Raw genomic sequence first — 57,671 nt, 5'->3', positions numbered from 1 at the left:
ACTTCTCAAAATCCTAAAAATCGTATTAATAACTAAGTTAGCTAAAGGAACTATTAAAAACTTATTTAGAAATTATAAAAATGATATGATTCAATATCAATTTTCAAAATTAGTCTTTATCTAAGCGAGAGTATATTCTTTTGCGTCGTTTCGCTCTTTTTTCTATTCGAATTCGACGCTTCGTCTCCTCATCTACATCTTCTTTATTCAGATCTGTATTTTCATGATTTTCATGTTTTTGATACATATAAGCACCTGTTCGATAAGCGGCACGCGAGATTAAATGACCGCCAACGGGTGAAGTAATATTAATAAAGACCAATGCTAAAATCGTACGAACACTGACATAACCTTGCGCAAAGATAAAATAAATAAATACACCCACCAGTGTCAATAAAACTGCTGCCGTCGAAGCTTTTGTGGCTGCATGAATTCGTAAAAAGACGTCTTTAAAGCGAACTAAACCAATTGCACTTATAAGCGCAATAATACTTCCTGCAAATACAAGGAGAGCTGCTAACAATTGGATGATTTCATTTGTCATCGCCATGAAATACATTCCCCCCTTCAATAAAGCGAGAAATCGTAACAGAACTTAAAAAAGAAATAATAGCGATCAACAGTACAGAATCTAAAAATGAAAATGTTTCGAATAAAAGACTCAGAACCCCTACTGTTGACATTAAAATTGCACTCATTGCGTCAAATGCGACGACACGGTCTGCTGTTGTAGGTCCTTCAATCAAACGAAACAATACGACAACTAATGACACAGCAAAGATAACTAATGCACTCGACAAGAAGAATTGCGTTAATTCAGTTATCATTTCGTCACCTCCACAATGAGTTCTTCGTATTTTTTAATACTTTTCAATAAATTTTTCTTTTCTTTTTCAGTCGTATCAATAGCGTGAATTAAAAAGATGTTAGGTTCACGATTCACACGAATAACAGTCGATCCCGGCGTAATAATCACTAAAATTGTTAAAAACGTAATTTCCCAATCTGTATCGAGCTGCGTCTCATAAGTTACTATACCAGGATCCATTTTATTCGCTTTAAATAATACATAATTGATTATGGAGAATGTTGCAGTCAATAGTTGATAGAGATACGTGAATAAAAATTTAATCGACACCCAAATCTTTTTAGGATAGAATTCTTGATTAAAAAATTTATGAAGTAAATAAATAATGACAATACCTATTAAATAACCAATCACAAATGTTGGAAAACGAAAAGCATCTTCATCTTGGAACAGCACCCATAGGATGGCTATCATCATATTCAATGCAATTTGTCTCATTTAACTGCCACCTCGCAATCCAGGATTAACCATTTTTTCATATTTTTGGATATTCATGGATAAATCCGTTGCTTGTGCTGTAACTTGGTATATCACCGGTGCGCAAAGACCTATCGCTAATGTGAGTGCAGTCATAAATAAAACGATAGACTTTCTATTTGACTTGATAGGCTTAAATTGAATTTCTGCACCTTTATTACGATTTCCTGCATACATATAAAAGAAGACTCGGAATAAACTATACATCCCTATCAAACTTGTGATAATCATCAACGCTAAGCCGACATAATGTTGATGTTCAACTGCACCGATAAAAATAAGTAATTTCCCAGGAAATCCACTGAATGGTGGCACTCCTCCAATAGCTAATGTCACAATAATAAAAGCCACGCCTAGCCATGGCTCTTTTTTGGCTAATCCTGTTAAGTAACGATATTGGCGGTAACCCGTTGTGTAAACCATAATACCTATAATGAAAAACAGTAACGCTTTTACAACGATATCGTTTACTAAGTAAAAAATTGCGCCATTAATTCCATTAAATGTATGCGTACCTAAACCAAAAATGATATATCCGATAGATAATACAACTTGGTAAGCGGCAATCTTTTTAATATCTCGATACGCAATCGTCCCAATGGCTCCAATTATCATTGTGAGACCTGCCATAACAATTAATAGTGGTTCGACAATTTCACCACTTTTATTGAAAATTAACGTAAAGAACCGAATCAAAGCATATGCGCCAACTTTTGTCATTAACGATGCAAATAGGGCTGCAAGTTCTGTATTGAGCACGGCATATGCCTTTGGAAGCCACATAAATAAAACAAGGGCTGCTTTTGATCCGAAAGCGACAATAAATGACATCGCCACTAAGTGAATTGCCGTTGGATCATCCATTTCATGAATTCTTATCGCGATATGCGTGTAATTTAAGGTACCGATTTGACGATATAAAAGGCCAATCCCTATCAGGAAAAACCATGAACCTATTACATTGAGAACGACATATATAATACTCGCACGCAATTGCTCTACAGATTGTCCTAATGTCACTAACACGAATGAAGCAAGAAGCATGATTTCGAACATGACATATAAGTTAAACAAATCCGAAGTCAGAAAGGAGCCCACGACACCGGTTGTTAAAAATAAGACGAAAGATAATAAATAATATCGACTTGCACGCTTTTCACCGCGTCCAAAACCAAAAGCGACAATCATAAACACGACTAAAAATGTTGTCGTAACGAGTATTAAACTCAATGCATCGCCGACATATTGAATACCAAACGGTGCTTCCCAATTACCGAAATTCAAAACAATCGGCTTATGATTGTACACGTCAATTAACATCACGAGTGAGACGATAAATGATATCAATAGCACAAAAAGGGCAATAAAGCGTGATAATCGCACTTGCTTGTTCAAAATGACTAAAAGAAGTGCCCCCAGAAGTGGTAAGAGTATGGGTACGGCTAAAATATTATCGTTCATCCTCTTCACCTCCTGTTAATACATCGATTTCATCTTCTTTAGTCACTTTAAAAGTACGGTAAACTAAGACAAGCAAAAATGCAGTAATTGCAAATCCAATTACAATCGCAGTTAAAACAATCGCTTGTAATAATGGATCAACAAAGTTTTGATGACCACTCACAATCAATGGCTCAGTTTTTTGTGCGGTATATTCACCCATACTCATAATAATAAGGTTGCCTGCATGCGTGTAAATCGCGATGCCAATAACGATACGAATTAAATTTTTAGATAGCACCATATAGGTAGCAATAAAGACTAAAAATCCAATTACAATCAATAAAATAATATTCATGATCTCCCTCCACTCAGGGAAAGTATTGTCGTTACGACCACACCGACAACAACTAGGGCGATTCCCGCTTCAAATAATGTAACGGACGATAAATGTACTTCACCAAAATAAGGGAAAATCACATGCCAATCCTCTTGATAAAGGATGTTCTTACCAAAAAACACGGGCACAGTTGCAGTTGCGAGTGACAAAAGCGCACCAATAATCATGAGCTTTCTAAAATCAATAGGTAAAGCTTCCAATACCTTTTTCACATCAAATGCTAAAAACATTAAGATAAATGCTGAACTTAACACTAGGCCGGCAATAAATCCGCCTCCAGGATTATTATGTCCTGCAAAGAAGAGATAAAAGCCAAATGTTAAGATGATAAATACAACCACTCTTGTTACGGTTTTGAGTACTAAATCATTCTCTTTCATCTTGACCTCTCCGATCTTTATAGTTAAGTAATGTATAAATACCGAGTCCTGCAATAATTAAAACTAAACCTTCTGCCAGTGTATCTAATGCTCTGAAATCACCTAAAATGGCATTAACGATATTTTTACCGCCTGATTTTTCATAAGCATCATGATAAAAAACAGAAATTGTTTCTATTGCGCTCGCTTGTTGGATAATAAAAACAATACCGATTACTGTAATTGCAGTAAGTAAAGAAACTAAGATTTTAACGGTTTCTTTTTTCATATTGAACTTACCACGTGGAATATTCGGTAATCTTGAAAAACTTACGATAAATAAAACTGTCGTAATCGTTTCAGTAACGAGTTGTGTTAACGCTAAGTCAGGTGCACGCATTAAAATAAAGAATAATGCCACAACGTAACCAATGCCGCCTGTAAGAATAACCATCGTTAAACGTTGTCTAATAAATATGAGCGCAAATCCAATGAGAACTACCGTTACTAAAAGAAGTATATGAAAGATATGGTACTCAGTGACTTCGATACGTGAAAGTTCTGGGACGCCCGTACGGATCAAACCGTAGAGATGAATTACAAAATAAATAATCAACGTAATAATAATGTAAGAATTCAAACGATTATTCATCAAACTACGCAGTCCATATCCACAATAAAATTCCATTGAGCGGTATGAATCATTGCACATACGTGATACTGACATTTGATTTTCTTTTAAAGACAGATAGCGTCGTAAATCTACGAATGATACTACAATAAGCCCCACAACGATAATCGTTAAACTCATAAGTAAAGGTATATTAAACCCATGCCATGCTGATAAATGTGGAACTGCAGATGCAAAAGCGGTTGAACGAACTGAACTTAAAAATGCGGGTTGAATAAGATAAGTCCCTACCCACTGTGGAACAATAAATACAATCGGTAATAAAAACGCCATTATCATCGCGGGTGTAATGAACAAACGAGGTTCATGTATCGCTTTTTCCAACTGAAATGAGCCAAAAAATGTCGTCTTTATCATATTGATTGAATAAATAAAGGTAAAGATACTAGCAACAAAACCTACAAGTGCAATTGCAATCATCATCGGTTGATTGAAAGCAGACAGATGATTGGATCGAATTAACCCTTCAAAAAACATTTCTTTACTAATAAAGCCGTTTAATAACGGGACACCTGCCATAGAAAGTGCAGCCATTGACATGACAACCATGGTAATTGGCAGGTAACGTTTTAAACCACCTAATTGTCGGATATCACGTGTACCTGTTTCATGGTCGATTAAACCTACGCCCATAAATAATGTCCCTTTAAATAATGCATGATTGAAAAGATGAAAAAGCGCTGCGCATAATAAGTAAGTATAGATTTCAATCATCCCACTCTGCGTCGCTTTAGCAATACCGCCGCCTAATCCAACCATCGTCATAATCATACCTAATTGACTAATTGTTGAATAAGCGAGTATCCCTTTTAAGTCAAATTGTCTAATCGCGGTAAACGAACCGTATATCATAGTGATAAGCCCAATAGCCGTCACAATATAAGTATAAGTATCACTCAAACCTAAAATGGGTGTAAATCTTAAAAGTAAAAATATACCTGCTTTTACCATTGTCGCTGAATGTAGATAGGCACTTACGGGTGTAGGCGCAGCCATCGCCTTTGGTAACCAGAAATGAAAAGGCCACTGTGCTGATTTAGTAAAAGCACCGAGTAACAATAACAATACAATGGGGATAAACAAAGGATGCTGTGCAATCGTATGTCTTTGATGTATTAATTCACTAATTGAAAACGTTCCTGCCACGTAATATAACATTACGAAAGCGACTAGCATGGCTAAGCCACCTAAAACTGTAATCATAAACGAAGTAATTGCACCGTTTTGACTCTCACTTTTATCGTACCAATAACTAATCAGTAGGAACGATGACACACTTGTTAACTCCCAAAAAACGTATAACAAGATCGTGTTATCAGAAAGTACAATTCCTAACATACTAAACATAAATAAAACTAAATATGTGAAAAATCGGGGTAAATGATCATGTTCATAGGATAAGTATTGTGTTGCATAAAAGAATACAGCGACACCAATAACGGAAATAAGTAAGGCAAAAAACATACTCAATCCATCCAAGCGGAGTACGAGGTTAATATCTAAAGCAGGTAACCACTGAATCTTTTCAATGATTAGTTGATTGTTTAATACCTTAGGGATGTTTATTAAAAAGATTATTGATGCAACAAGGGGAGCAAGTAATGCAACAAAACCAGGTAATTGTTTTGTATTCCACTTCATCATTATGACAAGTATGACTATTATTGCTATTAAAAATAAAAGCAATCCACTTAACATCTTCACGCCTCCCTTTCTCTATTTTTATAAATTTAAAGCGATGGTCGTGTTAATTTCCTTTTTAGAAATACCTATAAACTTCATTGTTTCATAAGCCGTTTGATGACCAAGATATTTTTGAATGATTGAAACTGAAATTCCAGATTTATATGCGTGATAAGCAAAAGTTTTTCTAAGTGTTGTTAAACCAATATGCTCAATTCCTAATTGGTGTGCCGCATTATTAACAATACGATAAGCTTGCTGTCGACTAAGCCCTTTATTTGTACGTTTCGATCGAAACAATAAGTCATCACCAGAGATTGCTTCTGCCTGAATGTATTGTTCTAACTCTCTATGTAATTGTTCAGGAATAACAACACGTATATTTGAGTCCGTTTCATACCAACGTGTCATACTGACGCCTTTATCAGAAAGAAATTGAGACACTTTGAAATTAAGCAACTCTGTTAACTTAATTCCAGTATGAATAGCAAATTTAAAAAATAAATAATCACGCATTGAATGTGCCTTTAAAAATTCATACATTCGATGAATATCTTGTTTGTCACGGATAGGATCTACACAGTTCACGCTATTCCACCTCTCATAATGTTTCTTATTTCATGATAAACTATATTTAAGTAACATGAAAGAATTTTCATAAATTTTTTTATTTTTAAGGTGCGCTTTTTCTCTTTCCCTTTCGATATATAGAGTGAAAGGAGGTCAGAAAAATGAACATCCATCAAATCACACTTATTCTGACGCAAACATCAATAACACCGGAGGGTAAAACAACTAAAAATTCAAGACGTTTTACACAACTTAAGCCAACTGCAACCCGAGAAGAACTTAAAGCCTTTAGCAATGCCATTCAAGCACTGACTGGCGAACAATATGACACTATCGAAGTTTTAACATCTGAATACATTCAATAAAAAGGAGCATACAAAAATGAATACAAAAACTTTAGAAATTACTTTTTCCGACGCATCACAAAAGAATATTAAACTCTCTCTTCCAAAATTAGACACTTCTATCACAAAAGAACTCGTAGAAACACAAGCAAATAAGATTGTGCAATTGAACATACTCGATAGTAAAGGGGGCGACATTCAAAAAGCAGTAGGTGCACAACTGATTGATAAGTCCGTTACAGTCCTTTTCTAATAAAAAGACCATGCGCATACCAAATAAATAACGAGAGCCTGTCACAAATAAACGTGACAGGCTCTTTTCTAGTCATTCTTTTGATAATGAGGTCGAATTCTCACTTCATCACCATAGAATATCTTATATTTCCCCAACTTATAACATATCGCATATTTCTCAAATACTTCTTCAACCCTTGCTAACGTTTTGTAAGACTTAAAAGGGTTTAAAACTTCAACATATTGTTCCTCTTGAAGTTGGGTTGACGGTTTTACATTGATAAAAAACATTTGTTCATCAATGACACGTACGATCTCATGTTCGTACAAATTTATCACAACTTTCTCTTACATCATGCAATTCTTCAAATAAATGCCTCAGTCATGCGTTAAACTTAAATAACCTTCATGTGATTAATACAATTAAGTTCAACAACAATTTTCATGACTCCTCCCTATCTTAATCAAAATAACTTGCGTTTGTAAATATATCGTAACTTTCTTTTATCTAAAATATTAAACTTTTTGAAATTAAAATTCGATAAATCCCTTTAAGTGCTATCTTATTATATTTTGCTATAATAACACTATCTTAATTAAACAATAAGGATGGACATGATATGCTTTCACTTTTACTTATCTTAGGGCTTATCGCAGGTAGTGTCGTCCCGATTCAAACTTCTATCAATTCAAAATTGAGTCTTTATACGCACTCCTCGTTTTATGCTTCAGCTATTTCATTTTCGACTGGAACACTTTGGCTCATCATTGTTAATTTAATCATGAATCCACATGTTTTTTCGATGGCTTCTTTTCGTCATTATCAAATTGATTATTATTGGTACGTAGGGGGATTAATGGGGGTTATCTTTTTAACAGGCAATTTATTGTTACTCCCTAAAATTGGGGCTTCGCTCACCGTTGTCACTACAATTGCAGGTCAAATATTAATGAGTGTCGTGATAGACTCGTTCGGTTGGTTTAACGTAGACATCAAGCCGTTATCCATTTTAAAGGCTTTTGGTATTCTTTTATTACTCATTGGTATTATTTTAATGAATATTCAAAAGCGCTCAAAAGTTGTGCGTACGACGCATCAAACGCCTTTATGGATAATTGTAGGTATTTTATTTGGATTCGCACCTCCAATCCAAACTGCAATCAACAGTCATTTAGGTCAAAGTGTGCACTCCCCTTATTTCGCATCACTCATTTCTTTTACAGTTGGATCACTAGCTTTGATCTTATTAACCCTAATTGTTCACCGTAAATTTTCTATTAGTACATTTCATGCATCAAATGGTCCTTTGAAATGGTGGCATTTTATCGGAGGTGCGCTTGGCGTCATTTTTGTTACTACGAATATTATTTTAACCCCACATATTGGCGTAACATTTACTTTAATCACTGTCATGTTAGGTCAAATTATTATGGGCATGATCATTGATCATTTTGGATTATTAGGTGTTCCACCGCGTCGTTTATCTTCCCAACGCCTTATTGGCTTTGTTGTAATTATTATAGCGATTGTACTCATTCAATTACGCTAATAACATATTTTACAGGCTGGAAGAACTCGGATTGTGCTTAAATCAAATTTAAGTGCAATCTGCAAACCTTCCTCGTTCACTCAATATGACACTATCCTTAGACACTTTTGTTGTCTTTCGAATGAAACATTCAGGTTTTTTAAATTAAGTAGCTGCATATGTCATCACTTTCTTTTCTTCTTTCAATTCTTTTATATTACGATAAAATCATTCAATGCACATGAATTAGTTTAAATGTTCCTGTGCATTTTTCTATACACATTTTTAATGATTTTCTTTTTTAGTCATCATCCCATCTATATTTTGCACAATTATAGTCTGCACTCATCAAAACATTTAAGTTTACGATATACATTTATATATAAATAAAAAAATTGATATTATATATTTTTCAACTTGCATCCCATTTATAACTCAGTATAATATAAATATCTATTTGATGTGAGGTACTCGGATGACAAAAAAATTAATATGTATTGTCTTATTATTTATTTTGCTGCCCTTTTCTTTTATGACATTCTTTTTATTTTTTAATAACCAATCAGAAAACTCTGATTTAAAAATGGTGCGTGCCAGTGCTTCTCAGCCTTTAGTGTTAAATGGCATTGTGCAATCGGACTATCAAAAAGTGATTGTAAATCAAACAACGTTAGGAGAAGTTAAAAAAATTGAGGTTGTAGATGGACAATCTGTAAAAATAAATGACCCACTTCTCACTTACCACAATGATGCTAAAGCCCACCAAATCAACTTTCTTTCTCATCTTATCCAACAAAATCGAAATCATTCCAACACCTTAAACTATCGTGCTCAGATTGCTCAACTCCAAGAGCAACAAAACACAACAATCAAATCTCCCTTTGAAGTAATCGTGCATTTGCACAAACATTTTCCGAGTTTCCAGAATGAAAAAATACTTGAGGTTTATTCCAAAAAACAGCACCTATCATTTATAGTTCCGGAAAATTTGTATACGAAGATCAAAGTTAATCAGCCTGTATCTGTCAAGAAAGTTTTTGATACCAAAACTTACAAAGGCACGGTGACTTCTATATCTTCAGTACCTACCACTTCTGATAATTCTTCCAGTTTTTCCACCTATTCTTTCAATGTTAAAACAGCTGAAAACTTTCCTATTGGTACACACTTCACTTTACAAATCGAACAATCACGTATCGTCTTACCCCAAGACACACTTTTTGACCGTAATTCTGTTGTTATAAATAAAAATGGAAAATTCATTAAACGAATAATAAATTATGATAGAATAAATGAGCAACTTTTAATTGATAAAGGTGTTTTTATTGGAGAAAAAGTTGTTAGAAATCCAAATGCAAATATTTTAGAACCAAGTTAAACATGATATTTATCATTTTTTTACATTTTATTGCAATTTTTAGTTATTTAAAGGGAATAGTGGGTATAAGAGCATTATATAAGAAGTTATATTGTAGAGAATGAATAAGCGTCATTTCATTTAAGATTGTTCTACAGATATCTTTCTTATTTTACAATTTTGCACCAATTAGATATGCTGTAATAAATAATTGCACGCGAAATAAATTAAATATAAATTATAATCGCATATTATTATGGTGTAAGATAGACTTTGTTTGCTATAATATAAAGTGAGCACTGGATTAATTCATTGATATTTATAGCATATATGCGTATTATGATTTGAGTTAATCTTTTAAGGGTTATACAAATGGGAGGTTATGAGAATGGCTGTTACAAGAGTCAAAGATTGTTTTGAATTATTATCCATGGTTACTTATGCCGATAGATTGAAAAGTGTGATTAAAAAGGAGTTCAAAATTAGTTTTGAAGAATTCGCTGTTTTAACACACTTAAGCTATCGTATTGAAGAGGAATACTACTTGAAAGATATTATTAACAACTTGAATTACAAACAACCTCAAGTTGTTAAAGCTGTTAAAAATTTATCTCAAGAAGGTTATTTCGATAAGCGTCGTAATGAAAACGATGAGCGTACAGTACTTATATTGATTAATGATGAACAACGCGAAAAAATTAATGCTTTATTAGAACGTGTGAATGAAACAATCAAATCTACTGATATTAGACCGCAATAAGAATTTACATCACTGATTTTTCATAGATCATTCATCTTAATATGGGGAAAGTCTCAACACAAATGAGATTAATTAAATTAAAAACCACTCACAAAATCGACCATTTCTCATATGGTTGTACTTAGGATGAGTGGTTTTTAGGATACCTATCATCTCGCACTGCTACACTCCATTTTCCAACTCTCTTTATTACGTGCAGTGCTTATCTATTTCTACCACTTAATTTAAATGAAGCTTCACACAGTCCTCGTTTTAAAAAAAGTGAATAAAGCGAATGAACCGTCACGTTCATTGTTTTACTCACTCTTTTTAATCACTTTTTATGATTTTATCTTTTCCATTTAATACGCGTTAAATATGTGAATCTTATGATTTCGTTCTTGATGATAATTCAATGGTGTAAAAAATAATCAAGACGAGAATCATCACCCATATCGCTATGGAGATTAATTGTGCTGCTTGTCCATCAGAAATAATAACATCAATCGTCTTTTGCAGTAATAGTAAACCGATACCAGTGTACTCAAGATGTTTTAAATACAGGCCTATACCCATAATTATTAACCCAATAAAAGCTACAGCCATATGTGCATATTGTGTAACGACATGAATACCTAAATTAAAATCGAAGGCATTCATCATAATTAAAACAAACGCAACGAGTGCTAAAACGACGCCGATATAACTTTCGAATTTATTGCGATATAAATAATTTTTATGCATGATACGCATATAAATAATAATTGAAATGGGTAAAATAATTAAAATATAAACTAGTGATAAGCCTGTTGCCGCACCAAATGCAACGAGCTGTTTGTCATATAGATATGAAATCAAGATAAAATTGATAATAAAAAACACCACTGGATTAAACTGTAGTGTAAACAAATTCTTTTGAATAATTAATATAATTTCAGCAGGTGATTTCTGGCGATACTCAATGTAATCTTTATCTTCCGCTTCTGATTTTTGAATATCTTTCCTTAAATTTTCTTTTACATCATCAATCAAATGCGGAGAAACACCTTTATGCTTCAAATAATCTTCTACATTCTCTAGCAAAGTACGATTATTGACTCTCATATAATCCTCCGTCTCACTTAATACATAATCATATTATATTAGAAACCTAACGTATACGCCACCAACAATTTAGTGAAGTCTTATTTGAGTTACTGTCCTTTTGATCGTTATGCTCAAAAATAATATTGATTACAAAGTCTATAAAATAAAAAGGAACGAGGCAGAAATCATTTTGATTTCATTGCCCCGCCCCGGCAAGGTCATGTACAAAAGACATCTTTAAAGGATACCTTTTACGATTAAGCTTCTAAATCAATGCGATAAAGTTTTAAGTGCTGATCTTTTGGATTTTCAGATGCAAATTGATAAGATACTTTACCATCTACCACGTAACCATTATTTCCTGTTACAGAATTATAATGTGCACGTGTAATCGCTTTTTGGCTAACTTCTTTTTTTACATCCTCATAACTTGGTCCGTTGAGCGCTTGGTAACTCATACTAATTCTTTTTACTTTAGACTGCTCGCTTTGTCCATTTGTAGTTACAATCATGAGCCCTTTTTTAGTATGATACTCATAATAATGATCGTGTCCATAGGCTTGTTGCGTATGAATCCCTTTTCCTTTTTCACGAAAAACATCCTTCAAACTTTGACCAATCGTTACCCCTTCAATTGTTTGATCACCATTTTGTAATGCTTTAACTGACTCCAAATCGTTTCCTGTCATTGCGTTTGCTGTTCCTGTGTACGTAGTCAACAATGTCACACATGCGATAAGTATTGCACTGACTAGCTTTTTCATAAAGCGCACACTCCTTTTTTTATGCCGTTATCTTTAGTTATCCATACCCGTAATCATCATAAAATAACGATTTGATTACAAAAATATTACAACTCCATATGATGCGTTGTTCTTTGCATAAAATCTTTGACTTGTTTAAGAAATTTTTCTTTTTCTTCTACAAATGGGTAAACACCTGACTTATTGAATAATTCATATGTCGCATTTGGCATTAACTCAGCAACATGCTTTGACTCATTCGGTGTCACGCGTTCATTTGCCTGACCTGCAATAATGAGCGTTCTCACATGAATTTCAGGTAAAATCTTTTCCAATCCATTTTCCGTAAATGAATGATCAACAGCTGTTTTTTCATAATCTGTTAATAGCGCCTCAGAATCATTCACATTTTTAAGAAATTTACGTACTTTTCCTTTAGCATGATATAAATGCTTCTCTAAAAACTTTTCTTGCTCAGATTCATTACATGTTCGAATTGTTTCTGCGTATTTGCGGAATAATCGCTCATGTGGTAACAAAGTATCATCGACAGTAGGATTAATCAGTATTAACTCAGAAACTTTATTTGACGCACTCAAAGTCAGATCTAACGCGACCGTGCTGCCCAACTCATTTCCTATTACTGTCGCACTTTCAATATAAAGAAAGTCCATGAGCTCTTTTATATCTTGACTATATTCATGAAAATCAATCGCCAACGGTTTATCGGAATAACCATGTCCACGTAAATCGATTAATATAACTTGAAAATAACGTGCCAATCGTGTGGCAATGTCTTCAAAAACCGTATGGTTCATATATATCGAATGTATCATGACGATAGGATAACCTTTACCCATTGAGCGATAATTTAATGCCGTACCATCAGATGTCCTAAATAGTTCCATTACTTTTCAGCCTCCCGCTTTACATTTAAAATATCTAACAACTCTTCAAGTGTTGTGATTTCATAATCCATCTCTGAATCTAGAGGGACGACTTCATCTTCTTGTCCTTCATGACGATACCAAACACTCACCATTCCCATCGCATGCGCCGGCGCAACATCGTTTAATGCGTCATCCCCGACATAGATAACCTCTTCAGGTTGAACATCTAACTTTTCTAAAATATCTTCATAAATACGTGGGTGTGGTTTGCGGAAGCCGACCGTTTCTGAAGTGGATAAATGATTGACGTATTCTTCAATACCCAGTGCATAAACACGATACTGTTTTATTTTAGATTTACCATTTGCAATAACGCCAATCTTATATCCCGCTGCTTTCAATCTTTCTAGCGTATAGTTCGTGTCGTAAAATGGGAACACATAACGATAAAAATGCATTTCAAAGTCATGAAATAAGTCCTTCCAACTTAATCGATCAACGTTGAACTGCTTAATAATTTCTTTGTATAAGTCCGGTTTATCATGGTCTTCATCGTCATCTAATTCAATGAATTTTTTACGAAAATCCGAGGCCTGTACACGTACTAAGTAATCATGAAATCGCTCATACTGTTCTTCGATAAATTTATCGCGAGACTTTTTACGATCCAATAAAGTACCTTCTAAATCAAATATTATTGCTTTAATTTGTGTTAAGTCCATTGATTTCCCCTCATTGTCATTCTTGAAAATTACATAACTCTATCATAGTCAATTGCCTATCGCCGTTCAACTATCATGAGATAAAACATTAAAGGAATACCTATTATTGCCAATACAATACTTGCTGGTATTTGAATCGGCGCAAGCAATTGCGCACCTAAGACGTCGGCTAATACCATCACGGTTCCCCCAATCACGAGATTAAGCAACAATTTAATCGTAAGGGATTGTTGACTGATACGTTGTACAAATTGAGGAATCACCATGCCAATAAATCCTATGACGCCAACAAAACCTATAATAACGGTTGAAATCGCCGTCGCCAATAATAAAACGACGATTGATAAACGTTCGACGTGAAGACCTAAAGCAGCACTCGATAACGTATTCATTTGTAATAGCTTAATTTTAGGAAGACATATCAATATTGCACCTAATGTTAGGGCTAAGACAATACTTACATAGGTGACCTCTCGATATTCTGAAGCAGAAAATCCACCGAACATGTACGCCACAATATTTCGTAATTTTGTAGGATTAAATTGCACCATTAAAAATAATATCGCGTTTAGTAGAGAACCAATTAATATTCCGGCTAGAATCAGTGAACGCGTGGGATAACCGCGTGTTATGAAATATGCGACAGCAATCACAATGAAAAGTGAGACCATCCCCATTATCATCGCAAACGGGGCAATCCAACTAAAAGATAGGCCTAAAAGAACAGCGCATGCTGCACCCACTGTCGCACCATTTGCCAGCCCTAGCGTAAAACTGTCTGCCAGTGGATTGTTCAAAATGATTTGAAACATTTGCCCCGCTAAAGTTAAACCCATACCTGATAAAAGTGCTAATAATATGCGTGGGAGTCTGACCTCTAATATCAATGTTGCCGCCAACGGACTCCCCCATTCAATTTGGCTAAGAAGGCCATACGCACAGACAACAATCAGTGCAATTATCCAAAGCATTATACTGATTAAGCCACGCAAGGCCTTATTTTTCATATATGGCATCTCTTAACAATTTCATGGCATCATCTAAGCGTGGTCCAGGTCGAGACAACATATCATCGTTTAAAGCCACGACGCTCTCTTTTTTCACTGCGCGAATTTGTTCAAAACCACCACGTTGTTTCACGCTTTGTTGATAGTCCTTTGTTGAGACGCCTGCAGTCGACACCATGACATCAGGGTTTTTCTTTATAATTTGCTCTTTACTCACTTTCGGCCATCCTTCTGTATTATCAAATACATTTTTAGCGTGCAGTTGTTTAAGCATGTCATTCATAAATGTGCCTTTTCCAGCGGTATAAATTTCTGGTTCTGAAGCAATTTCAATAAATACTTTAGGCTCTTTTTTCTGTTTTGGAACACTATCTGTTACTTTCTTGATATTTGCTTTTGTCTCATCGATTAAAGATTTTGCTTGTTTTTCTCTACCTGTAAGTTTTCCAATTTGTTCAAATGATTCATACATTTCATTAATTGATTGGGCATCTTTTACATATGCCACTTTAATACCACTTTCACTCATATCTTTTAACACTTTTCCTTGTGTCGCTTTTTGAGATTCATGCGCTAAGATTAAATCTGGTTGCGCTTTAATCAAAGCTTCTTTATTTAAATGCATCGCATCAAATTTTTCTTTTTGCTTTACTTCCTTTGGATAATCATCCACTGTAGAAACGCCGGTAACTTTATCACCGATGCCTAATGCATATAATACCTCTGTGTTACTAGGCATCAAAGAAATAATGCGCTCTGGTACTCTACTCGTTGATTTTCCCGTATCCTTAGATTGATTTGCATTAAAATTACAGCCAGCAAGCACAACTACAATGAGTAGTAAGGTGCTTATAAAACTTTTCCCCCTCATGGTTTCACTCCTATTTTAATTATTTCATATATCTTATCATTTTCTAAAGTTTAATGGTTCATAAAAATTATTTTCTATAATAAATAATGTAAAATTTGAAGCCCTGTCGCAGTCAGCCCATGCCCCAAAATCAATTTTCATGCATATTCGAAGATTGAATAACCAAAAAGAAGGCAGAAATCTATGCTTCATTTGCTAGATTTCTACCTTAATTTACTTTTAATTTTATGATTTACAAACTAATTTTACATTTGTTCTGGTGCAGAAACACCAACTAAATGTAATGCATTTCGTAATGTGATACGCACTGCATCAACTAATGCGATGTGTGCCTGAGTTTTTGCATCATCTTCTGTTAATACTTTTTCTGCGTTATAAAATTTATGGAAATGCGCAGCTAAATCTTGAATATAATTTGTCACACGATGAGGGGCTCTCGCTTCTGCTGCACTTTCAATCATCGGTTCAAATTCAGCGATTTTCTTTAATAATTCAATCGCTTTTTCATTTGTGATTGTTTGATAATCTGCACCTTTTTCTACTTGATAACCTTGTGCTTTTGCTTGTCTTAAGATAGAGCAAATACGTGCATGTGCGTATTGTGCATAATAAACAGGGTTATCTTGTGATTGCTCTTTTGCAAGCGCCATATCAAAGTCAAAATGCGTGTCTGGGCTACGCATTGTTAAGAAATAACGCGCTGCATCTACACCGACTTCGTCCATAATTTCTCGTAGTGTAATGGCATTACCTGTACGTTTACTCATTTTGACTTCTTCACCATCTTGCATTAAACGTACCATTTGCATAATTTGTATTTCTAAACGATTACTGTCAACGCCAAATGTCTCTAATGAAGCTTTCAGACGATTAATATAGCCATGATGATCTGCACCGAACAAGTTGATTAGTTTTTGATTGCCGCGTTGAATTTTATCATAATGATACGCAATATCAGGTAAGAAGTACGTATAAGTACCATCTTTTTTGATTAATACACGATCTTTATCGTCTTTAAAATCAGTCGTACGTAACCACGTTGCGCCATCTTTTTCATATGTGTAGCCTAATTCATCCATTTTAGCGAGAACCGCTTTAATTTCATTTTTCTCATAGAGTGATGTTTCACTAAACCAATGATCAAAATGCGTATTAAAATCAGCAAGATCTTGCTTTAATTTTTCCATTTCATAATCTACACCTAGTTTTCTAAACGTTTTTAAACGTTCATCTTCTGATAAATCAACTAGATGCGGTTGTTTTTCTGCTAAATCTGCACCTATGTTTTTAATGTCTTGACCGTGGTAACCATCTTGTGGCATTTCCGCATCATGTCCTAATTGTTGTAAATAGCGTGCTTCAATAGATTTGGCTAGGTTTGTAATTTGATTACCTGCATCATTAATATAATATTCACGTGTTACGTCATAGCCGGCTGCATCAAGTACATTACTTAACGTATCCCCGACTGCAGCGTTACGTGCGTGCCCAATATGTAAATCCCCAGTAGGATTGGCTGATACATATTCAACTAGAATCTTTTCGTTTTTAGGTTCAGCTACACGACCAAATGCGAGATCTTGTTCTAACGCTTGATCAATCACAACATTGAGATAACTTGGGTCTAAATAAAAATTAATAAACCCTGGTCCAGCGATATCGATAGATTTTACATGTGCCGCTTCCGTATCTAAATGGTCAACAATAAGTTGCGCAATTTCTCTCGGATTGCGCTTTGCTAATTTTGTTAAAACCATAGCGATATTTGTTGAGTAATCCCCGTTTTTACTATCTTTTGGGATTTCAATTTTAATATCAGGAATTGTGTCCACGATTTGCGCTTGTTGAATACTATTTTTAATTTCTTGAACTAAAGTGTCTTTAACTTGATCGATAATATTCATCTTATATCTCCTTATATTTAATTTCGTATTGATATTTTCCAATTTGTTCATTTCCTTGAAATAAGGCGTAATACACTTTAAGTTTCCCACCATTTTCGCTCACAAAATGTAATATACTCATTGTGTGGACGGTTAATACCATTTTACCATGCGGAAACTCATAAAACGTGGTCGTATCTTGACCTTCAACAAAATGAAGTGTCATATTGATATCACCTTTACGAATAATCTTGATACTGTCATCCGCTAATTTCACGGTCACATTTACAGCAGCGTCATCCACTTTTTCATGATATCGAATGAAGTCTGCATCTTTTTTCAACCATTGCCCAGTCGTTTGATGGGAGAAAATGTCCTTCTCTCCATCTTTTTTTACAATTTGACGCACATCAACTTTGATATTATGTTCCACAGTGTCATTCACCTTACTTTATAGAATAATACAAGCCATTATATCACACAATACAATAAAGAAAAGAGAGCAAGACATCATGTCCGGCTCCCTTTTTCTGGAAAATGTTAGTTTGCTTCATCGTTCAACGCTTGATGCAACGTCACATCTGAGTTGCGCCACATTTCAGGATGATGCGATTTTAAAAATTCAGCGAGGACTTTACGATTGTCTGCACCAATATGGTCGACAATGACTTTGTGCTTCATCGATTTATCCATCATATTCACATGTTCAGGCATACTTTTATATCCCCGACGAATCGACTTATTAACAAGCATATAAGCTGCAGTCACGCCAGCGTAATAGGGTCCTTGCTCGCCTCTTTCTGTTGTGACCCAACATAACCAATAGGCTTTTGCGCCATCAACATCAACAACTTCCTTGTCTGTTATCCATTTCACACCACGCTCTACTTTAGCACGTGCATGCATCGCACCAATATCTATAAACGCTTCTTGTGCTTCGATATCTATAAAAACAGGTGCCACATTATCTAAACTAATGGAACCTAAATTCGTTCCTTTATGACCATCTAGCGGGTCTTTTTTAATAATATTAAAATTAAAGCCTTTTTTCTCCGCCATTGCATGTCCCTCCATCAAACATAATCTCTCAAATACAAGTGAAGAATAAAAATTGATTTGAAAGACGTCTTCCCAATCAGTAAGAATGATAAGAAGTAAGACACGCCTCATTCAAAGCGAATGCCCAATCCTATCCTTAACGGCAACATGATCTTTTGTGCCCTTTCATATGGGCAAGACGCATGGTTCACTCAATCACTAATTGATTAATTTAACTCATTCAAAAGATTAATAATAGTACTTTTTATCTCGAGATCTTCAATATTAATAATGAGCTCTTTAGGATAATAGAGCTTATAGTCTTCACGTTTAATGCCTGTAATACTTGAAATAATGAGCGATTGGCTACTGATTTCTCGAATACTACCATTATTTTGTAATAAATGTATCGGTTGTCTATTAGATCCAGGTCGGTCATAATCATAAGGTAAGTCTGAAAATGAATCACTGACAAAATAATAGTCAGGGTCGATACCTGCCTGTTGAAATAAATCGCGCAACTCAGTAATCGTAATGATTGAACCATCAAATGGTAGATATTTAAATAAATCACGATTAATAAAGCGACGCGACAAATCACTTAAAATCGGATCGGTTTCTTCCATCCATTCTTTTAAGTAATATGTAACATCTGTTTCATCTAATTTAATATATTCTTCAACTGTTGCTCTATTCTCAAAAAAAGGCACAAAATCTCTTGGAGAGATTTTAAAAGCGTAGCCTTGTTCATATAAGTATTTCGCGCGTTTAAAACAATGATTAAGTAAAACCTCTCCACCCCGACTTACAGGGTGAAAGTAGATTTGCCAATACATTTGATAACGACTCATAATAAAATTTTCAACGGCATGCATTCCGCTCTCTTTAATCAGTACCTCATCTTTCGAAGGTCGCATCAATCTTAAAATGCGCTCCATATCAAACATACCATAAGACACACCCGTGAAATAAGCATCTCGTTGTAAGTAATCCATTCGATCTGCATCAATTTGTGATGAAATCATTGAAATAACTAACTTATTGTCATGCGTTTTATTAATCACTTCGGCGACTTCATTTGGAAAAGTATCACTGACACGTTTCAGTACCTTATTGACTTCCGTGTCTCCTACAATAATCGCCTGAGTATATGCTTCATGGTCTGTATCAAATATTTTTTCAAAACTATGGGAAAATGGCCCATGTCCTAAGTCGTGTAACAAGGCCGCGCACATCGCTAGTGGTCGATCTGCATCATCCCACTCTGGCCGTCCTCTAAACGATTCGTCAATCATGCGTCGAACAATCTCATAAACGCCAAGTGAGTGACCAAAACGGCTATGTTCAGCAGTATGAAATGCTAAATTGAGTGTACCGAGCTGTTTAATTCGGCGTAACCTCTGGAATTCTTTCGTTTTGATTAAATCCCAAATCAATTGATCTTGTACGTGTATATAGCGATGAATCGGATCTTTGAAAACTTTTTCTTCTGGTAATTTACGTGCTGCATAAGTTGATTTCGTCAATCGAAAATCCTCCTTAATCGCAATTTTATCTCAGTCTTTTTTTCATAAGGGCGAGATGCATCGTTTCACCATACATCACATGTTCATATGTACGTAATACTTCAAAGCCTTCTTGTTCATAAAATGCGACACCTTTTTCATTTTGCGTATCGACTTCAAGGTAGACAGCATCATATTGACCATCGTAGTGCGAAAGTCCTTTTTCTAACAATAAACGTCCATAACCTTTATTTTGTGAATGTGGACGCACATAATGCGCTGATAAATAAAGTTCGCTTCCTTGTATAAAGTTAGCGAAACCTACTACTTCTTTATCTTCAATTGCGACAATAAAGAGTTGGTCTTCTAATCTTTTACGCAAATGCTCTTCGTTATATGAAGCCGCGAGTAATTCGTTCACAGTGGAAGCCGCATAAATATTCAAATACGTATTGTACCACGCTTTGGTCGTAACATCGCGGATACCAATGACATCATCAGGTGTAGCAATTCTTACTTCATACATTCAAAATTTCGCTCCTTACTTGCATTATAGAATACATACTATTATACCATAAATGCACAATTAAATAGGATTGAAAATATTTATTTCGTCACGCGTAAAACTGGTTCCAACGCTTTGCCTCTTTCATTGCATAGTTATCATCACGAATATCACCAGGACGTTCTGCATAGCCAATTAAATAATCTTGTAAGTGTGCACCTAAATACTGCAAACTATATTCAATCTGTTGCACACAAGGTAGCGCTTTAATTCTAGGGCTATCGCCACCCACAATAATTAATCTAAAGTTGATTTTCGCCATTTTTTCTTTAAAATCAACGTAACGCGGATCTTGTAATGTTTCCGACCAATGGTCAATAAATGATTTTAATGTCGCACTCACACTGTACCAATAAACCGGTGAAGCAAATATCACTTCATCGCTTTGTAGTACTTTATCAATGACTTCTTGATAGTCATCATTGTAATCCAGTATCGTTTCATGTTGATGTCTGACATCTCTCACTGGATTAAACTTTAATTTTGTCAAATTAATCCATTCATGGTCGTGCCCGTTTAATGCTTCTTTAACCAGTGCAGCCGTATTGCCGTGATCTCGACTTCCCCCGAATAGCACCGTAATCATAAAATATCATCCCTTTTACTTTTTTGAATGTATGAATACTATTCCCATGTAAAGCGCTAAATATGCATGAATTCCTTTATCTTGCATGTGGACAACATTTTCAAAACCGGCAATAACTCATAAAAAAAGGCTAAGACACCATCACGTCTTAACCTTTTTAAGGATTTAAAATGACATCATTATTTCTAGGTACGCCACACCATAAAACAACTTTGTATCCGTACATGCCTGTTGCCATTTCTCTCTTATTTATTTTGAATCAATTCAATGATTTAATCGCTTATTGACGTTTAGCGAGTTTTTCTTTCAGCTTACGATCTTGTTCTTCTTTTCGACGCTTACGCTCCTCATTACGCTTTCTGAGACGTTCTTCTTCCTCTGGATCTCTTGGTTTTTGAAGTTGTTTCGTCACCTTTTCCATCAATTCTTCCTCAGTTTGCGCAGCGAGTGGTCGATTGTTCACAAACGCAAAAGTTTTACGTCTTCCTGGTCCGCAATATGATTGACAGCCCACTTCAATTTCCGCTTCAGGGTCTAACTTTTTAAGCTTTTGCGTCAATGTTTTAATGTTAACCGCTTGGCAATCATCGCAAACCATGAATTTATTTTTCACTTTAGCGTCCCACCTCTCAATTTTTTAGCTCTATCCATTTTACTCTTTTTTCAATATTTTTCAAGTTACAAATCTTTAGAGATATTGAACGTCAACCCCTATTTATACGCCACTTAAAAAACTTTATTAAGACCGTCCTTCGCCCAACGTTAAAGTTCCCATAAAAAAGGAGTGGAACAGAAATCGGTTTAATTTCGTTGTTCCACTCCAGCAAAAATGACTAGAATTGAGTAAAGCCTGCTTTAAGCATATGTGCAATCCAGTCAGTTACTGCTTTTATTTTATTTAAAACTTTTCGGAGATCGAACTCTCACTATGTCTCATTAATATCGATCATTTGAATCAATACAGCACTATTTATTCCATTTTTGCATTCATTTTCGCGTTACGCGCTAACATTCGTTCATAATACCCTTCATAGCGCTCCCATTCAAATGAAGTAATCGGATCCATATTCAGTGTACCGCCCAAATCTTTAATCGCATAAAGCAATTTAAACATGACCTCTTGTACAGTTAAAGAATGACCTAAAAGTTCTTCCAAAGATGCCATACAATCTGGCTCAATGCTTGGATACGTAAACTTTGTCTTCTCACCTTGAAGCGCATGTTCGTAAAATGCACGCATTAATTCAGCACGTTCACTGCCTGAGCCTTCAACACAAAGATAAATTTGCACAGCTATTCCACCCCGTACACGCCGTTGTGAGATGCCAGCAAACTTTTTATTATTGATACTCAAATCAAACTTACCTGGGCAATAAGAATGTTGAATTTCGTGTGTATCTATGTCTACATTTTCGTCTTCAAACATTTTGCTAATTAATAAGTACATCACTGTAAAAGCTTCATCGATAGAGGTTTCCGTTTTACCTTTAAACATCAGTGAAATATTTAATACACCCTGATCTAAAACAACACCTAAACCACCTGAATTACGGACAATCGCATTATAACCGCGTGTATCTGTCAAATAACGAATACCGTCTTGCAAATGAGGGAGTCGCGAATCGTGAATACCTAAAATCACTGTATGTTGATGAACCCATGTTCTTACTACATTCGGAGATAAATCTTTGCCCACACTTTCCGAAAACGTATCATCAAAAGCAAATGATTGCATAGGCGCTAAACCAGAAGAATGGTCAACATAGCGCCATGTGTGGTCATTAAAATACTTTGATGTTAAGTCCATTATTGTAAACTTTGTGCAGCAGTAATAATAGATAAATTATAAACGTCTTCAGTTGAACAGCCGCGTGATAAATCGTTTACTGGTGAATTAAGTCCTTGAAGTACAGGTCCTACTGCATCGTAGCCACCTAAACGTTGAGCAATTTTATAACCAATATTACCTGCTTCTAAGCTTGGGAATAAGAATACATTTGCATCACCTTGAATTTGTGCACCTGGTGCTTTTTTCTTCGCAACTTCTGGTACGATTGCAGCATCGAATTGGAATTCGCCATCAATAACAACGTTAGAAAGTCCTTCAGAAGCTATTTTTTCTTGAGCAAGTTGAACAGCTTCTACAACTTTTTCTGTATCATCTGATTTTGCTGAACCTTTTGTTGAAAAACTTAACATAGCTACGCGAGGATCCATACCAAAGCTTTGTGCTGTTTTGGCACTTTCAACCGCGATTTCTGCTAAATCTGATGCGCCTAATTCTGGATTGATGGCACAATCACCAAAAATAAATTGTTGATCTTCTTTAATCATAAAGAACACACCAGAAGTTTTAGATACACCTGGTTTTGTTTTAATGATTTGAAGTGCAGGGCGTACTGTATCTGCAGTCGAATGTGCTGCACCGCTCACTAATCCATCTGCATAACCTGCGTAAACAAGCATTGTACCGAAGTAGTTCACATCGTTTAAGAACGATTGCGCTTGTTCTTCAGTTGCTTTACCTTTACGTCTTTCCACAAATTTCTCAACTAATTCAGCTTTTAAGTCACTGTTTTCAGGGTGAATAACTTTTAAGCCTTCAATATTTAAAGATTTGTCAGCTGCTAATGCATTAATTTTGTCTACATCCCCTAAAACGATTGGTGTGACATAATCAGAACCTTGCAATTCTACAGCTGCTGTTAATACACGCTCATCTTCACCTTCTGGTAATACGATACGCACATTTTTACCAGAAAGTTTGTCTTTTAAAACATCTAATAAACTAGACATCGTTGTCCTCCTCTGCTTTCCTTCTCAATAATTTCCACCTATTATTATACGTTATTTAAACGTAGATTTCCATGCCACTCGCTTGTAAATCTAGGGATGAGGCGACCTAGTCAAATCTATTTCTGTCCTGCATGTTTATTTTTTCATAAACTCTAGTGAGCGCAGTAGATGGCTCGATTGCGCCTTCGCTTTATCAAGCTTTGCGCAACCCTAGTCATCTTTGCCGGGGCAGGACGACGAAATCAAATAGATTTCTGTCCTGCTCCCTTTATGATAAAATTTAATTATAATTCTATTTCTAAGGAGTGTTCTGAATGAGTCATGCAGCAGAGACTTTAGATGGTTGGTACAGTTTGCATTTATTTTATGCGATAGATTGGGCTTCTTGGCGTTTGGTTCCGGAGGCGGATCGTGAAGAAATGGTTACTGCTTTCCATCAATTACTCGATCGTTTTGATCAAGCGAAGTCAGATCATAGTGGCGATCAAGTGATTTACAATGTAACAGGACAAAAGGCTGATTTATTATTATGGTTTTTACGTCCAGAAATGAAGGATTTAACTGAAATTGAAAACGAGATTAATAAGTTAGCCATCGCTGACCATTTTATTCCTACATATTCATATGTTTCAGTGGTAGAGTTGAGTAATTATTTAGGTGGTGATTCAGAGGAGGATCCTTATGAAAATCCACATGTTAAAGCGCGATTATATCCAGAATTACCGCATAAACAATATATTTGTTTCTACCCTATGAACAAACGTCGTAACGAAACATATAACTGGTATATGTTATCTATGGAAGAGCGTAAAAAGTTAATGTACAATCATGGTTTAATTGGTCGCAAATATGCCGGTAAAATCAAGCAATTTATTACGGGTTCTGTTGGATTCGATGATTTCGAATGGGGCGTAACGTTATTTTCTGATGATGTACTACAATTCAAAAAAATTGTTTATGAAATGCGTTTTGATGAAACAACAGCACGCTATGGTGAATTTGGTAGTTTCTTTGTCGGCCACCATTTAGATAAAGAAGGCATTAATACTTTAATGGCGATTCAATAATATAAGCTTAATAATAACGAGATGAATGTGGCACGGATACGCCTTGTATCCCATCATCGTTCACCTTTCATTTCGTGTACTTTTTAAAGCTGAGACGTTGTCACGTCTCAGCTTTTTTATGACAGTCAAATGCACGACTCCCTGTATCTTTAAAATTTGTTTTCTCTATTTTTAATGGCCGCTTCATTCTTTAACAAACTCGATATTTATTTCAACTTCTCTTGTGCTATAATCGGTCTATATCAAAAGGATGCTTTCCAATCAGCCTCAGCTCAATTAAACACTTTGCTGTCGCTGACTTTTATTTTCACAATATTAAGAGATTAACACCATTTAGACTTTTGCAGATCGTTAAATCATTACTTTGACCTAGGATAGGAGTTAACTTATGACAGATAAAAAAGCAGGTGACATGGATGACCCAAATTACACCTTCTGATCGAGAAGTCACAAACTTAGTCATTTTAGCAGGACTTATTCTGCTTGAATGTGGTGCGGAAGCCACACGTGTAGAAGATACAATGAATCGCATTGCACAAAGCTATGGCTATGATGAGGCCCAAGGTTATGCACTCAATATTTTTATTAATTTTTCTTTGTCACCTGATCATGATACACGCATGGTTAAAATTAAGAAAAATGATACTAACTTAAGAAACGTTTATTTAGTCAATCATATTTCGAGACAAATCGCACAGCACGCGATTGACTTTGATCGTGCATATAACATATTAAAAGAAATCGAACAAAAACAACCACGTTACGCTTTAGGACATAAAATGCTATTTGCTGGCATGATTTCGCTAGGCTTTTCATATTTACAAGGTGCTTTTTGGATTGATGTTTTTCCAGCTGTTTTAGCAGGTGCATTAGGTTATTTTGTGACAGAATGGATGAAAAGTAAGCAACTGACACTCTTCATTCCTGACTTTTTAGGCGCCATCACCATTGGACTTATCGCCATTCCGCTCAATCATTGGTTAGGCAGTCCAAATATTGGAGCCACCATCACCGCTGCAGTCATGCCTATCGTCCCCGGTGTTCTAATCACCACCGCAATTCAAGACTTATTTGGTCGCCACATGCTCATGTTTACAGCAAAATTTTTAGAAGCAATCGTTACATCTTTCGCAATTGGTGCAGGTGTAACAACCGCGTTTTTACTATTATAGGAGGTGCGCACATTGACAATTGTCTTTATCTTTATATGTAGTTTTTTAACTTCATTTTGTTTTGCTTTTGTATACGATGCACCTACTCGATTATTTTTACCCGCTGGATTATGTGGTGGCTTCGGTTATTTAACTTTCTTTGTCGCAAATGATGTTTTTACGATGGACAGTATCTATGCGAGCCTCTATGGCAGCTTTATTTTAGGGATTATTTCTCACATTATGGCACGTACCTATAAATCTCCCGTGATTATCTTTATGGTTCCGGGGATTATTCCTTTAGTGCCCGGGAGTATCTTTTTTAAAGCCACTCAACAATTGCTCACATTAAATTTTAATGAGGCTAGCGACATCTTTGTTCGTGCAACATTAATCGCCGGTGCGATTGCAGTAGGCCTTCTTATATCTGATCAAGTGGCCAAATCTTTTATTCGCAAACCTATTCAAATCTTAAAATCACCTCAAAAATAAACCACGATTTTACATAGCCCTGCAATGAATTGAATGCTATTCGTTTACAGGGCTTTTCCAAGCGCTAATATCTTTTTATGCTCTCTCACCTTGTTATACGCTATCTGCTTCTATATACTTCCACTTCTAAAATTTTTTTGATTCATACACACTCAAAATATAAAGCGTTTTCATTTTTCGGTTTAACTTCGCTGTTTATTGCTGAAACCCTCTAGATACGCCATTAATGAATGTGCTATACTATTTTCAAATATGATACTACTTATGGGATGGTGTATTAAAAACAAAGGGGGGCAACATCATGAATAACTCTAATGAGTCACGATTGTTGACGTTTTTTACAGAGAAAAAGAAGGATCCTTCTTATACGCTTGCACAGTTAATCGGGCTAGTATTAGGACCCCTTCTTTTTGCGTTAATTTTACTATTTGTTAGACCTGACGACTTATCTTTTAAAGGCATCTATGTACTCGCTATTACAGCTTGGATTGCCATTTGGTGGATTACTGAAGCAATTCCTATTCCTGCGACAAGTTTGTTACCTTTAGTTTTATTACCTTTAGGTCATGTCATGGATAGTGCCACGGTTTCTGCTCAATATGGGAATGATATTATTTATCTCTTTTTAGGTGGCTTTATTCTCGCTATCGCAATGGAACGTTGGGATTTACATACACGGATTGCCTTAACAATTATTAATAGCATTGGGACAAGTACAGGGCGTATTTTACTTGGTTTTATGTTAGCAACTGGCGGATTATCGATGTTTGTGTCGAATACAGCTGCCGTGATGATTATGATTCCTATCGGTTTAGCGATTATCAATGAAGCACATGCTTTAAAAACTGAAAATGATAATGAAGAAAGTATTTTAAAATTTGAGCGTGCACTCGTTTTAGGTATCGGCTATGCGGGAACGATTGGTGGACTCGGAACGCTTATCGGAACTCCACCTCTTATTATTTTAAAAGGCCAATATGCCTCACATTTTGGACAAGAATTAAGTTTTGGGAAATGGATGATTATTGGAATTCCAACTGTCATCTTGCTATTATTTCTTGCTTGGCTCTATTTTAAATTCATCGCCTTTCGTCATGATATGAAATCATTGCCAGGAGGCCAAAAGGTAATTAAAGATAAACTTGCTGAATTAGGCAAAATTAAATATGAAGAAAAAGTTGTATTTATTGTTTTCTTAATTGCGAGCTTCTTGTGGATTTCACGTGAATTTTTACTTTCAAAATGGGGACCAACTCAACTGGTAGCAGATGGTACGATTGCGATGTTTGTGTCAATTTTACTCTTCTTAATTCCTGCAAAACATAAGCATAAACGTATTTTAGATTGGTCTATCGCAAAAGAATTACCATGGGGCGTGCTCATTCTATTTGGCGGGGGCCTCGCACTCGCAAAAGGAATACAAGCAAGTGGACTTGCAAAATGGCTAGGAGAACAAATGACCTTATTGAAAGATGTAAGTCCTATCGTTATTGTTATCGTCATTACAGTGTTCATCTTATTTTTGACAGAGATTACATCGAATACGGCAACTGCGACGATGATCTTACCGATTCTCGCTACGTTATCTGTTGCGATTGATGTACATCCATTATTATTAATGGTACCTGCTGCAATGGCTGCGAACTGTGCCTATATGTTACCAGTAGGCACACCACCAAATGCCATTGTTTTTGGTACCGGCAAAATAGAAATTAAAGAAATGGCCGTCAAAGGCTTTATCATGAACTTAATCAGCATTGTTGTAATTATTGTCGTTGTCTATTTCTTATTACCTATTGTACTAGGTATAGATATTACACAAAGTTTGCCTATTAAAAAATAAGACGACTGTTTAATAACTCATATCACTTATATTAAAATTAAAAATGCCCTACAAAGTGTGCACTATATCTGTGCGACTTTGTAGGGCAATATCATAAATTTTATGAGGACTGTGATTCACAAAATTAATTAAGTAAAGCACATCTCATTGATACACAACCTATCAAATTTTATAAGATAGTCGTTGTGATTATTTTTATTCGTGTGAAATATAATGTGATTTCCCTTTTAGGAAAAAGCTTAAAAATAGTGCTAAACCACTTAATGCAGTCGCGATCCAAAACGCACTATTCACACCATCAACAGATGCTAATTGATTCATAAATCGAATAATCGCAGCCATTGCATGGTCTTGGCCACCCATTTGTTGTGCCATTTCTTGCAATTCGTCTTTGATTGCTGGGTTCGTACGGTCTAGGTCTTGTTGGAAAGTTGCAAGATGTTGGTCAGTTTGTTGCGTCATCACTGTAACCAAAATCGCAGTACCAATTGAACCTGCAAGTTGTCTCATTGTATTAACAAGTGCATTACCATGAGAAACGAGACGAGATGGCAGTGAGTTAATACCCGCAGTCATGATTGGCATCATTACAAAACTCATACCAAATGAACGAATGATGTAAATCATTAAAATACTGCGATAAGGTGTATCCATTGTCAGCTGGGTAAGCTCCCAAGTTCCATAGGTCGTAATTGCCAAACCAAGAATGGCAATAGGTTTAACCCCTATCGTATCTAATAACTTACCAGCGATTGGTCCCATAACCCCCATGATTAGCGCACCTGGTAATAAAAGTAATCCAGAATCTAGTGGTGAAAAACCACGTAAACTTTGGAGGTAAAGTGGTAATAAAATCATACCGCCAAATAGACTCATTGTAAGTATCATATTGATAATTGCTGTTAATGTGAAGCCAGAATATTTAAGGACTTCAAAACTTAGCATTGGTACTTTCATTGTCATCTCACGAACGACAAAGGCAATTGTAAACACTGTACCGATAATGAACATAATCACAATTTTAGGTGATGTCCAACCATCGTTACCCGCTTCACTAAAGCCATATAATAGCGCACCAAAACCGATTGTACTAAATATGATACCTGGAATATCTGCTCTTGGGTTTGTCGTTCTTTGATAAATACCGAACCAAAGAAAACCAACTAAAAGCGAAATAATACCAATCACAAACATACCTATAAACATAGAGTGCCAATCATAGTTTTCAACAACATAACCTGATAATGTAGGTCCAATTGCTGGTGCTAATATCATTGCAATCCCTAATGTTCCCATAGCCATACCACGTTTTTCAGGTGGGAAGATGGTCATAAATACATTTGTACCAAGTGGCATTAAGACACCTGCACCCATCGCTTGAAGCACACGTCCAACCATCATAATTGGGAATCCCCATGCAATACCACAGACGAATGAACCAATTGTAAATAAAAGCATCGCAATTAAGAATAATCGTCGATAAGAATATTTATTGAATAAAAAGGCACTGATCGGAATTAAAATCCCGTTCACCAACATAAAACCGGTCATTAACCATTGTCCTGTTGAAGCGGAAATATTAAAGTCCGTATTAAGTTGTGGCAATGCTGTATTCAATAATGTTTGGTTTAAAATCGCTATAAACATACCAAATATCATTGCGACTAATACTTTGCTACGAGTGGTACCTTTTTTGAACACAAAGTCTTGCGTTGCATCTGCAACTTTTTCATTCACAGGTTGACGTGGAACATGCGTCTCATGAGAAGCTTGCGCATTTGAATGATCATCGTCTAATGTGAAAGTATGCTGACTTTGATGGGGTTCATTTGATGTTGTCATCGACTGTGTTGACGATTTGCGATGTTGTTTTTGTGGTTTACGCTTTTTACCACGGACTAAAATCCAGTTAAGTATAATAGTCACAATAAGGGCAAGAATTGTATAAATCATCACAAACATTTGATGACCCCCTTTTAATTTTTGTGAATACTTACTTCAGCGTTCATACCTGGAACAACACCACTTGATGGTTGATTGTCTAATTTGATTTTAACTGGAACAACTTGCGTTACTTTTGTGTAATTACCGTCACTATTTGATGAAGGCATTAATGAAAAGCTTGATGCAGTTGCATGACCAATTCGGTCAACTTTACCTTTAATTTTAGAGTGTTCGCCATCGATAGAAACATCTACATCTCGACCTTCTTCTACATCTTTAATGTCTGTTTCATCAACATTTGCAGTGATGTATAAGTCGTCCATGTCATATGCATAAGCAATAGGTTGTCCTGCTTGAGCAATACCTTCGTTTTGCCCATCAAGTTTAGCGATTGTTGCAGTTTGTGGCATTTTAATTGATACAGATTGTGGAGATCCATTTTCTCCTTTTCCTTGTACTTTAGCCACTGTGTCGCCTTTATCTAGTTTTTGACCTTCGTGCACGTCCAAGCCATCGATTTTACCTGATACTGGACTTGCGATTTTAATTTGATCGCCATCGACTTTTGCATTATCTGTTTTGATATAACTTACAGATTGTTTGTAAAAATAAAAGCCGACAACACCAATAATAATTAAAAGAACGATTGTTACAATGTTAATCGTTATTATTTTCTTCATTGTCTTTACTCCCTTTCTCCAATAAAGTAACTCTTGTATTATAAAATGATTTTTTCATAAAAAATAGAGACAATCTTTTTAAATGTGTCGGATTTGAAAATATATTATAATAACAATTGGTGATACTATGACTAAATCAAAATCAAAAGCAAGGCGTCAAATTATTAAAGCGATGATCCGCTTATTGAAGACTGAACCCCTTGAATCTATTACAATTAAACAAATTTGTGCAGAGAGCGATGTCCATCGTTCTACTTTTTATGCGCAGTTCGAAGATAAATATCAATTATTTGAGAAACTCACGACTTATCATATGACAAAATACGAGCGCCTAATTAATTACGCTGTAGAAGTTGTTGAGAATCATTCACTTCTTGAAGTTAAAACGACTATTTTAAAAATATTCAGATTGGTATTCCGCTATTTAAAGCGTCATCGTACTTTTTTTACCGCCATTATTGTCACACAACCGCAGCCCGTATTGATACGTAGCTACATCCAGTACACCTTTGGCGCGTATGATAAAATGTTGAAACATCTGCCCGAATTACAGCAGACACAATACTTCATCAATTATACGCTTGGCGGACAAATGGCGATTGTTTACAGTTGGCTCTCTAAAGGGTGTCAAGAATCTCCTGATACAATGGCAGATATCTTGTATTCAAATGTAATTAAAATGAATAGATAATTTAATGGATTGATTGAGAGGAAATTGGAGAAGACACAATCATGTGTCTTTCACAAGGCTAAGCCATATAGCTTTCGTCTAAACAAAGGTTTTAACTTATTAATAGTAGAAACCTGTTTCTCATGATATGTTTATGACAAAGCCATAACAGTTAATGTCTGTTTAAATCGCAGTCAAATAGGCCTGTCTCATCACTAACAGTCGCTACGCTATTAATGTGAGCCAGGCCCTTTATTGGAGAACTTTTTGAAAATGAAAAACACAAAATGATATGTTTATACTGTTCATATATTTTGCTTAACACTAATGTAACATGTTTTTAAACTTTTTGGGATAGAAATATTGAAATTTCATTAATTTTTTATGAATTTTTTCAACTTTTTATTTATGTTGTGTGTTGGAAAGGTCGCGAATCGTTTTTCATGCATAATAATCAGATTTTAAAAGTTCATAGTAATTCATATCTCTATATTGATGATCGATATACTCGTCGTCGCGTTTTACCCCTACCCAACGGAAACCCACTTTCTCCGCTATGCGATTGCTTCCTTTATTTTCAACATTTGCACGTAATTCCAATTTGTTTAGCGCCAAATCTTCAAATGCAATGTCACACAATTTTTTTACAACACGGGTTACAATTCCACGCTTTGTTTTGGCTTCTGCAAGCCAATAGCCTACCTCTGCATTTCGTTTTTCTTTATCAAATGCATGTAAATCTACCATCCCGATGAATTGATTCTCATCAAAAATCAAATAAAGCAGGGCTTCACCTTTTGCAACTTGTGTTAACATCACTTCTAAAAATTTTCTTTCAACTTCCACTGTTGTTACTTCGTCCACCCATTTTAAATAGCGTCTTAAATGCCCGCGATTTTGTTGTATAACTTCCAATATTTCTTCTGCATATGCGATATGAGGATAAACGAGCGCGATATTCCCCTCGATAGGTAATCTAAAATGATGCATCAACGCACCTCTTATTTTTCTGAAAATTATAACATTAACCAAAAATCTTTACAATCTCTTTTAATATATAGTCATAAATAAATAGAGCAATGCAAACTTCTAAATCAATTTTTAAAAGTTAAACATTGCTCTACTATTAATATTTATTCATTTAACATTTTATCAACATCACGTTTTTTTGTATCTAAAATTAATTGTGTTAACTCATCTTTATCCATACGTTTTAATTTTGGTAAACGAATTAAGAAGAAAATCAGTCCAAGTATTGTCCATCCACCAAGCGCAATATGAGATGGTAAAGACAACGAAGCCGGTGATATAGGAAGTAACAATAACATTAAGAAAATAAACGCAATCACCGAACCGACAATAGCAAATATTTTATAAACCGGACCGTAAGTTCGACTGTTTTTATCAAAACTAAACAATTTAGCAGCGGATAGACAAGTAACAAAATAAGCGATAGAAACACCAGTAGATGACATATCTACAATCCAAGTTAACGCTGTACGCCCTAACCAAGGTGCAATTAATGTAATCGCCACTAAGAAAATAATCGCCACATAAGGTGTTTTGTATCGATGATGTAATTTACTAAATACTGAAGGCATAATGCCTGAACGTCCCATTGAGAAGAGCAAGCGACTCGCACTCAATAAGAAACCATTCAATCCAGTAAAAATCCCCATAACAATAGCGATTGTCAATACACCTAAGCCAATCGTACCGAAAGCTTCACGCGTTACAGATCCTGTTAACCAAAGGTCACTGCTTCCCCCTGCTAACCAACCTGTATATAATATCATCATAATGTAAGTCACACTTGCAGCAAGTAAGCTATAAACAATCAATTTGAATGTTTTATTTGGAGAAAAATTAAATTCCTCTGCGGTTTGTGGAATATTATCAAAACCAACAAATGCCCACGGTGCAACTGCTACAATCATAATAATCGCTTTAAACCATCCATATTCAGGTCCATTATATGGTTTTAAATTATCAAAAGAAAAATTAGAACCGAAGAAAGAACCTACGAATAATAATGCCACGACAATAACCATTGCGACACAAAAGTAGTATTGAAGTGATCCTGAGACACTCGTCCCTTTAATCGCAATCAACATAAAAATAATCAATAATAACGAAGCAATGATTATTTCAGTAATATAGACGTCCCATCCTGCGATGGTATATAATTTTCCAAATTCAATAACATCTGGCAATAAAAACTTAATTAATAAACTAAATGCCGTCGCATTCAATGCAACTACACATATGTAACCGAATGTTAAAAACCATGCTGAGAAAAAGCTCACATAGCGTCCAAATCCTAAAAAGCTGAACGCAAAGCCACCACCTGATACTGGGAATCGTTCTACTAATGCACCGTAACTGACCGCAATAATAATCATTAATAACGCACCGATAAAGATACCGATAGATGCTGCAATCGGTCCTGAAGATTTAATCCAATCCCCTGGAAGAATAAATGAGCCCCATCCTATACACGACCCATAAGCAATCGCCCACACAAACTTTTCAGATAAGTTTTGTTGGAGGTCTCCACGATCAGGTTTTCCGTTCTTTGTATTCATTATCATTTCACCCCTGAGTGTTATTATACCCCTGTTATAAATTTTTATAACAATTATTTTTGGCATATTAAAAATAAATCATACCTTAAAATTTAAAAAAGTGCGATAAAAAAAGGCGCTCTATTTATTGTCAAACTTTTACAAAAATATGCATTATTTTTCGAATCATGGCGCATTTCCTTTTGTGACAATTAGATTTAATATCCATCTTTACATCTAGCAATAAAAAAACGTTACCTTAAATGTATAATAATTACACTCTAGGTAACGCTTTTATAAAATTGATTAAGCTATTCTTTTAATAAATATTAAAATGACTAAATAGCTCTGTACGTAAATATACATTGCCATCAAATGAATTTCTCTACTTGATACTTTTAAACAATATCATCTTACAGTTTAAAAGCGGCAATGGCTAACATCAGCCAACTTATTACAAAGAGAACGCCACCGATTGGAGTAATCGCGCCGAGAATACTCACTTGCGTTAAGGATAAAATATAAAGAGAGCCGCTGAAGCAAACGATACCGATGAACATTAACCAGCCGGCCCAGCCAACATTAAGATGTAAAGCGCCACCAATAATGCCTATCAATATTAAACCTAAACCATGATACATTTGATACATCGTTGCTTTTTCCCATACTGACATGTAGTGCTCTGATAACTTGCCATCCAATGCGTGTGCACCAAATGCACCTGTACCTACTGCTATTAAGGCGTTCAATGCGCCTAATATGATAAATACTTTCATTTTATTTCCTCCTCACTAAAAATCAAATATAGATGCGCCGTTCCCCACTTCATCATCTGTTACCATGCGTTGATTTGAATCTAATTGTTGTGGAGACGAGGACACCTTACCGCCCATCATTTTGATTTCTTCGTCAGTCACCTCAGATGAACGTGACGTATGACGATTTTTGTTTGTTTCTGATAAATTATGCTTTGAAAACTTTGGTGTTTCCTCATCAACATATAAAGATGTCAATGTGTGTATCGCATAAATGTGTTTATGAAATGCTTCATCTGTTGTTGCTGCATCCGCTTGCACTAATTCCTGTTCCAACAATTGAATCAGTTTTTCTTTATTCATCGAATTTCTCCTTACCTTCACACCAATGGATTGGCTTTAATCCTTGTGATTCTAAATATTGATTTGCTCTTGAATAAGGTTTTGAACCAAAGAAGCCTCGATGTGCAGACAATGGACTTGGATGGGGCGACTTGATGACATGATGTTTTGTAGTATCGATTAAACGCTCTTTTTGTTGCGCCGGTTTACCCCAAAGGATAAAAACAACGCCTTCTTTACCTTCAGATACTGCTTTAATAATTTCATCTGTAAAGACTTCCCAACCAATATCACGATGTGAGTGTGCCTGTCCTTGTCGAACCGTTAAGACTGTGTTCAATAAGAGAACGCCTTCCCTTGCCCAATCTTGTAAATGAGGGGAAGTTCGTTGACATCCGATATCATCTGCAAGCTCTTGATACATATTACGCAATGATGGTGGAAACTTTGCGTTAGGCTGTACAGAAAAAGCTAACCCATGGGCTTGATTCGGACCATGATAAGGATCTTGACCTAATATCACAACTTTAACATTTTCAAAAGGCGTTAAATCAAATGCCTGATAAATATTTTTTCTGTCTGGATATACAATTTGCGTAGAATATTCTTTCTCTAAAAAATCGTGCATAGCCTGAAAGTCATGTTTTGTTGTAATTTCATGAAATATTGTTGACCAATCCATCTTTTTCACCTCGTTGACATTTTACCATAATTCGTCATGAATCGTGTTCTTTCATTTTAGATCCAAACATTCCATATGCATAGGATAGGCGACCATGATAAGATAGTATGTAACTAAATAACTATGGAGACGTATTGATATGCGAATTTTGTCGGTCCAATATCAATAAGTTAGATTTAAAGGAGTGCGTATATTATGGCTTTAAAAAAAGTATTAACAATTGCAGGTTCAGATACAAGTGCTGGTGCAGGCATGCAAGCAGATTTAAAAACTTTCCAAGAACTAGACACATACGGCATGGTCGCATTAGCTGCAATCGTAACAATGGATAAAGAAACATGGTCTCATGATGTCACACCGATTCCATTTGACGTTTTTAATAAACAACTAGAAACTGTGATTTGTATCGGACCTGACGCAGTCAAAACAGGTATGCTCGGCACAGAAGAAATTATTCAGCGCGCAGGCGAAGCCTTTACTGAATCAGGTGCCAAATATTTTGTCGTCGACCCTGTGATGGTATGTAAAGGGGAAAATGAGGTCCTTAACCCGGGAAATACTGAAGCAATGATTCAATATTTATTACCTAAAGCAACAGTAACAACACCTAACCTTTTTGAAGCGGGTCAATTGTCAGGTTTAGGCACATTGAAATCGATTGAAGATATGAAAAAAGCAGCACAAATCATTTACGAGCAAGGTGCGCAACATGTCGTAATCAAAGGCGGTAAAGCATTAGATCAAGATAAATCTTATGACCTTTACTATGATGGTCAAACTTTTTATCAATTAACAACGGATATGTTCCAACAAAGTTATAACCATGGTGCAGGCTGTACTTTTGCAGCGGCGACAACTGCAAACTTAGCGAACGGTCAAACACCAAAAGAAGCAGTCGTTAATGCAAAAGCATTCGTCGCTTCTGCGATTAAAAACGGTTGGAAAATGAATGAATTTGTTGGCCCAGTCGATCACGGTGCAGCCAATCGTATCGAACAAATTGAAGTTGAAGTAACAGAAGTATAATCATTGGGCTATCAATATATTTAAGAAACAGAACGGCTAGGGGTGTACGAACTTGAAAGCAACATACACCCCTAGTCTTTTTGCATTGATTAAGATACTATCTCCCCCATCCTCTATAATGCCTAGTTCAAGCCACTTCTAAACCAAGCGCTTTACATATATTGAAAGATTAATTTAGTTTGCAACTTTGATTAACTTTCGCATATGACGTATCTCCATTTGCTCATCAATCAATATGGCCTCTTGATTACCCTATACACCTAAGGTTGCCATTTCAATACGTATCATACCTGTTCTACTACTCATTGACCGAGACTGACCATTATGAACATTGACTTTTTAAGGCTGTACACTTTATATGGTGGTTATGTGTCTATAATAATTAAGTCACAAACCCTACATTTAAAACGTTGTTTTAACAGATTTAAATACACTGCTATCTCTTGGAATCTTAAAAAAGTAATTCACGATAAACGTTTTCCGTGTTTGTGTATTCGGTTTGGATTCGTATGATAACAGTGAGGACAAGTCATAGGCTTGTATGAAAGGGTACCAAAGATGACGATAGATTTCTTACCTCTAATAACTACATCTTCTTCAACTTTAGTGATTTTAATATTATTATCTTTAATTTTTAGTAACTTTAATATATCATTACACATAGGCGCAATATGTCTCCTTTATTTTTGGTTTAGTCACTTAAAATGATAGAGGCATTTGCGCTATTTTTGTACAAAAAAGCAGGATGACTTATGTCATCCCACCATAAAAAATGAAGAATCCTTTTTAATATATGAAATTGATTTTCTATACGTCCGTTCTATACATAATTTCGATGGCTGTCATGGCACGCCTTATAATCTAAAGCTTAATTCATTTCGATAACAATTGATGACGATTTATGCACTTTGATATCAAAAAAAGGCTGGGGTATTTCCCAACCTTTTTAAGTCGCTTATTCTTTATAGCGATAACATCTTTATAAGTAGTATTTATCAATGACTTTTAGATCATCTGATAATTCATAAATAAGTGGTGCACCTGTTTTAATTTCATAACCGACAATATCTTCATCAGATACGCCTTCTAAGTATTTAATCAAGGCACGTAAAGAATTACCATGTGCAGACACAAGAACAGTTTTGCCAGCTAATAATTCTTGTGAAATGTGATCATTCCAATATGGAATTACACGTACCAATGTATCTTTTAAACTTTCAGATTCAGGCATCACGCGTTTATCTAACAATTCATATTTACGATCTTTTAAATAACTTTCGCGTTGTGCTTCATCTTGCGCTGGAGGTGGTGTATCGTAAGAACGTCTCCAAATATGTACTTGATCTTCACCAAATTGTTTACGCGCTTCGTCTTTGTTTAATCCTTGCAATCCACCGTAATGACGTTCGTTCAAGCGCCATGATTTAACAACAGGAACATACAGTTGATCTGATTCATTTAATAAATGAAATGTTGTTTTGATGGCACGTTTCAATAATGATGTAAACGCGATATCAACATTAATTCCTTGTTCTTTCATTTTTTTACCCGAAGTTATGGCTTCATTATGTCCTTGTTCAGATAAATCAACGTCTGCCCATCCTGTAAATAAATTTTCAGCATTCCAAACGCTTTGGCCATGTCTACATAAAATAAGTTTTGGCATATTTTACCTTCTTTCTATTACGTGAACGCCAATCGCATTAAATGTTAATCAAAAATAAACGTTCACGTGCTAATCAATGTATTAACAAATGCGATTTATTTATTATATAAATTGATTATAACAAGTTTTTTGATGCTTTTACATGATTTACACTTGATAAAATATGAATATATTGTTTCATTTCCTAGCTTACTTATTTGTGCAAGTTTAATAGAACAAAATTATTATTGTAAGGTTACCTTTGGGTTGAAGCGTTACTAGTGAAATTTCTGTTTCAGTTGGTTTTTAAGAGTCTCATCCATTTGGACAATCTTGTTCGATATTTAAGAAAAGAGGTCAAGTTCAGTATAATTCACCACTTTGTTTAGTCGAAAAGTTATATCGCAACACCTTCTACTTACGAGAATACTACCAACTCCTTTTTGCAGCTGACAAAATCATTTGAAAAGTAATGGGACAAAGTCTATAAAAATTCATTATAAACTTCAACAAGCGGCTTGCGATGGTTTCAATATTTATTATATACATAACTTGGATATATGAATTATCAAACTATAGATATTTAGGTCAATGCGCTTCGTTTATAATTTTATTAACACTTTTATATCTAGTATATATTTCATTAGTTTATGTCTGCTTGCACAACGAAATCTATTACTTTTTGCTTTCCGCTAAATAAAATCTTCAACTAAATCTATGGGAATTTTATTATACCAATATGAAAATTCATGTGTGCGGAGCCCCCTTTATACATATTCACAATTCTTAACGCTTATAGTAAACCTTATAAATATATGCAGTTTATCCATGCTTTATATTTTATTCACTTACAATTTCATATGAATATATCTTGTTCATTACTTCATTATTATTTTTTGTTAACCGTTCAATCATATGGTTACATATATCTTTAGCCATATTTTCTATAGGCAAAGATATACTAGGTAATTGGGGGCTGGTGATTTTACATATGTCATGATTGTCTGTGCCTATTAGAAATATCTCATCTCCTAATACTTTTTTCACTCCTGCTGAAACGAAATCATTTCCAGTGTATACACCCTGAATATCTTTATACTTTTCTCTAATTTTCATCCCTATTTTGATGCCATCATTGATTGTAAATGCCGAAGAAAATAGATAATCTTTTCTAAAAGAGATTTTATTTTTTGAGAGCGCTTTTTTATATCCATCTAATCTCAACTTTTGAGCGCCATTAAAAGGATTATCAATACATATTGCTATATTTTTTATTCCTTTTTCCAATAAATATTCTGTAGCTGCTTTCGCGATATTATACTCGTCAAAATGAAAATTAGATACACTTTTAGTTTGGTTTGTATCATTACAAGAAATAATTAATCCACTCTTAGAATACTCTTCAATGACATCGGCGCTATTTTCTATAGAACACAGAACAACTGCATCAATTTCGTTTTTTTCTAACGACATTAGTACTTCTTCTTCTTTGCTCGGTGAGCAAAATGTTTGATGAATAAACGATTTATAACCTTTTTCATTAAAATTTTTGGTTAATTCATATGATATTTTAGAAAAAAATGGATGATCGATATAAGGAATCGATATGGCTACAGACTTTGTCGTCCTATTTCTAAAATATATAGCAATATTATTAGGGACGTAATTATTTTCTTTTATATATTGCAATACTCTGTTTCTTTTTTCTTCATTAACGTATGGATGATTATTTAACACTCTAGATACTGTAGATTTTGAGACATTGCACGCTTTTGCCACATCAAAAATATTCATCAAATTCCCCCGAAAATTATATTGACATGGGAATGTTCCCACAATTTAATATGAGTTTATCACAAATAAGGCGGTGCTTCTATGGATTTAAAATCAAATAGTATTTTTAAATTTCGTAAAAACATTCAAAAATTAAAAAGTTATAATGAAATTCATGCTAATAAATATCTTTCCAGTAAATTGGTTATTGAAAAACCCAAAAATTTATCTAATAAGCCCATTCAAAAAGTAGAATTTATGCCGGTAGATCGTTTAATAAAGGAAGATGAGTCAGAAAGAATCATAAAAGCATTAAAAAATTTTTTGCCAACCGGTAAATATACAAGTGGTAAATACATTTATGAATGTGAACAATATCTAGTTGAATATTTATCTATTAACCATGTGATAGCGTTATCAAGCGGAACTTCAGCCTTAACAATCGGATTGATAGCCCTAGGGGTTAAAAATGGCGACGAAGTTATTCTACCTTCAAATAGTTTTGCTGCCACAGAAAATGCAGTTTTATCAATAGGGGCAATTCCAGTTTATGCTGATGTTAAAGATGATTTTACTATTTGTCCTAGATCAATTGAAGACCGAATCACTTCAAAAACAAAAGCTATTCTACCCGTGCATTTATATGGTCGATTTTGTGACATGATAAAAATTAAAGAGATTGCAGAAAAATATAACATTAAGGTGATAGAAGATGCTTGTCAAGCAATAGGATTAAATGGTGTAGGTACTTACTCTAATCTAGCAGTGCTGAGTTTTAATCCATATAAAAATTTAGGGGTTTGTGGGAAAGCTGGCGCTATTATAACAAATGATACTGAATTAGATTATAAATGTAGACTAATTAGTTATCATGGATTTGATTTGAAAGAAAAAAATAAGAAACTCATGAACTTTGGATTTAACTCTAAAATTGATAACACACAAGCACTAATAGGCATCATTAGAATGGAATATTTAACTTTTAATCAATATAAAAGATTAAAAATTGCAGAAAAATATCACGAAGAATTATCAAATATTGAAAATTTAATCCTACCTGCATTAGACAACAAGTCAGTATGGCATCTATATCCTGTCAGAATTGGCAATAATAAGAGAGACTTTGTAAAGTCTGAACTTGAAAGTGTTGGCGTGAAAACTGAAATATACTATCCATACCTAAGTCATAAACAAATTTCTTATAAAACAAATCTTTCGCTTCCAAACACGGAAAGATTACATAAAGAGTTGTTACGTTTGCCTTTATATCCTAGTTTGATGGAAGAAGAACAAGATTATGCTATTAATGCAATCAAAAATATACTGGGAGGAGGAGTAAAATGAGCCAAAGTTTAATATTACTCGATTTTGACGAAACATATTATAAACATAACACTAATAACAACGATTTATACTACTTAAAAGAAATGGAAGCGTTACTAGAAAAAATATCAAATAAAAATAGTGTCATCACAGCGATATTAACAGGAAGCACTATAAATAGTGTCTTGGAAAAAATGAAAAAAGTTGATATGTCATACAAACCAAAACACATTTTCTCTGACCTAAGTTCCAAAATGTTTACATGGAACAATAATGAATATGTTGAATCAGATGAATATAGAGAAGAAGTATTAACAGAACGTTTTTTATTAGAGGATATATTAGAAATATTAAACACTATTTCATTAAAACATAAAGTTGAATTTATTCCACAAAGAATATTTAGAGAAAACGAAACCCTGTACAATTTTTACTTCTATTCTACAGGTAATACAGAATTGGACGTGAAAATCTTAAAGAATCTCATAGATTATTCTAAAACAAAAAATTATATGCCCAAATTTAATCGTTGTAACCCGTTAGCCGGGGATCCTGAGAATGCCTATGATGTGGATTTTACTCCTAAAAATGCCGGCAAGTTATATGCGACAAAGTTTTTAATGAAAAAATATAACATTTCAAAAAAGTCAATTATTGGATTTGGTGATAGTGGCAATGATGAAGAGTTTCTTAGCTACTTAAAGCATGCGTTTATTATGTCTAACAGCAAGGATGAAGAAATAAAGAAAAAGTTTCCAAATACAAAATATCCTTATTACAAAGGGATATATAAACATGTCAGTGAATTCATAGGAGGGAAATATGATTAAATACGGAATTATTGGCACGGGGGGTATTGCGAAAGTACACGCTGAAATTATAAATAACCTCTCAGGTGTATGCCTTTATGGAGCTCACGATATAGTTGATTCAAACTTAGAAAAATTCTGCTTAGATTTTAATACAACTGCTTATAGGGACATCCACGATATGTTATCAAAAGTAGATACTGTTATAATATGTTCCCCTAATTTTTGTCATGTAGATCACATAGTTAAATCGTTAGATTATAGCTGTGATGTATTATGTGAAAAACCCTTAACAGTTAACCTTACTGAATCAAATATAATTAGATCTTACAACAACAAGACAAATAATATAAAAAGTATAAATCTAAACTATAGAAATCTGGCGGTTATTAAAAAAATTATCACATTAATAGAAAATGATAAAATTGGTGAAATAATATCTATTCATATGTCATTTTTAAAAAATAGTGCTTATCGAAGAAAAAACTTTACTTGGAGAGATGATGGTACTTCAAAATTAAGTAGTGGGGCTTTAGGTGATTTAGGGGTACATCTTCTTGACTTGGCTACTTATATTACAAATAGTCAAGTGAAGGTAGAAACAATTAAAACTAAAATGATGACCAAAGTAAAACATAAAAGCAATAACCTGGTTCAAGTTGATGACCATTCAGAGACGTTCTTTATAACTAATCACGGTCAACACATTCATATAGAGACTTCAAAAGCATGTGAAAAGGAATTATGCGGATTCCATATTAATATATCAGGATATAATGGCGAAATAAAGTTTTCATCTAAAAAGGGCGGGGTAATTATTGTAAGCAATAATAATGTTCAAGAAATCATTCCATTAGAAGATAGGATATACATTGACCCTGAAAATGAGTTTTACGGGTGGAAAGATAGTTTTTACTACACACATTTAAATCTATTAGAAGCTATCAAGAATAAAAAAGAAACTTCTATTTCAACTTTCGAGGATGGTTTGAGAGCACAAGAAGTTTTAGAACATTGTATTAATAGTCATAAACAAAAGCAATACATTAAACAAAAATGACTAAAAATCACATCCTCTATTTTTCTTTAATGTATTTTCTTATTGGCTTGATACACACTTTTGTCGGTTCATTTAATCAATACTTAAAAATAGAATTTAATATGAATCAATCAGATGTGTCAAATTTAATAAGTATTCAGTTCACGACATTTATGATCGGAGTATTTTACTCTATTTTATCATTTAGTAAAAGTATAAAAAATACGCTTAAAGTAATTCATTTGTTAATTTTAATAATCGTTACTGCCTTTGTTTTTTTCGAAAATTTCTTACTTCTTTACTTTCTCATAGCTATACTTGGATTTTGTGCTGGTTTAATAGAATCATCTATAGCATCATATATATTTAACAATAAATTCAATTCTGCTAAAGTCTTTGGATATATTGAATCATTCTTTGCTATAGGGGCACTATTGCTTCCTATTATTGTATGGTTGTTCGAGTCATACTCAAATACAAAATTCTCAGTTCTCTTTATACTTATAGTAAATATTTTTTCGCTTTGGATAGTAAGTTCACTGACATTCGAAATAGATAATAAGAAGAAAAGTAACCTCACTAATGTCTTTACTAATAAAAAGTTTATGATAATTATAATTATCTTGATATGGTGCTTCTTTTATATTAGTATAGAAACTAATTTTTCAAATTTACTGCCATATATGAATTTAGTTTCTGATAATTTAAGTTATATCACTGTCAGTATATTTTGGTTTGGAATAATTATAGGGAGATTACTGTATGCTATTATATTGTCAAAAATAAAAATAAGATTAGAGAGTCTACTATTATTATATACAATCATCTCACTACTTTTATACATTATATTAATATATTCAGATACAGCAGATTTGTTTAAGTTAATATTATTATTTTTACTAACATTATTCTTTGCACCAATGTTCCCGTTAGGCGCTAGTATAATCAATAGATTTAGTAGTAATAAAAATTTGTTAACTAGTATTTTCATTGCTGTAGCCGGTATTGGAGGAGCAATTGGTGCTACAATTATTAGAACAGCTTTAACTTTAAATATCCCTGCACATGTAACTATTTTGTCGATATTATTAATTTGTTTATTCTTAAGTATTATTATAACAAAAATTACTAGAATTAATGTTTAATATATAGCAATAATGTTATATAATACTTCTGGATTTATGTCAAGAATACGGACACAAAAAAAGAGAATTCTACCGCGCTTCGCTTGCTAGCCTAGCCCATCATGTACTTTTAAAAATCAAAAAGTACATTCTGAGCTAGGTTATTTTGTTGCGTATTTCTTCTTAAATGCAATGGGACTCATATAATTTAACGTTGAATGTGCGATTTTAGAATTGTAAAAAGTAAGGATATATTCCACAATGCTAAACATCGCTTCATTCCTAGTTTTATAGTTCTGATGATGTATCAATTCCTTTTTGATGATACTATGAAAAGATTCTATACATGCGTTGTCGTAACAGTTTCCTTTACGACTCATACTGCTCTAAATCCCTTTTTCACGTAGTAAATTTTGATACTCTATTGAGGCATATCGATATCAAAAGTCGATTCTTAAAGAACGAAATAGTTATTCTAAAACGGATCATGATGCCACGTTTATGAGAATGAAAGACGATCAAAGGTGACATATTCAACACACAAAACTGGCCATATGCGGAAATTAACGATGAGTTTATTTGTCCCAATCATAAACGTCTAGGATTTAAAAGGTATGCTTATCGACATGACCGTTATGGATTTAAAAGAGATTTTAAATTATATGAATGTGATGACTGTTCAGCTTGTCCACTTCGAAATCAGTGTATGAAATCTAATTCAAAAGTAAATAAAAAAATCATGAGAAATTATACTTAATACTTTAACCCCGTCACCCTCGATGTATCACTCTTATTCAGACTTATTATCGAAATTACGTCCCTCGAGTCCTGCAAGTTCTTCTTTCGTTGCTGCTGGTGCTTTCATTTCAAAAATTTGATCGACAACTGTGTAATCATAGTAACCTAGACGCGCAATAGGACGGATAGACTTAATATCTAACTTTCCATTATCCATAATGACATTATCATCAATATGTACTTGCGCTACACGACCAATAACAATATCTACCGCCGAAACAGGGTCGCCAGTTGGAATGCGAATTGTTTGGACATACTCACATTCAAAATGCACGGGTGACTCTTTGAAACGGTAACCCGGCGCTTCGATACATGCTTCTTTTGTCACACCTGCAAATTCAAACTCATCTTCCTCGGGTGGTAACGCTTTAGACGACAAGTTTACAGCTTCTCGCAATTCATATGTTGCCATGTTCCACACAAACCAACCTGTCTCTTCAGCGTTTTTCACCGTATCTTTACGCTCATGATTTCCTAATACTGATTGATTCGCCGCAAACATCACCATTGGTGGATCCCACGTTAAATTTTGGTACTGGCTATAAGGCGCTAAATTGTCTTTCCCATCTTTTGAAACCGTTGAAATCCAACCAATCGGACGTGGTACCGTACTACTTTTAAATGGATCATGAGGTAAACCATGACTTCTAATCCCTTGTTTTGGTGAATACTCCATAACATTTCCTCCTTGATAGATGACTTTGCTTTAATCTAACAAATCGTGTAATCAGTTTCTAATACATAAATTCTATTAAATTATAAGGAAATTCTATTAATCGAGTGTGTCATGCGGATGAGACATCGCTGCACTTAATCTAAAAAAGAATTTAAAGCTGAAAGCAAGCCATGCAAATTCCTCTCAACGTATTAACATTTTCAAAAAAAGCTAGTTCCACATCACTTCTGTAGAAACTAGCTTTTCCCTCAATTTCAAATCATCGATCTATTTTTGATGATACTATTCTAAATTAGCATGGTTATTTTGCATGGTTGTCTCGTTTATATCTAATGCGGACATTAAATCTAATACGACACCATCTAACATCAACTGTGCACTTTGCTCGAATAAACTGCCGAGCGGTTGAGCAGAGCCTTCAGATTGATGTTTCGTACCTGCAGGAAGGACAAGCGTCACTTCTGCACGTTCACCTATCTTAGAATCAGCTTTTGTTGTTACTAAAGCAATTGTTGCACCTACTTCATGCGCTTTGTCGGCTAATAATTTTAAATGTGTCGTCGAACCTGAACCTGAAATGACAACGAGCAAATCCCCTTTTTGAATAGAGGGTGTTGTCGTTTCGCCGACGACATGCGCCTTTTGGCCAAGTTGGTTCAAACGCATCGTAAAACCATTTGCGACAAAACCCGAACGTCCTTTACCTGTCACAAACACCGCTTCTGCATTTAACACAGCTTGTTCAAATTGTCGGATGGCTTCTTCATCGACTTGAGACAACGTCTGTTCAAGCTCACGATGAATGAGTTCAAATTGCTGTTGAATAGCCATTTTATTTACCTTCAATCGCTTCACGAATTTGTTTTGCTGCTTCACGTGGATCGTCAGCATTTGCGATACCGCCACCTACGATAATTAAGTCTGGTGATTCTGCAGCCACTTCTTTAACAGTTTCAGGTTTAATACCACCTGCAACTGCAACTTTTGCATTTTTAATGACAGATTTAACTTTCTTCAAGCTTTCTAGTGGTGATTGACCTTGTGCTTGTAAGTCATAACCTGTATGAACGGCAATATAGTCCGCACCAAGCGCATCAATTTCTTTTGCACGTTTTTCTAAATCTTGTACTGCAATTAAGTCTACCAACAATTGTTTACCATGTTTGTGTGCTTCTTCTACAGCATTTTTAATAGATGCGTCTTCTGCCACACCTAAAATTGTAACAACATCCGCACCAAATTTAACAGCTTGACTCACTTCATAGTCAGCTGCATCCATAATTTTCAAGTCTGCTAAAACTTTGACATCTTCATCTTTTACATTTTCTTTTAAATGTTGAACGGCAGGTAAGCCCTCATTAATTACGATAGGTGTTCCGATTTCTACAATATCTACATAATCAGTTACCTTTTTAGCAAGTTCTGCTGCCTCTTCTTTATTTAGTAAGTCTATAGCTAATTGTAATTCCATGATTTCATCAATCCTCCGTCTAATTTGTAACTCTCATGATAACATATTTACCCAACATATAAGAGATTAAACAAATCGGATATCGAGGAGATACTGGAAAGCCTTATCGATTAAGGCATCGCAGCATCATCCACAAACACTTCGACATGTGGATGACGGTGTAATATTGACGCCGGTACTTCAGTTGTAATGGTTTTTGTCATTAATTGACGCATTGCCTCTCTTTTTTGCTCACCAAAGGCAAGCAAAATAATACGTTTTGCTTTCATAATTGAATGCAATCCCATTGAAATCGCCTGTTTAGGCACATCATCAATCGTTTCAAAATAACGGCTATTCGCTTGAATTGTACTTTCAGTCAAGTTGACACAATGCGTTAGGCTATCAAAAGAGGTACCTGGTTCATTAAAGCCGATATGCCCATTTTGACCGATACCTAATATTTGAATGTCCACTGCGCCACCTGTTTCTAATAACGCTTCATAACGTTTTGCTTCTGCTTGGATATCCTGTGCAATCCCATTTGGGAGATGGATACGCTCTGGATCAAAATGTGGGTAAGCGCTAAAAAGTACTTTTTGCATATATTGATAATAACTTTCTTCATGATTTGCAGCTAAGCCAACATATTCATCTAAATTAAAAGTTTCAATATGTGAAACGTCTAATTGATTTTTTTGTAGTAGCTCGACTAAATATTCATACACTTTTACCATTGTACCGCCTGTCGCCAATCCTAAGCGACTCTCTTTTTGATATAACATTTGCTTGTAAAGTTCACACGCTACATGGAATGAGGCATGTGCTTCTGTCCCTAAATTGATAATTTTCATCTTCGCATCCTACTCCTCAATCATTTTTACAAATCGTCTTGTAATGTCTCGAGGTCTTGTAATTGCACCGCCTACTACTGCAGCATATACCCCTTTTTCAAATACCGTTTTCAACATTTCCGGTGTGATCACATTACCTTCAGCTATCACTTTCTGTTGTACAACTGACAAAACATCTGTTAAAAATTTAAAGTCTTGATCATACAAGACTTGTCCTTGTGTTTCTTCTGTATAGCCTCTCAAAGTAGTTCCTATATAATCAAAGCCTAGACGATCCGCATTTTTAGCCTCTTCAATCGTCGCAATATCTGCCATAATTTCAACCTGTGGCGCTTTTTCTCTTATATATGTCACTAGTGTTTCTAAATCTTGCTCTGGACGTTCTCGCAATGTGGCATCTAATGCTATCACTTCACAACCACTCTCAATTAATTCATCCACTTCTTTTTGGGTCGCAGTGATAAAAACAGAGGAATTAGGATAGTCGCGTTTTACAATGCCTATAATAGGCAAGTCTACTTCTTTTTGAATTGCCATAATATCTGCTTTTGTATTTGCTCTTATCCCTACCGCGCCGCCTTCTTTGGCTGCTAAAGCCATTTTGCTCATAATCCAAGATGAATGCAACGGTTCATCTGGTAATGCTTGACACGATACGACCAAGCCTTGAGGTATTTTCATATCATTCCACATTCCTTTCGTTGTCTGTTCCTTTGTATTAGCCTGTATGGCATAGGTTTACGCTTCGATTCAGCTATTTTTATCCGTCATATGACTACTTTTCATTTTATTAAAGTAGATCTATTCATTGTCTACGCCATATCTCTTTAAAAATCTGTCTATATTTATGATTTCAATGATGCTTCATTCAATTTAAATCGTTCTGCGCAACATCTTTCGCAGTTGAAAACGTACGTCTAAAAAATATTTCATTTTTAAAGTACAGTACAAGGTGCATAACTATACGCTTATGCTTTGTGTTTCAATGCATCATCTGTCCACTTTCAATATATCATTTTGAAAATATCCGTCAATAAAATACATTGTTTTGAAAAATCTTTTCAAATACAATGAGATTAAAGGAGAATTGCTATGAAAATTGAAAATCGTATTCAACAATATCAACATCTTTTCACAAAAGTGGATCGACAAATTGCAAATTATATTTTAAATATTGATTATCAAATGGATATTGGTGCCATAAATAATTTAGCTGATGTGATTGGAGTCTCGCCTTCAAGTGTGACACGCTTTGCTTATAAACTACAATATGATAGTTTTCAATCTTTTCGATTCGCTATTCAACATGAATTGCAAGTGAAGCCGATTCATAATAGTCCGTCTATACAAATTTTGCACCAACACTATCGTTCAATTATGGATCATACTGGAGAATTTTTAGTTGAGTCAGATTTGCTCTACCTCGTAAATACGATTAAAAATAGTGAAAAAACAATTTTTATCGGTATTGGTAGTTCTGGACTGAGCGCGCAAGAACTTTATTTTCGTACTGCTCGTATGGGGTTTAATACGCTTGCGATTACTGATGCCCATTTAATGACTGTCGTCGGGCATATGTGCAATAACAAAACAACCATTGTTGCTTTTACCAATAGTGGTGCGACGCAAGAAATTATTGATAGCATTTATCATGGATACCAAAATGGAGCGACGATTATTGCTATTTCTCATTTGCGCACTCCTGCACTTGAAAGTTATTGTGACCGTATCATTATCACTGCCGATCGTAGTCGTACGCATGATGCGTATTTTATTAATTCACAATTAGCCAATCACTTTATTATTGACCTACTCAGCTATCATCTTTTACAAGATCAAGAGCGTCTTGACTATTTTACAGAAAGTTATCAACAGCTCGTGATGAGAAGACAACCCACACCTCAATTAAGTAAAGATTTGCTTTTATTTGAGGATTAAAATGAGCAGAGCTATATTAATTTTCTTTCTTTTTTAGTAAAATGGACAGATAACCATAATCAGGAAGGCAGTGAATTTTTTGCAACCGATTACAGAAACGACTGTTCAAAAATTATTTGATCACTATGCCAATGAACCTGTCTATATCCACGTTGAGACAACAAATGGCGCTTATGCGAACCATTTTGATCAGCGTGTATTCAACGCAGGCACATTTTTAAGAAATATACAGCTGACTTATCAGCACGCCCAACTTAAAGGGGGCGGCAAGGATCCTTATCGCGTAGGTTTAAAGCTCGACAACAGCGGTTGGGTTTACGTTCAAGGCTTAACACACTACGAAGTGAACGATGATGAGGAGTTCTTATTAGCAGGATTTAATTATGAAGGTCAACTTGCGGCAGCACTTGAAATTAGTCGCAAACCTTTTAAGGCGTAGAAAGGAGTACGAATACAAATGACGATTGAAAAACATATTCTTGTCATCTTTCCTCATCCTGACGATGAGACATTCTCCTCAGCTGGTACACTTGCACGTTATATCAACGACGGTGTGCCAGTTACTTATGCTTGTCTGACACTTGGTCAAATGGCACGTAATTTAGGAAATCCCCCTATCGCGACACGCGAATCACTGCCTGATATTCGTGAACGCGAACTTGAAGATGCTGCAAAGGCAATCGGGATTACAGATTTACGTAAAATGGGACTACGCGACAAAACGGTTGAATTTGAACCCCATGAAGAAATGGATGCAATGGTTCAAAAATTAATCGATGAGACGCAACCTACAACCATTATTTCTTTCTATCCTGGGCATGCGGTTCACCCAGACCATGAAGCGACTGCTGAAGCTGTTGTAAGAACAGTAGGTCGAATGGAAGAAAGTCGTCGTCCAAGACTACAACTTGTAGCATTTAGTAACGACGCCATCGACGTGCTCGGTGAACCTGATATCATCAATGACATTTCAGACTATAGAGACCAAAAATTTGCTGCTTTTGAGGCGCATCGTTCACAAACAGGTCCGTTTTTAGAACAACTTGCGAATCCTCAAGGACAAGCATCGGGTGTACCTAAAGATGCAGCAGCTTATTTAACAACAGAAACATTTTGGACTTATCAATTTAAATAAATGGTATGACATTCGTATTACTGTGAAAATTTAGTGGAGGAAGATACATGACTGAATTTGATTTATCAACGCGTGAAGGTCGTTGGAGACATTTCGGTTCGGTTGATCCCGTTAACGGAAGTAAGCCGACAACAAAATCTGAAATGCCCGACCTTCAAAGTACGCATAAAAATTTCTTATTTGAAATAGAAGAAGTAGGAATTAAAAATCTCGTTTACCCTGTTTGGATTGATCAATACCAAACGGCTGGTAATTTTAGCTTTTCGACAAGCCTGACGCAAGATGAAAAAGGCATTAACATGAGTCGTATATTAGAATCTGTCGAAGCGGAGTATGACAACGGGATCCGACTTGAATTTGAAGCATTAACACAATTGATGAATCGTCTCAAAACAAGTATGAAACAACGAAGTGCGGGTGTAGACGTGAGCGGAAAGTGGTTTTTTGATCGCTTGAGCCCAGTTACTCAAATTAAAGCAATTGGCCATGCAGATGTCACATATGGTTTAGCTGTCGATAATGATCAAGTTACACGTAAAGAATTGACGATTGAAGCTGCAGTGACAACGCTTTGTCCATGTTCTAAGGAAATCAGCGAATACTCTGCACACAATCAACGCGGCATAATTACTGTCAAAACGTATATCGACAAAAACGCAACATTACCTGAAAACTATAAAGAGATTATTTTAGATGCAATGGAAGCCAATGCGAGCTCAATGCTTTATCCCATCTTAAAAAGACCTGATGAAAAGAGAGTAACAGAGCGCGCTTACGAAAACCCACGCTTTGTAGAAGATTTAATACGCTTGATTGCTGCTGACTTAGTAGAGGTCAACTGGATAGAAGGCTTCGACATTGAATGTCGCAACGAGGAATCTATCCATCAGCATGATGCGTTTGCAAAATTAAAATATAGAAAATCATAGTTTACTTTCATAAAATTATCTTTTTTGAGGCAAACTCATCATAATCTTAATGATTTAGAAGGGACTCTAGATTAAACCAATAATCTAGGGTTCTTTTTAATGTTTTATAAATGAGTCTTTGAAACTAGACAATTTACCGTCGTGATAGTGATCCTCTATTTTTATTCATAAAAAAATCGGAAAGGCAAAATTGAAATATCATTTCACCAATCCGATTGATACAAAATCCATCATGCTAGATGGATTATTTTACACGCTACAATATAGTTAAAAGACAATATGCCATATCACACTTAAGCCAATTTAATTATCCTCACCTAAAACACGATAGATTGCTTTTGCAACACCGCTCTCTTCATTCGAAGCTGTTACAAAAGTGGCATTTTCTTTTAATTCAGGTAAAGCATTGTCCATTGCCACAGCAATACCTGCACGGTCTAACATTGATTTATCGTTCAAATTGTCACCGATTGCCATGGTATCTTTCATATCAATGCCTAATTTTTCAGCAATCGTACATAATGCTAACCCTTTTTGTGCATCTATGTGCGTAATTTCTAGATTACCTTTAGAAGAAGAAGACACCGCTAAATTACTACTCTCTGACAATTCAGCCTTCACTCGGGCAATTTTATCTAAATCTGTATCATGTGCAAGGACTTTCATGATTAACTCTCCTGTTACGGATTCTATATTGTCATAGTTGTCTACTACTTTTAATGTTCCAATTTCAATACGATGATTAATATGTTGACGTATTTTTTCAACATCCGGTTGTTGTCCTGAGTATTTAGCAATGTCCAAATAAATTGCTAAGTCACGCTCAGGATCTTCAGTATAAATACCAAAATTGGTATAAATTTGGTAATAGACATTTTCACGAACGAGCACGTTTCGAATACGTTGATAAAGTTCATGATTTAGACTTGATGTATGGACAATATCAAAGCTTTCATCACGAACTTCTGCGCCATTCAAACAAATATATGGGACTTTTAATCCTGTTGGTTTAATCGGATCATTCGCTTCATAAAACGCTCGGCCTGTCGCAATTGTTACTGTAACACCGCGTGATTGTGCGTATTGAATGGCTTCAATATTTTCTTGTGAAACTTCATGTGCAGCGTTTAGCAACGTGCCGTCCATATCTGTGGCAATAAGTTTTACCATCTTTATCCCTCTCTCTTTTATGTTTTAAATATAAAATGACTGTCTCAAATACAGTCTCATTCTATCAAAATTATGACAATAAGTATTGTCCAAACATTTTCATCTATTTAAAACGAACGAAAGGATTATCTGTCCAACGCTGTGTCATTCAGTCAGGTATTTGTTATTTGACACTCGGCACCCACTTATATTATTTTTTCATGCCTCAATCCCTTAATTAAAGCTTAGTTTGACATTGCCTTAGCAGCTTTTCGTTGACGTAGCGTTCTAAAGAATTGACGTAAGATTTCACCACACGAGTAGGCCAATACACCTTCAATCACTTTTGCTCGGTGATTCATACGCTGATCTTGAACGAGATTCATTAAACTACCGGTGCATCCCCCTTTTGGATCATAGGCACCAAATACAACAGTGTCCACTCGACTCATCACAATGGTTCCTGCACACATCACGCAAGGCTCTAGTGTCACATACAATGTACACCCTTCTAATCGCCAAGTTCCTAACGTTTCAGCAGCTTGTTCTATTGCCAGATGCTCAGCATGTGCAGTCGGATTTTGATTGGTTTCACGTAAATTATGTGCACGTGCAATCACTTTTTCATTTTTTACGATAATGGCACCGATAGGCACTTCTCCTTTTTTTGCCGCTTCACGTGCTTCTTCAAGTGCCAATGACATATAATATTGATGACTTGTCATACAGAAATAGCCTCACTTGTGTTAAAATTTGTAATACTGGTTCAATAAAATTTTTTATGGAGAGAAAAATATGAAAAAACCGTTTATCGCAATCGAAGGACCGATAGGCGTTGGCAAATCTTCATTAGCGCATAAGTTGAGTCAATCTTATCACTTTTATGAAGCAAAAGAAATTGTCGGCGAAAATCCTTATCTATCAGATTTTTATACAGATATTTCCAAATGGAGTTTTCAAACGGAAATGTTTTTCCTATGTCATCGTTACAAAGCTTATCAATATTTAGCTGAATACGATGGTGGCATTGTCAGCGACTATCATATTTATAAAAACAAAATTTTTGCGCGTAATACTTTAAATGATAAAGAATATGATAAATTTTCCAGAATTTATGACATTTTGACAGAAGATCTGATTTCTCCAGACTTCACTGTTATTTTAGATGCAGATTTAAGTATACTTAAAGCCCGTATCGCCAAACGAGACCGTGATTTCGAAGCGAATATCCAAGATGATTATTTATTAAAACTTAAAGAAGATTATGCAAATTACTATCAATCATTAAAAAATGATGGTCATCATGTTTTATGGATAGACACAACAAAAATTGACTTTGTTGAAAATCCTGATGACTATGCGTATGTATTGGAACAAATTAACGAACTAATCGGAGGCAAATGAAATGAATCAATATAACATTCCTTCCAATGCTATTATTACGATAGCTGGAACCGTTGGTGTTGGGAAATCATCATGCAAGCTTTAGCTGAGAAGCTTAACTTTCGAACTTCTTATGAAAATGTAGAAAATAATCCTTACCTCGATAAATTTTATCAAGATTTCAATCGATGGAGTTTCCACCTTCAAATTTACTTTTTAGCAGAGCGTTTCAAAGAACAAAAACGTATGTTTGAATATGGCGGTGGTTTTGTACAAGATCGTTCTATTTATGAAGATGTCGATATTTTTGCGAAAATGCATGAAGAACAAGGTACAATGTCTGAAGAAGATTTCCAGACCTACTCAAACCTTTTCGAAGCAATGGTATTAACACCTTACTTTCCTAAGCCGGATGTCCTTATTTATCTCGAATCTGATTATGACACTGTGATTGAACGTATTCAAACACGTGGCCGTCAAATGGAAATCGAAACAGATCCAGAATATTGGAAAATGTTGTTTAAACGTTATGACGATTGGATTAATCAATTTAACGCTTGTCCAGTTGTTCGTGTCAATATTAAAGAATACGACTTATATGAAAACCCTGAGTCGATTGATATCGTGCTCAAGAAAATCGAACATGTGATTCATACATATAGACAAGTGGATTCGCGTTCATAATCCGTATCTTTTCAAGATTAATGCGCTAATTTTAAAGCAGGTTAAAGAAGAAACAACGCACGTTGTTAACTTCTTTGATCTGCTTTTTTATCTAATACCGACAGTAATTGACTGACGTCATCAATGACCACATCTGCCGCTTCAAATGTCGCTTCTTGCCCTAATCCTGTTCTTACACCTACATTTAAAGCACTACCTGCATTTTTTCCAGTCAACATATCGTTATCTGTATCTCCCACCATGACAAGCGCTTCACCTTGAACGCCCATGTCCCACAAAGGTTGAAGTAACCGTGCATCTGGCTTTTCATATTGATCACCCTCTGTAGAAATCAATAAGTCAAAAACCTGCTCCAATTGTGTGGTTTTGATAAATTTGTCTACCCCTACCGCATTATCACTTGTCACTAGACCTAACTGATAGGACTGTTGTTTTAGTTCATAAAGCAATGTCTGCACACCTTCATACAACTCAATTTCAGGTTGTCTTTGACGTATTAGTTGCTGACTTCTTTCCGAAACCCATTTTGTAGTTTCCACATCTGTAAAAGCGTTAAATACATTGATCATATCTTTTAACGTTCCTGATGCCATGATACTTCCTTTCACAAATTGATGATCACGTATACCTAATTTGTGATACACTTCAATCCGATTATCAATTTTATAATGTGCACAGACTTCATCAACTAATTGTATGCCTATCTTGGTCCAACTCTGATCAAAATGTATCAGTGTGCCATCTTTATCGAATAATATCCATTGTTGATTTGTCATTTTTTCACACCTCATCTGTTTTGCGTTACGTTTATCATACCTCAAAATAAAGGTTCTTCATTTTTTATGGTGGGGTGACATAAGTCATCCTGCTTTTTTTGTACAAAAATAGCGCAAATGCCTCTATAATTTTAAGTGACTAAATCAAAAATAAAGGAGACATATTGCGCCTATGTGTAATGATATATTAAAGTTACTAAAAATTAAAGATAATAATATTAAAATCACTAAAGTTGAAGAAGATGTAGTTATTAGAGGTAAGAAATCTAACGTCATCTTTGGTACCCTTTCATACAAGCCTATGACTTGTCCTCACTGTTATCATACGAATCCAAACCGAATACACAAACACGGAAAACGTTTATCGCGAATTACTTTTTTAAGATTCCAAGAGATAGCAGTGTATTTAAATCTGTTAAAACAACGTTTTAAATGTATGGTTTGTGGTCGGACTTTTATTTCTAAAACAAATGTTGTTGAGGATAACTGTTTTATCTCAAACCATGTTCAGAAAGCTATTATAGATAAAGCAACACAAGTTCGCTCAGAAACTGATATCGCAAGTGATTGTAACGTTTCTGCATCTT

General features: G+C 34.9%; 63 protein-coding genes and 3 pseudogenes. 23 read left to right on the top strand and 43 right to left on the bottom strand.

Annotated features, from left to right (window positions below; all coding sequences use genetic code 11):
- Positions 1-109: 109 nt before the first annotated feature.
- From HMPREF1208_RS00550 to HMPREF1208_RS00515, 8 genes are read right to left on the bottom strand one after another with little or no spacing between them, the layout of a single operon-like run.
- Positions 110-550, bottom strand: coding sequence for a Na+/H+ antiporter subunit G (locus HMPREF1208_RS00550; RefSeq protein ID WP_016424378.1), 441 nt, complete (start codon positions 548-550; stop codon positions 110-112).
- Positions 534-827, bottom strand: coding sequence for a monovalent cation/H+ antiporter complex subunit F (locus HMPREF1208_RS00545; RefSeq protein ID WP_016424377.1), 294 nt, complete (start codon positions 825-827; stop codon positions 534-536). The genes HMPREF1208_RS00550 and HMPREF1208_RS00545 overlap by 17 nt, the downstream gene beginning before the upstream one ends.
- The gene (locus HMPREF1208_RS00540; RefSeq protein WP_016424376.1) at positions 824-1,306 is read right to left on the bottom strand and encodes a Na+/H+ antiporter subunit E; all 483 of its coding nucleotides are present in this window, start codon (positions 1,304-1,306) and stop codon (positions 824-826) included. The genes HMPREF1208_RS00545 and HMPREF1208_RS00540 overlap by 4 nt, the downstream gene beginning before the upstream one ends.
- Positions 1,307-2,806 carry a Na+/H+ antiporter subunit D gene (locus HMPREF1208_RS00535; RefSeq protein ID WP_016424375.1) on the bottom strand — a complete coding sequence of 500 codons (1,500 nt, stop codon included), beginning with the start codon at positions 2,804-2,806 and terminating at the stop codon, positions 1,307-1,309. It abuts the gene before it with no gap.
- Complete coding sequence (gene mnhC2, locus HMPREF1208_RS00530; protein ID WP_016424374.1) at positions 2,796-3,143, bottom strand: Na+/H+ antiporter Mnh2 subunit C; 348 nt, start codon at positions 3,141-3,143, stop codon at positions 2,796-2,798. Before mnhC2 ends, HMPREF1208_RS00535 begins: the two co-directional genes overlap by 11 nt.
- Positions 3,140-3,565: a monovalent cation/H+ antiporter subunit B gene (locus tag HMPREF1208_RS00525; RefSeq protein WP_016424373.1), complete on the bottom strand. Its 426-nt coding sequence runs from the start codon at positions 3,563-3,565 to the stop codon at positions 3,140-3,142. The genes mnhC2 and HMPREF1208_RS00525 overlap by 4 nt, the downstream gene beginning before the upstream one ends.
- On the bottom strand, positions 3,552-5,933 hold the full coding sequence (locus tag HMPREF1208_RS00520) for a DUF4040 family protein (protein ID WP_016424372.1): 2,382 nt from the start codon (positions 5,931-5,933) through the stop codon (positions 3,552-3,554). The genes HMPREF1208_RS00525 and HMPREF1208_RS00520 overlap by 14 nt, the downstream gene beginning before the upstream one ends.
- Before the next feature lie 24 nt (positions 5,934-5,957).
- Positions 5,958-6,506, bottom strand: a complete 549-nt coding sequence (locus HMPREF1208_RS00515; RefSeq protein WP_016424371.1) for a tyrosine-type recombinase/integrase — start codon at positions 6,504-6,506, stop codon at positions 5,958-5,960.
- Positions 6,507-6,649: 143 nt separating this feature from the next.
- Between HMPREF1208_RS00515 and sroA the strand changes: the two genes are divergently transcribed.
- Together sroA and HMPREF1208_RS00505 are read left to right on the top strand one after the other, a co-directional pair.
- A complete protein-coding gene (gene sroA, locus HMPREF1208_RS00510; protein ID WP_016424370.1) occupies positions 6,650-6,853 on the top strand; it encodes a sigS mRNA-stabilizing protein SroA in 204 nt (67 codons plus the stop codon).
- A gap of 16 nt (positions 6,854-6,869) precedes the next feature.
- Positions 6,870-7,085, top strand: a complete 216-nt coding sequence (locus tag HMPREF1208_RS00505) for a DUF2922 domain-containing protein (protein ID WP_016424369.1) — start codon at positions 6,870-6,872, stop codon at positions 7,083-7,085.
- Positions 7,086-7,153: 68 nt separating this feature from the next.
- On the opposite strand, the gene HMPREF1208_RS00500 is transcribed toward HMPREF1208_RS00505, so the two are convergent.
- Positions 7,154-7,405 (bottom strand): hypothetical protein, encoded by a 252-nt coding sequence (locus HMPREF1208_RS00500; RefSeq protein WP_016424368.1) that lies wholly within the window; start codon positions 7,403-7,405, stop codon positions 7,154-7,156.
- Positions 7,406-7,686: 281 nt separating this feature from the next.
- Between HMPREF1208_RS00500 and HMPREF1208_RS00495 the strand changes: the two genes are divergently transcribed.
- From HMPREF1208_RS00495 to sarA, 3 genes are all read left to right on the top strand, one after another.
- A complete protein-coding gene (locus tag HMPREF1208_RS00495) occupies positions 7,687-8,616 on the top strand; it encodes a DMT family transporter (RefSeq protein WP_016424367.1) in 930 nt (309 codons plus the stop codon).
- A 454-nt stretch (positions 8,617-9,070) separates the two neighbouring features.
- Complete coding sequence (locus HMPREF1208_RS00490) at positions 9,071-9,973, top strand: hypothetical protein (RefSeq protein WP_016424366.1); 903 nt, start codon at positions 9,071-9,073, stop codon at positions 9,971-9,973.
- Between the two features lie 367 nt (positions 9,974-10,340).
- Positions 10,341-10,712 (top strand): global transcriptional regulator SarA, encoded by a 372-nt coding sequence (gene sarA, locus HMPREF1208_RS00485; RefSeq protein WP_016424365.1) that lies wholly within the window; start codon positions 10,341-10,343, stop codon positions 10,710-10,712.
- Positions 10,713-11,078: 366 nt separating this feature from the next.
- Here the strand turns inward: sarA and HMPREF1208_RS00480 are convergent, their stop codons facing one another.
- The 15 genes from HMPREF1208_RS00480 to pta form a co-directional block, all read right to left on the bottom strand.
- Positions 11,079-11,795, bottom strand: coding sequence for a hypothetical protein (locus HMPREF1208_RS00480; protein WP_016424364.1), 717 nt, complete (start codon positions 11,793-11,795; stop codon positions 11,079-11,081).
- Positions 11,796-12,034: 239 nt separating this feature from the next.
- Entirely contained in the window at positions 12,035-12,541 is a 507-nt protein-coding gene (locus HMPREF1208_RS00475; protein WP_016424363.1) for an SA0570 family protein, read from the bottom strand.
- An 86-nt stretch (positions 12,542-12,627) separates the two neighbouring features.
- Positions 12,628-13,428 carry an alpha/beta fold hydrolase gene (locus HMPREF1208_RS00470; RefSeq protein ID WP_016424362.1) on the bottom strand — a complete coding sequence of 267 codons (801 nt, stop codon included), beginning with the start codon at positions 13,426-13,428 and terminating at the stop codon, positions 12,628-12,630.
- Positions 13,428-14,132 carry an HAD family hydrolase gene (locus HMPREF1208_RS00465; protein WP_016424361.1) on the bottom strand — a complete coding sequence of 235 codons (705 nt, stop codon included), beginning with the start codon at positions 14,130-14,132 and terminating at the stop codon, positions 13,428-13,430. The genes HMPREF1208_RS00470 and HMPREF1208_RS00465 overlap by 1 nt, the downstream gene beginning before the upstream one ends.
- Positions 14,133-14,188: 56 nt before the next feature.
- Positions 14,189-15,139 carry a FecCD family ABC transporter permease gene (locus HMPREF1208_RS00460; RefSeq protein ID WP_016424360.1) on the bottom strand — a complete coding sequence of 317 codons (951 nt, stop codon included), beginning with the start codon at positions 15,137-15,139 and terminating at the stop codon, positions 14,189-14,191.
- The gene (locus HMPREF1208_RS00455; protein ID WP_016424359.1) at positions 15,129-16,010 is read right to left on the bottom strand and encodes an ABC transporter substrate-binding protein; all 882 of its coding nucleotides are present in this window, start codon (positions 16,008-16,010) and stop codon (positions 15,129-15,131) included. The genes HMPREF1208_RS00460 and HMPREF1208_RS00455 overlap by 11 nt, the downstream gene beginning before the upstream one ends.
- A 245-nt stretch (positions 16,011-16,255) precedes the next feature.
- Positions 16,256-17,914: an arginine--tRNA ligase gene (argS, locus tag HMPREF1208_RS00450; protein ID WP_016424358.1), complete on the bottom strand. Its 1,659-nt coding sequence runs from the start codon at positions 17,912-17,914 to the stop codon at positions 16,256-16,258.
- Between the two features lies 1 nt (position 17,915).
- Entirely contained in the window at positions 17,916-18,326 is a 411-nt protein-coding gene (locus HMPREF1208_RS00445) for a DUF1934 domain-containing protein (RefSeq protein ID WP_016424357.1), read from the bottom strand.
- Positions 18,327-18,433: 107 nt separating this feature from the next.
- Positions 18,434-18,952, bottom strand: coding sequence for a YwhD family protein (locus HMPREF1208_RS00440; RefSeq protein ID WP_016424356.1), 519 nt, complete (start codon positions 18,950-18,952; stop codon positions 18,434-18,436).
- A 206-nt stretch (positions 18,953-19,158) separates the two neighbouring features.
- Positions 19,159-20,457, bottom strand: a complete 1,299-nt coding sequence (locus HMPREF1208_RS00435) for an HD domain-containing protein (RefSeq protein WP_016424355.1) — start codon at positions 20,455-20,457, stop codon at positions 19,159-19,161.
- A 25-nt stretch (positions 20,458-20,482) separates the two neighbouring features.
- Positions 20,483-20,962 carry a GNAT family N-acetyltransferase gene (locus HMPREF1208_RS00430; RefSeq protein ID WP_016424354.1) on the bottom strand — a complete coding sequence of 160 codons (480 nt, stop codon included), beginning with the start codon at positions 20,960-20,962 and terminating at the stop codon, positions 20,483-20,485.
- Positions 20,963-21,050: 88 nt separating this feature from the next.
- The gene (locus tag HMPREF1208_RS00425; RefSeq protein WP_016424353.1) at positions 21,051-21,587 is read right to left on the bottom strand and encodes a flavodoxin family protein; all 537 of its coding nucleotides are present in this window, start codon (positions 21,585-21,587) and stop codon (positions 21,051-21,053) included.
- A 280-nt stretch (positions 21,588-21,867) separates the two neighbouring features.
- Positions 21,868-22,200 (bottom strand): DUF1450 domain-containing protein, encoded by a 333-nt coding sequence (locus HMPREF1208_RS00420; RefSeq protein WP_016424352.1) that lies wholly within the window; start codon positions 22,198-22,200, stop codon positions 21,868-21,870.
- A 357-nt stretch (positions 22,201-22,557) separates the two neighbouring features.
- On the bottom strand, positions 22,558-23,394 hold the full coding sequence (locus HMPREF1208_RS00415) for a lipoate--protein ligase family protein (protein ID WP_016424351.1): 837 nt from the start codon (positions 23,392-23,394) through the stop codon (positions 22,558-22,560).
- Positions 23,394-24,383, bottom strand: coding sequence for a phosphate acetyltransferase (gene pta / locus HMPREF1208_RS00410; RefSeq protein WP_016424350.1), 990 nt, complete (start codon positions 24,381-24,383; stop codon positions 23,394-23,396). Before pta ends, HMPREF1208_RS00415 begins: the two co-directional genes overlap by 1 nt.
- A 314-nt stretch (positions 24,384-24,697) precedes the next feature.
- On the opposite strand from pta, the gene hemQ reads away from it, so the two are divergent.
- From hemQ to HMPREF1208_RS00390, 4 genes are all read left to right on the top strand, one after another.
- The gene (gene hemQ / locus HMPREF1208_RS00405) at positions 24,698-25,450 is read left to right on the top strand and encodes a hydrogen peroxide-dependent heme synthase (RefSeq protein WP_016424349.1); all 753 of its coding nucleotides are present in this window, start codon (positions 24,698-24,700) and stop codon (positions 25,448-25,450) included.
- Between the two features lie 416 nt (positions 25,451-25,866).
- On the top strand, positions 25,867-26,622 hold the full coding sequence (locus HMPREF1208_RS00400; RefSeq protein WP_016424348.1) for a threonine/serine exporter family protein: 756 nt from the start codon (positions 25,867-25,869) through the stop codon (positions 26,620-26,622).
- A 12-nt stretch (positions 26,623-26,634) separates the two neighbouring features.
- Positions 26,635-27,093 carry a threonine/serine exporter family protein gene (locus tag HMPREF1208_RS00395; RefSeq protein ID WP_016424347.1) on the top strand — a complete coding sequence of 153 codons (459 nt, stop codon included), beginning with the start codon at positions 26,635-26,637 and terminating at the stop codon, positions 27,091-27,093.
- A 301-nt stretch (positions 27,094-27,394) separates the two neighbouring features.
- Entirely contained in the window at positions 27,395-28,936 is a 1,542-nt protein-coding gene (locus HMPREF1208_RS00390) for an SLC13 family permease (protein WP_016424346.1), read from the top strand.
- A gap of 195 nt (positions 28,937-29,131) precedes the next feature.
- Here the strand turns inward: HMPREF1208_RS00390 and HMPREF1208_RS00385 are convergent, their stop codons facing one another.
- Both HMPREF1208_RS00385 and HMPREF1208_RS00380 read right to left on the bottom strand, forming a co-directional pair.
- Positions 29,132-30,898: a DHA2 family efflux MFS transporter permease subunit gene (locus HMPREF1208_RS00385; protein ID WP_016424345.1), complete on the bottom strand. Its 1,767-nt coding sequence runs from the start codon at positions 30,896-30,898 to the stop codon at positions 29,132-29,134.
- A gap of 14 nt (positions 30,899-30,912) precedes the next feature.
- On the bottom strand, positions 30,913-31,560 hold the full coding sequence (locus tag HMPREF1208_RS00380) for an HlyD family secretion protein (RefSeq protein WP_016424344.1): 648 nt from the start codon (positions 31,558-31,560) through the stop codon (positions 30,913-30,915).
- 127 nt (positions 31,561-31,687) lie between these two features.
- Here HMPREF1208_RS00380 and HMPREF1208_RS00375 point away from each other — a divergent pair, with 127 nt between their 5' ends.
- Positions 31,688-32,251 (top strand): TetR/AcrR family transcriptional regulator, encoded by a 564-nt coding sequence (locus HMPREF1208_RS00375; RefSeq protein WP_016424343.1) that lies wholly within the window; start codon positions 31,688-31,690, stop codon positions 32,249-32,251.
- Positions 32,252-32,671: 420 nt separating this feature from the next.
- On the opposite strand, the gene HMPREF1208_RS00370 is transcribed toward HMPREF1208_RS00375, so the two are convergent.
- The 5 genes from HMPREF1208_RS00370 to HMPREF1208_RS00350 all read right to left on the bottom strand — a co-directional run bounded on the left by HMPREF1208_RS00370 (position 32,672) and on the right by HMPREF1208_RS00350 (position 36,582).
- Positions 32,672-33,220, bottom strand: coding sequence for a GNAT family N-acetyltransferase (locus HMPREF1208_RS00370; protein WP_016424342.1), 549 nt, complete (start codon positions 33,218-33,220; stop codon positions 32,672-32,674).
- A gap of 143 nt (positions 33,221-33,363) precedes the next feature.
- A complete protein-coding gene (locus HMPREF1208_RS00365) occupies positions 33,364-34,815 on the bottom strand; it encodes an APC family permease (RefSeq protein ID WP_016424341.1) in 1,452 nt (483 codons plus the stop codon).
- Between the two features lie 392 nt (positions 34,816-35,207).
- A complete protein-coding gene (locus HMPREF1208_RS00360; protein ID WP_016424340.1) occupies positions 35,208-35,570 on the bottom strand; it encodes a DUF423 domain-containing protein in 363 nt (120 codons plus the stop codon).
- Positions 35,571-35,585: 15 nt separating this feature from the next.
- Positions 35,586-35,912 carry a DUF5327 family protein gene (locus HMPREF1208_RS00355; RefSeq protein ID WP_016424339.1) on the bottom strand — a complete coding sequence of 109 codons (327 nt, stop codon included), beginning with the start codon at positions 35,910-35,912 and terminating at the stop codon, positions 35,586-35,588.
- Positions 35,905-36,582: a uracil-DNA glycosylase gene (locus HMPREF1208_RS00350; protein ID WP_306669211.1), complete on the bottom strand. Its 678-nt coding sequence runs from the start codon at positions 36,580-36,582 to the stop codon at positions 35,905-35,907. The genes HMPREF1208_RS00355 and HMPREF1208_RS00350 overlap by 8 nt, the downstream gene beginning before the upstream one ends.
- Before the next feature lie 186 nt (positions 36,583-36,768).
- Here HMPREF1208_RS00350 and thiD point away from each other — a divergent pair, with 186 nt between their 5' ends.
- Positions 36,769-37,599 (top strand): bifunctional hydroxymethylpyrimidine kinase/phosphomethylpyrimidine kinase, encoded by an 831-nt coding sequence (gene thiD / locus HMPREF1208_RS00345; protein ID WP_016424337.1) that lies wholly within the window; start codon positions 36,769-36,771, stop codon positions 37,597-37,599.
- Between the two features lie 464 nt (positions 37,600-38,063).
- On the opposite strand, the gene HMPREF1208_RS00340 is transcribed toward thiD, so the two are convergent.
- The 3 genes from HMPREF1208_RS00340 to HMPREF1208_RS00330 all read right to left on the bottom strand — a co-directional run bounded on the left by HMPREF1208_RS00340 (position 38,064) and on the right by HMPREF1208_RS00330 (position 41,038).
- Positions 38,064-38,261, bottom strand: a complete 198-nt coding sequence (locus HMPREF1208_RS00340) for a hypothetical protein (protein ID WP_016424336.1) — start codon at positions 38,259-38,261, stop codon at positions 38,064-38,066.
- A 317-nt stretch (positions 38,262-38,578) separates the two neighbouring features.
- On the bottom strand, positions 38,579-39,265 hold the full coding sequence (locus HMPREF1208_RS00335) for a 2,3-diphosphoglycerate-dependent phosphoglycerate mutase (protein ID WP_016424335.1): 687 nt from the start codon (positions 39,263-39,265) through the stop codon (positions 38,579-38,581).
- Between the two features lie 819 nt (positions 39,266-40,084).
- The gene (locus HMPREF1208_RS00330; protein WP_016424334.1) at positions 40,085-41,038 is read right to left on the bottom strand and encodes a LacI family DNA-binding transcriptional regulator; all 954 of its coding nucleotides are present in this window, start codon (positions 41,036-41,038) and stop codon (positions 40,085-40,087) included.
- An 81-nt stretch (positions 41,039-41,119) separates the two neighbouring features.
- Between HMPREF1208_RS00330 and HMPREF1208_RS00325 the strand changes: the two genes are divergently transcribed.
- Genes HMPREF1208_RS00325 through HMPREF1208_RS00310 form a run of 4 tightly spaced genes read left to right on the top strand, consistent with a single transcriptional unit; the run spans position 41,120 to position 45,333 of the window.
- Complete coding sequence (locus tag HMPREF1208_RS00325; RefSeq protein WP_016424333.1) at positions 41,120-42,361, top strand: DegT/DnrJ/EryC1/StrS family aminotransferase; 1,242 nt, start codon at positions 41,120-41,122, stop codon at positions 42,359-42,361.
- A complete protein-coding gene (locus HMPREF1208_RS00320) occupies positions 42,358-43,170 on the top strand; it encodes an HAD-IIB family hydrolase (protein WP_016424332.1) in 813 nt (270 codons plus the stop codon). Before HMPREF1208_RS00325 ends, HMPREF1208_RS00320 begins: the two co-directional genes overlap by 4 nt.
- Positions 43,163-44,209: a Gfo/Idh/MocA family protein gene (locus HMPREF1208_RS00315; protein WP_016424331.1), complete on the top strand. Its 1,047-nt coding sequence runs from the start codon at positions 43,163-43,165 to the stop codon at positions 44,207-44,209. Before HMPREF1208_RS00320 ends, HMPREF1208_RS00315 begins: the two co-directional genes overlap by 8 nt.
- Entirely contained in the window at positions 44,206-45,333 is a 1,128-nt protein-coding gene (locus HMPREF1208_RS00310) for an MFS transporter (protein ID WP_016424330.1), read from the top strand. Before HMPREF1208_RS00315 ends, HMPREF1208_RS00310 begins: the two co-directional genes overlap by 4 nt.
- Before the next feature lie 140 nt (positions 45,334-45,473).
- On the opposite strand, the pseudogene HMPREF1208_RS12600 reads toward HMPREF1208_RS00310, so the two are convergent.
- Positions 45,474-45,749: pseudogene (locus HMPREF1208_RS12600) on the bottom strand (IS3 family transposase); the annotation flags it as partial.
- On the opposite strand from HMPREF1208_RS12600, the pseudogene HMPREF1208_RS11615 reads away from it, so the two are divergent.
- Positions 45,745-46,063 (top strand): annotated as a pseudogene (locus tag HMPREF1208_RS11615) (transposase); the annotation flags it as partial. The pseudogenes HMPREF1208_RS12600 and HMPREF1208_RS11615 overlap by 5 nt on opposite strands.
- 39 nt (positions 46,064-46,102) lie before the next feature.
- Here the strand turns inward: HMPREF1208_RS11615 and HMPREF1208_RS00305 are convergent.
- The 5 genes from HMPREF1208_RS00305 to HMPREF1208_RS00285 form a co-directional block, all read right to left on the bottom strand.
- Positions 46,103-46,786: a flavin reductase family protein gene (locus HMPREF1208_RS00305; protein WP_016424328.1), complete on the bottom strand. Its 684-nt coding sequence runs from the start codon at positions 46,784-46,786 to the stop codon at positions 46,103-46,105.
- Between the two features lie 282 nt (positions 46,787-47,068).
- Complete coding sequence (gene hxlB / locus HMPREF1208_RS00300; protein ID WP_037559050.1) at positions 47,069-47,617, bottom strand: 6-phospho-3-hexuloisomerase; 549 nt, start codon at positions 47,615-47,617, stop codon at positions 47,069-47,071.
- Between the two features lies 1 nt (position 47,618).
- Complete coding sequence (gene hxlA / locus HMPREF1208_RS00295) at positions 47,619-48,257, bottom strand: 3-hexulose-6-phosphate synthase (RefSeq protein ID WP_016424326.1); 639 nt, start codon at positions 48,255-48,257, stop codon at positions 47,619-47,621.
- A 110-nt stretch (positions 48,258-48,367) separates the two neighbouring features.
- On the bottom strand, positions 48,368-49,090 hold the full coding sequence (gene nagB, locus HMPREF1208_RS00290) for a glucosamine-6-phosphate deaminase (RefSeq protein ID WP_016424325.1): 723 nt from the start codon (positions 49,088-49,090) through the stop codon (positions 48,368-48,370).
- A 9-nt stretch (positions 49,091-49,099) separates the two neighbouring features.
- Complete coding sequence (locus tag HMPREF1208_RS00285; protein WP_016424324.1) at positions 49,100-49,771, bottom strand: N-acetylmannosamine-6-phosphate 2-epimerase; 672 nt, start codon at positions 49,769-49,771, stop codon at positions 49,100-49,102.
- Between the two features lie 411 nt (positions 49,772-50,182).
- Between HMPREF1208_RS00285 and HMPREF1208_RS00280 the strand changes: the two genes are divergently transcribed.
- The 4 genes from HMPREF1208_RS00280 to folE2 all read left to right on the top strand — a co-directional run bounded on the left by HMPREF1208_RS00280 (position 50,183) and on the right by folE2 (position 53,092).
- Positions 50,183-51,028 carry a MurR/RpiR family transcriptional regulator gene (locus HMPREF1208_RS00280; protein ID WP_016424323.1) on the top strand — a complete coding sequence of 282 codons (846 nt, stop codon included), beginning with the start codon at positions 50,183-50,185 and terminating at the stop codon, positions 51,026-51,028.
- A gap of 79 nt (positions 51,029-51,107) precedes the next feature.
- Positions 51,108-51,467, top strand: a complete 360-nt coding sequence (locus HMPREF1208_RS00275) for a YojF family protein (protein ID WP_037559048.1) — start codon at positions 51,108-51,110, stop codon at positions 51,465-51,467.
- 18 nt (positions 51,468-51,485) lie between these two features.
- A complete protein-coding gene (gene bshB2, locus HMPREF1208_RS00270; protein ID WP_016424321.1) occupies positions 51,486-52,163 on the top strand; it encodes a bacillithiol biosynthesis deacetylase BshB2 in 678 nt (225 codons plus the stop codon).
- A 47-nt stretch (positions 52,164-52,210) separates the two neighbouring features.
- Positions 52,211-53,092: a GTP cyclohydrolase FolE2 gene (gene folE2, locus HMPREF1208_RS00265; protein WP_016424320.1), complete on the top strand. Its 882-nt coding sequence runs from the start codon at positions 52,211-52,213 to the stop codon at positions 53,090-53,092.
- 303 nt (positions 53,093-53,395) lie between these two features.
- Here folE2 and HMPREF1208_RS00260 read toward each other — a convergent pair whose 3' ends face one another.
- Entirely contained in the window at positions 53,396-54,262 is an 867-nt protein-coding gene (locus HMPREF1208_RS00260; RefSeq protein ID WP_016424319.1) for a Cof-type HAD-IIB family hydrolase, read from the bottom strand.
- A 224-nt stretch (positions 54,263-54,486) separates the two neighbouring features.
- Positions 54,487-54,966 carry a tRNA adenosine(34) deaminase TadA gene (gene tadA / locus HMPREF1208_RS00255; RefSeq protein WP_016424318.1) on the bottom strand — a complete coding sequence of 160 codons (480 nt, stop codon included), beginning with the start codon at positions 54,964-54,966 and terminating at the stop codon, positions 54,487-54,489.
- A gap of 70 nt (positions 54,967-55,036) precedes the next feature.
- On the opposite strand from tadA, the gene HMPREF1208_RS00250 reads away from it, so the two are divergent.
- A complete protein-coding gene (locus tag HMPREF1208_RS00250; RefSeq protein ID WP_016424317.1) occupies positions 55,037-55,645 on the top strand; it encodes a deoxynucleoside kinase in 609 nt (202 codons plus the stop codon).
- Between the two features lies 1 nt (position 55,646).
- Positions 55,647-56,308, top strand: a pseudogene (locus HMPREF1208_RS00245) (deoxynucleoside kinase).
- A 65-nt stretch (positions 56,309-56,373) separates the two neighbouring features.
- Here the strand turns inward: HMPREF1208_RS00245 and HMPREF1208_RS00240 are convergent.
- Complete coding sequence (locus tag HMPREF1208_RS00240; protein ID WP_016424315.1) at positions 56,374-57,084, bottom strand: HAD family hydrolase; 711 nt, start codon at positions 57,082-57,084, stop codon at positions 56,374-56,376.
- 172 nt (positions 57,085-57,256) lie between these two features.
- Here HMPREF1208_RS00240 and HMPREF1208_RS00235 point away from each other — a divergent pair.
- A partial coding sequence (locus HMPREF1208_RS00235; protein ID WP_016424314.1) for an ISL3 family transposase occupies positions 57,257-57,671 on the top strand: 415 nt, incomplete at its 3' end.

Origin of the sequence: Staphylococcus sp. HGB0015 (assembly GCF_000411275.1) — a bacterium.
In the GTDB taxonomy this organism is placed as follows: Bacteria; Bacillota; Bacilli; order Staphylococcales; family Staphylococcaceae; genus Staphylococcus; species Staphylococcus schleiferi.
Note: the sequence above shows the minus strand (reverse complement) of the source record. Positions and strands in the feature narration are given on the sequence as shown.

Excerpts from the sequence above, each read along its gene's own strand:
- HMPREF1208_RS00545 (WP_016424377.1), bottom strand. The coding sequence starts at position 827 with ATGATAACTGAATTAACGCAATTCTTCTTGTCGAGTGCATTAGTTATC.
- HMPREF1208_RS00525 (WP_016424373.1), bottom strand. The coding sequence starts at position 3,565 with ATGAAAGAGAATGATTTAGTACTCAAAACCGTAACAAGAGTGGTTGTA.
- mnhC2 (WP_016424374.1), bottom strand. The coding sequence starts at position 3,143 with ATGAATATTATTTTATTGATTGTAATTGGATTTTTAGTCTTTATTGCT.
- thiD (WP_016424337.1), top strand. The coding sequence starts at position 36,769 with ATGGCTTTAAAAAAAGTATTAACAATTGCAGGTTCAGATACAAGTGCT.
- HMPREF1208_RS00305 (WP_016424328.1), bottom strand. The coding sequence starts at position 46,786 with ATGGAGTATTCACCAAAACAAGGGATTAGAAGTCATGGTTTACCTCAT.
- HMPREF1208_RS00320 (WP_016424332.1), top strand. The coding sequence starts at position 42,358 with ATGAGCCAAAGTTTAATATTACTCGATTTTGACGAAACATATTATAAA.
- HMPREF1208_RS00460 (WP_016424360.1), bottom strand. The coding sequence starts at position 15,139 with ATGAAAAATAAGGCCTTGCGTGGCTTAATCAGTATAATGCTTTGGATA.
- HMPREF1208_RS00365 (WP_016424341.1), bottom strand. The coding sequence starts at position 34,815 with ATGAATACAAAGAACGGAAAACCTGATCGTGGAGACCTCCAACAAAAC.
- HMPREF1208_RS00475 (WP_016424363.1), bottom strand. The coding sequence starts at position 12,541 with ATGAAAAAGCTAGTCAGTGCAATACTTATCGCATGTGTGACATTGTTG.
- sarA (WP_016424365.1), top strand. The coding sequence starts at position 10,341 with ATGGCTGTTACAAGAGTCAAAGATTGTTTTGAATTATTATCCATGGTT.
- HMPREF1208_RS00400 (WP_016424348.1), top strand. The coding sequence starts at position 25,867 with ATGACCCAAATTACACCTTCTGATCGAGAAGTCACAAACTTAGTCATT.
- HMPREF1208_RS00280 (WP_016424323.1), top strand. The coding sequence starts at position 50,183 with ATGAAAATTGAAAATCGTATTCAACAATATCAACATCTTTTCACAAAA.
- HMPREF1208_RS00430 (WP_016424354.1), bottom strand. The coding sequence starts at position 20,962 with ATGTATGAAGTAAGAATTGCTACACCTGATGATGTCATTGGTATCCGC.
- HMPREF1208_RS00465 (WP_016424361.1), bottom strand. The coding sequence starts at position 14,132 with ATGGACTTAACACAAATTAAAGCAATAATATTTGATTTAGAAGGTACT.
- argS (WP_016424358.1), bottom strand. The coding sequence starts at position 17,914 with ATGAATATTATCGATCAAGTTAAAGACACTTTAGTTCAAGAAATTAAA.
- HMPREF1208_RS00470 (WP_016424362.1), bottom strand. The coding sequence starts at position 13,428 with ATGGAACTATTTAGGACATCTGATGGTACGGCATTAAATTATCGCTCA.
- HMPREF1208_RS00325 (WP_016424333.1), top strand. The coding sequence starts at position 41,120 with ATGGATTTAAAATCAAATAGTATTTTTAAATTTCGTAAAAACATTCAA.
- HMPREF1208_RS00330 (WP_016424334.1), bottom strand. The coding sequence starts at position 41,038 with ATGAATATTTTTGATGTGGCAAAAGCGTGCAATGTCTCAAAATCTACA.
- HMPREF1208_RS00505 (WP_016424369.1), top strand. The coding sequence starts at position 6,870 with ATGAATACAAAAACTTTAGAAATTACTTTTTCCGACGCATCACAAAAG.
- HMPREF1208_RS00380 (WP_016424344.1), bottom strand. The coding sequence starts at position 31,560 with ATGAAGAAAATAATAACGATTAACATTGTAACAATCGTTCTTTTAATT.
- HMPREF1208_RS00250 (WP_016424317.1), top strand. The coding sequence starts at position 55,037 with ATGAAAAAACCGTTTATCGCAATCGAAGGACCGATAGGCGTTGGCAAA.
- nagB (WP_016424325.1), bottom strand. The coding sequence starts at position 49,090 with ATGAAAATTATCAATTTAGGGACAGAAGCACATGCCTCATTCCATGTA.
- HMPREF1208_RS00360 (WP_016424340.1), bottom strand. The coding sequence starts at position 35,570 with ATGAAAGTATTTATCATATTAGGCGCATTGAACGCCTTAATAGCAGTA.
- HMPREF1208_RS00535 (WP_016424375.1), bottom strand. The coding sequence starts at position 2,806 with ATGAACGATAATATTTTAGCCGTACCCATACTCTTACCACTTCTGGGG.
- HMPREF1208_RS00480 (WP_016424364.1), bottom strand. The coding sequence starts at position 11,795 with ATGAGAGTCAATAATCGTACTTTGCTAGAGAATGTAGAAGATTATTTG.
- HMPREF1208_RS00495 (WP_016424367.1), top strand. The coding sequence starts at position 7,687 with ATGCTTTCACTTTTACTTATCTTAGGGCTTATCGCAGGTAGTGTCGTC.
- HMPREF1208_RS00455 (WP_016424359.1), bottom strand. The coding sequence starts at position 16,010 with ATGAGGGGGAAAAGTTTTATAAGCACCTTACTACTCATTGTAGTTGTG.
- pta (WP_016424350.1), bottom strand. The coding sequence starts at position 24,383 with ATGTCTAGTTTATTAGATGTTTTAAAAGACAAACTTTCTGGTAAAAAT.
- HMPREF1208_RS00490 (WP_016424366.1), top strand. The coding sequence starts at position 9,071 with ATGACAAAAAAATTAATATGTATTGTCTTATTATTTATTTTGCTGCCC.
- HMPREF1208_RS00390 (WP_016424346.1), top strand. The coding sequence starts at position 27,395 with ATGAATAACTCTAATGAGTCACGATTGTTGACGTTTTTTACAGAGAAA.
- HMPREF1208_RS00355 (WP_016424339.1), bottom strand. The coding sequence starts at position 35,912 with ATGAATAAAGAAAAACTGATTCAATTGTTGGAACAGGAATTAGTGCAA.
- HMPREF1208_RS00260 (WP_016424319.1), bottom strand. The coding sequence starts at position 54,262 with ATGGTAAAACTTATTGCCACAGATATGGACGGCACGTTGCTAAACGCT.
- hemQ (WP_016424349.1), top strand. The coding sequence starts at position 24,698 with ATGAGTCATGCAGCAGAGACTTTAGATGGTTGGTACAGTTTGCATTTA.
- HMPREF1208_RS00375 (WP_016424343.1), top strand. The coding sequence starts at position 31,688 with ATGACTAAATCAAAATCAAAAGCAAGGCGTCAAATTATTAAAGCGATG.
- HMPREF1208_RS00440 (WP_016424356.1), bottom strand. The coding sequence starts at position 18,952 with ATGGCGGAGAAAAAAGGCTTTAATTTTAATATTATTAAAAAAGACCCG.
- hxlA (WP_016424326.1), bottom strand. The coding sequence starts at position 48,257 with ATGGAATTACAATTAGCTATAGACTTACTAAATAAAGAAGAGGCAGCA.
- HMPREF1208_RS00370 (WP_016424342.1), bottom strand. The coding sequence starts at position 33,220 with ATGCATCATTTTAGATTACCTATCGAGGGGAATATCGCGCTCGTTTAT.
- sroA (WP_016424370.1), top strand. The coding sequence starts at position 6,650 with ATGAACATCCATCAAATCACACTTATTCTGACGCAAACATCAATAACA.
- HMPREF1208_RS00415 (WP_016424351.1), bottom strand. The coding sequence starts at position 23,394 with ATGGACTTAACATCAAAGTATTTTAATGACCACACATGGCGCTATGTT.
- HMPREF1208_RS00385 (WP_016424345.1), bottom strand. The coding sequence starts at position 30,898 with ATGTTTGTGATGATTTATACAATTCTTGCCCTTATTGTGACTATTATA.
- HMPREF1208_RS00550 (WP_016424378.1), bottom strand. The coding sequence starts at position 550 with ATGGCGATGACAAATGAAATCATCCAATTGTTAGCAGCTCTCCTTGTA.
- bshB2 (WP_016424321.1), top strand. The coding sequence starts at position 51,486 with ATGACGATTGAAAAACATATTCTTGTCATCTTTCCTCATCCTGACGAT.
- folE2 (WP_016424320.1), top strand. The coding sequence starts at position 52,211 with ATGACTGAATTTGATTTATCAACGCGTGAAGGTCGTTGGAGACATTTC.
- hxlB (WP_037559050.1), bottom strand. The coding sequence starts at position 47,617 with ATGGCTATTCAACAGCAATTTGAACTCATTCATCGTGAGCTTGAACAG.
- HMPREF1208_RS00315 (WP_016424331.1), top strand. The coding sequence starts at position 43,163 with ATGATTAAATACGGAATTATTGGCACGGGGGGTATTGCGAAAGTACAC.
- HMPREF1208_RS00285 (WP_016424324.1), bottom strand. The coding sequence starts at position 49,771 with ATGAAAATACCTCAAGGCTTGGTCGTATCGTGTCAAGCATTACCAGAT.
- tadA (WP_016424318.1), bottom strand. The coding sequence starts at position 54,966 with ATGACAAGTCATCAATATTATATGTCATTGGCACTTGAAGAAGCACGT.
- HMPREF1208_RS00520 (WP_016424372.1), bottom strand. The coding sequence starts at position 5,933 with ATGTTAAGTGGATTGCTTTTATTTTTAATAGCAATAATAGTCATACTT.
- HMPREF1208_RS00335 (WP_016424335.1), bottom strand. The coding sequence starts at position 39,265 with ATGCCAAAACTTATTTTATGTAGACATGGCCAAAGCGTTTGGAATGCT.
- HMPREF1208_RS00310 (WP_016424330.1), top strand. The coding sequence starts at position 44,206 with ATGACTAAAAATCACATCCTCTATTTTTCTTTAATGTATTTTCTTATT.
- HMPREF1208_RS00425 (WP_016424353.1), bottom strand. The coding sequence starts at position 21,587 with ATGATTACGGTGCTATTCGGGGGAAGTCGAGATCACGGCAATACGGCT.
- HMPREF1208_RS00340 (WP_016424336.1), bottom strand. The coding sequence starts at position 38,261 with ATGTGTAATGATATATTAAAGTTACTAAAAATTAAAGATAATAATATT.
- HMPREF1208_RS00240 (WP_016424315.1), bottom strand. The coding sequence starts at position 57,084 with ATGACAAATCAACAATGGATATTATTCGATAAAGATGGCACACTGATA.
- HMPREF1208_RS00540 (WP_016424376.1), bottom strand. The coding sequence starts at position 1,306 with ATGAGACAAATTGCATTGAATATGATGATAGCCATCCTATGGGTGCTG.